This is a genomic window from Patulibacter defluvii (genome assembly GCF_034096925.1).
Classification (GTDB): Bacteria; Actinomycetota; Thermoleophilia; order Solirubrobacterales; family Solirubrobacteraceae; genus Patulibacter; species Patulibacter defluvii.
In genome coordinates, this window is record NZ_JAWZSQ010000003.1 from 1 (window position 1) to 55706 (window position 55706).

The following is a 55706-nucleotide window of genomic DNA, read 5'->3' on the forward strand; positions in this document are numbered from 1 at the left end:
GGCCCCGGCGGCCGCGGCCCCCGCGCCGGCCGTCGCCGCGCCGCCGCCGGCCAGCAGCGCCAGCAGCGGGAAGGGCGGCACCGCGGCGGCCAGGCCGCGCAGGGCCAGCACCCGCCGGCGGCAGGCCGAGCAGTCCTCCAGGTGGGTCGCCGCCAGCCGGTAGCGCTCGCCCTCGGGGTCGAGCACGCCCAGCGCGTAGGCCCGGATCAGCGACCCGCGGCTGCGGCACCAGTCGCCCTCGACGTCGCGCACGATCCCCGCGATCTGCTTGGAGACGCGGTCCATGACCTTCTCCATGCGCTTCGGCGAGAGGCCCATGATCTCGGCCGCCTCGGGCCGGGTCCGCTCGTGCAGGTAGCAGAGGGTCGCGGCCTGCAGCTCGCGTCCGCTCAGCCGCTCGTGCATCCCCTCGACCAGCGAGCGCAGCCGCTGCTCGTCGTCCAGCCGGCTCTCGACGTCGGGCAGCGGCGCCGGCAGCTCGGCGTGGCCGCCGTCGTCGTCGGCGCGACGGTCGACGTGGAGGGCGCGGTGCTCGTCGATCGCGCGCCGATGGGCGATCGTGACCAGCATCGCGGCGCGGTTCTCGACCGTCTGGCCGTCGGCCAGCTTCACGTAGAGCGCGTGCCAGGCCTGGTTGTAGGCGGCGTCCAGATCGCTCTCGTCGAGCTGGACGCCGGCGGTCCGCAGCTTGCCCCGGACCGTCGTCACGACCTCGCCGCGAAGCTGCTCGTACTCGCGCTCGAGGATCGCGTCGGCGTCGTCGTCCCGCGCACGGCCGCGCGTGGGGATGCGGGGGACGACGGGGCTCATCGCAGGCGCAACTCACAGGCCAGGAGGAACAGGGCGTCGAGCAGGCCGATCGCGGCCGAGAGCGCGCCGGGAACGGCCATCCGGTCGTTCGGCAGCGCCTCGAGGGCGGTGATCACGTGGCCGGCGGCCGCGCGGGCGGCCTCGGTAGCGCCCGGGTTCGCGGGCAGACCGGGGGTGCCGATCGTGGGGTCGACGACGGCCTGCGTCCACGAGGTCGCCTCGTCCTGCCACGGCTGGCACAGGTAGCCCACGTCGCGGGCGTGGACCTCGAGCGCGCGCCAGACCAGCCGCAGGGCGCCGGCGGTCGCGTGCTGGGCGGCGCGGGCGGCGCCGTCCAGCAGCGGGGCGACGTGGTCGGTCTCGGCGGGGGCGGCGTCGCCGAGCAGGCGGCCGTAGGCCTCCATCCGCTCGGCCGAGAGGGCGACGTCGAGCAGCAGGTCGATCGACGCGCAGAGCAGGTGGTGGGCGGACTGCGAGCGCTCGGTGGCGGAATCCTGACCGGTCGCGTCGATGCCCTGGGCGACCGCCCAGCGCAGGCCGCGCTCGGCCGCGTCGGCGCCGAGCGGGGCCAGGATCGCGAACGGACCCAGCGCGTCGAGGTTGGTGGGGACGGGGTCGGGGAGGCTCATCTGCCTGGTCGTCGCTGCGATGGCCATCGTTCCCCCCTCCCGATTCCGGTCGTCGATCAGCGGACGTCCACCCGCACGCGGGTCTTGCTGCTGGTCTCCGTGCCCCACGGCCAGCCGGAGCGGCTGGGGACCGTGGCCCGGAACGAGAAGATCGTCGTGCGGGTGATCTTCCCGAAACGGTGCTGCCATTGCCAGCGGCCGTTCGCACCGGCGGTCACGCGGTCGATCGTCCGCCAGCGGCCGCCGATGATCGTCTGGATCAGCACCCGGGTGCCGCTGCCCGACGGACCGGCGCCGCTCAGCTGCCCGCTCAGCCGCCCGGTCTGGCCCTTCCGCAGCCGGCTCGGCTTGGCCGCCAGCTTCAGCTGCAGGTCGGAGCGGGCCTTGGTCGTGGCCTCGACGGTCGCCGCCTCGCCGACCCGCGGCGCGAAGCCGGCGGTCACCACGTAGGCGCCCTCGGGCAGGGCGGCGCCGGTGAAGCGGCCGCGGGCGTCGGTGGTGACGGCGGCCAGCTGGCGGGTGGTCGCCTTCGCCACCCCGTAGGAGCGGGCGGAGAGGGTCAGCTTGGCGCCGGCGATCGGGTCGCCGCCGCTGGTGGTCAGCGTCCCCGACGGGCGCCGCCGGCGACCGTCGGCGGTCGTCTTCAGGGTCAGCTTCGGCGTCCGCACGGCGGGCCGGCCGTTGCCCTCCTCGTTCGGCGGGGGCGGCGGCGGGCTGCTGCCGCCGACCGTGAACGAGACCGGACCCCACGGCGTGCTGTTGCCGGCGCCGTCGGTGACCGTGCCGCGGGCGCTGTGGGTGCCGGGCGCGAGCCCGGCGGTGGCGACGGTGAAGGTCGGCGTGCTGCGGGCCGCGCACGGCTGGGCGCTCGAGTAAGGCTGGGCGCAGCGGCCGCCGGTGGTGAGCGTCTGGGCCGCGCCGCCGTCGACGGCGAGCGTGGTCGAGGCGACGCCCGAGCCGGCGTCGCGCGCGGTCACGGTCAGCGTCGGCGAGCCGCTGACGGTGCCGCCGGCGGCGAGCGGGCCGGCGACCTGCTCGACCACCGGCGCCTGGGCGTCGTCGAGCACCACCCGCGAGCGGTAGAGCGTGGCGTCGGCCGCCGTGCCCAGGGCCAGGAGGCAGGTGGCCTGGCGGCAGGCGCCGCCGACGGCCAGCCGGCTGAGCGAGACCCCGCTGGCCGCGCGGCGGTTGGCCGCCCCGAGCGGATCGCCGGGGTTGCCGATCGTCGAGCAGCCGGCCAGACCGCCGTCGCAGACCTCGATCGCGCCCGCGGAGCCCTCGACCGCGGCCCGGTAGCCGGGCAGCACCCCGCCGGCCCGGAGCACCCGCCACAGCTCGTACTCGACGATCGTGGTCCCGGTCGGTGCGGCGAAGACGAAGGCCGCGGCCGACTGCACGTGCAGCAGCCCCGGGCGCAGGCCGGCGTTGAGGCCGCCGCCGCTGGCGCAGCCGTCGCTGACGATCGCGTCGCCGGCGGCGACGCCCTGGCGGGCGGGCGACCAGGCGTCGCTGGCGATCGGGGTGCCGCTCGGGCCGCGGCACGACCAGACGGTGTACGGCGCGGCCGAGGCGGTCGCGGGGCCGATGGCGGCGACCGTCAGCGTCAGCGCGACGGTCAGCATCGCCGCGGCGATCACGGCCGATAGACCCGCGAAGGGCCGAAGTCGGGGTAGGCGGCGAACGAGCACGGACCCCGGATGGTACGGGCGCGCCGCACGCCGTGGTGCAGGAGGGCGATCACGGCCGCTCGCGAGTGGACGCCGCAGATCGAGGGGGGGGGGGGGAATCCCGCCGCTCGCCACGACGGGTGACTGACGCACTCCTCCGACCCGTCATCCCCCCGATGTCCGCCGTCCCCCTCTCCCCCACCCCCCGCCCGGCCCGTCCCGAGCCGCCCCTCCGGCCCCGCCGGCCGGGGGGCGGCGGCCGCGCCTCCCGTCCCGTCCCCGCCGAGCGCGAGCGGCCGATCGTCCGCCGCGAGCCGGTGGCCCCCCGTCCCGCCGGCTCCTCGCGGCTGCGGCGCGAGGCGTCCGCCGAGTCCCGCGACAGCTGGTCGCTGCTGCTCGTCGCGGTCGCGGCCGTCGTCGCCCTGACGTTGGTGGCCGGCCTGGCGCTGGCCCCGGCCACCACCGCGACCGCCACCGTGCTGCTGGTCGCGGGGGCCGTCGCGCTGCTGCTCGCCGCGCTGCCGTTCGCCGCCTGGGCCCTGGTCTGGCGCCGCCGCGGCGCGCCCGGCCGCTCGCTCGCCGGGCAGGCGCTGTCCGGCGCCCTGGCCGCCACCGCCGTCGCCTGGCTGCCGCTGCTGCTGGCGCTGGCGCTGCAGACGGGCTGAGGTCGACCCGTGCGTCCGAGCAGCGCCCTGGCCGACGCCCACGCGGCGCCGGCCCCCGCTCGCCGCCGCGCCAACGGCCGCAGCGGCGCCTGGCGGGTGGTCGACGTGGTCCCGAGCGTCGCCGTCGACGTCGCCCTGGCCGATCTCGACCGGCCCGGCCGGCCGCGGCTGGTCGACGTCCGCGACCGGGCGATGATGACGGCCCTCGACGACCCGTTGCGGGCGGCGATCGACGCCCACGACCAGGCGGCCGAGAGCTGCTGGGAGGCGGAGACCGCGGTCCGCCGCTTCGCCTGCGGCGTCGGCCAGTGGCCGGAGGGGATCGGCGTCGTCGGCGAGGGCCGCGGCGACCGCTGGCCGCCGGTGCTGGTCCTCGGCCCCTACCTGCGGCTGGTCGAGGAGCGGCTGCTCGACGCGCTCGACGCGTCCGGCCTGCGGACCGGCTGGAGCGCGACCACGGTCCCGCTGTGGGACGCCACCGGACGGGTGATCGCCCGCTTCCAGGCGCTCTCCGTCACCGGTCGCGTGGCCGGCGGGGCGGCCGCCGCCAGCCACGACCCGCACGGCTCCCACCGGCCCGACCCGGCCGACGTCTGGGTCGACCCGAACGTCGGCCGCCGCGGCCCGCCGCCGGTGCTGGCGCTGGTCGTCGACCCGCGCTGGCCGGAGCTGGTGCCGGCGCTCGTGGCCAGCCCGTCGTCGGCGGCGGTGCTGCGGGCGACCGGCGTGCTCGGGCTCGACCTGCCGGCGGTCCGCGAGGCCGACGTCAGCGTCCCAGCGCCTTCTCCAGCACCGGCCGCAGCTCGCGCGCGACGGCGTCGCTGAAGGTCACGTGGATCGCCTGCGGCTCGCGGACCCAGGCGATCAGGTTCAGGGCCTGCAGCCGCGTCAGCACCCACTGGAAGTTGCGGGCCTGGTCGTCGCCGCCGCGGTACTGGCGGGCGATGTCGACGGCCCAGCCGGTGGTGTGCTGCGAGAGCGCGTCGGTGGCCTGCACGTTCTCGCGCCCCAGCAGCGACTGGTAGCGGGCGTCGCGGACCGTGCTGGTGACGATCAGCCGGTTGCGGCTGCCGCGCTCGCGGTCGAGCGCGACGACCGCCGCCCCGATCGTCAGCAGGCCGCCGAGCGCCGCCGGCCGCAGCGCCCGGTAGCGCGTCCGCGGCTGGTCCAGGCGCCCGGCCAGCTCGCCCATCGCGCTGCTGATCGTCAGCCCGTTGGCGCGCAGCGTCGGCTCGGGCAGCGGCCGCAGCGCGCCGTCGCGCTCGGCCCGGGCCAGCGCCGCCGGGTCGGCGAAGACCGGCGTCCGGCCCGGCGGGTGGAGCACGTCCTCGCTCGACGCCTTGCGCACCTGCAGCGCCGTCTCGCGCCGGAGCGCGGCGGGATCGTGCCGGAACTGCCGCATCAGCCGCTCGGCGGCGCCGATCCGCCACAGGTACGACGAGGAGTCGTCGCTGAAGCCGGCCATGATCCGCGCCGCCTCGGGCGTCCGCAGCGGATCGATGCCGAAGTACAGCTCGACGTACGGCAGGTTGCCGCGGCCGAACGCCCGCAGCACCTCCTGGAGGTTGCCGATCCCCATGTGGTAGCTGGCCACGGCCAGGTCGTCGCGGCCGCCCAGCCGCTTGCGGGCGATGTCCAGGTAGCGGGTGGTCGCCTCGAGCGCGGCCCGCGGGTCGAAGCGGGGATCGACCCGCCGGCGCTCGGCCTCGCGGGCGGCCCGCTTGCGACCGCCACGGCGGATCAGCCGCGTCAGCCGCTTCGAGCGGGCGACGTCGATCTTCATCCCCAGCAGGTCGCTGCCGGTGCCGGCCACGATCTGGGTGAAGCCGGCCGCGCCCTCGACGTCGTCGCTGGCCATCGCGTCGGGCCGGCCGGCGCTCTCCAGGTAGACGATCGCCTCGAGCAGGTTCGGGTCCTCGTCGGCGCGCTTGGCGACGTCCTCGATCAGCGGCCGGTAGGTCGCCACCCGCGCGGCGGTCAGCAGCGCGCCGCCCGGCACCAGCCGGTAGAGCGGGTTGGCGAACCCGGCCTGCGCCCGCCGCGTCAGGTCGGCGCCGTTGCGGGCCGGGTCGGGCCGCAGCACCCGCAGCGCCTCGCGGCCGAGCGCGGTGGTCGACGACGGGTCGGCCGGCCGCTGCGCGCGTGAGGGCTTCTCGTCGTCGCCGCCGCAGGAGTTCAGCAGCACGATCACCAGGATCAGCGCGGCCAGGGCGGCGCCGATCAGCGGCAGCGGCGGCCCGTCGCGGCGGTCGCCGCGGGGGCCGCGAGGTCCGCGGCCGGCGGGGCCGCGGCCGCCGGCAGGGGCACCGGCCGGCGCCGGTCGGCGCCAGCGGATCGCGGGACGGATCGGCCGGTCGGACACCCGGGCATCGTGGCACGGCCCGCGGCCGTCGCGGCGCACCCGCTCAGCGCGGCGCGTAGCGGACGGCGAGCCCGCGGAGGGTGGCCAGGCTGATCGCCGTGACCCGGTCGACGACCTCGTCGAGCGGCTCGCGGTCGCGGGCCAGGAACCAGTCGATCAGCCGCCGGTGGATGCCGCCGACCAGCATCGTGCCGGTGTCGTGGCGGAGCGTTGCGGGCAGCGCGGCCAGCGGCGGCGCGTACTCCAGCATCAGCCGCTCGACCAGCGTCGCCACCGTCCGCATCGCGGCCTGCCAGCGCTCGTCGACCGTCGCGCTGACGCCGACCACCTCCAGCAGCTGGACCCGCGCCCGCGGCTCGTCGGCGGTCAGCGCGCGGAAGGCGGCGGCGATCCCCGCCCGCAGGACGGTCTCCGGATCGGGGTCGCCGGTGGCCGCGGCGGCGACGGCCGCGGTGTCGGCGGCGATCGCGGCGACGGTCTCCTCGATCGCCCGGTCGTAGACCGCCAGCAGCAGCTGCTCGCGGCTGCCGAACGACTCCTGGAAGTAGCGCTCGGCCAGCCGGGCGTGGCTGCAGACGTCGCGGATCGTGGTCGCGCCGTAGCCGCGGGTCCCGAACAGCGCCAGGCCGGCGTCCATCAGCCGCGTCCGTCGCTCGGCTCGTCGTTCCTCGGCGCTGCGACCGGCGTAGCGGCCCCCGGCGGCGCGCCCGCTGGTCGTCGCCATCGCACGAGGCTAGCGCCCTGGAGCCGTCCCCGTCCCCGGCCAATCTCACAATCTGCACGTCCCGTCTGACAGATTTTCCCAACGGTGTACGCGGGCGTGTTAGAAACATCGCGGTATCCGATATCGGCCGTCCCCGCGGCCGAGTCACCGAACCCAGGAGGAGACCGTGTCGTACCCCCACTCCGCACCGCCGGTGCGGCGGCGCCTCGTCGCGCTCGCGTCGCTGCTGCTCGCACTGGCCCTGGTCGCCGCGATCGCGGCCGCCCCGTCGCGGGCCGACAGCCCCGACTACGTCGCCCTCGGCGACTCCTACTCGGCCGCCTCGGCGATCCTGCCGCTGGCGCCCGACGCGCCGCTGATCTGCGGCCAGTCGTCGCGCAACTACCCGAAGCAGGTCGCCCAGGCCCGCGGCCTGTCGCTGAAGGACGTCACCTGCGGCGCCGCCACCACCGAGCACATGCTGCTGCCGCAGTACCCGGGCGTGCCGGCCCAGTTCGACGCGCTGAAGCCGGACACGAAGATCGTGACCCTCGGCATCGGCGGCAACGACAACGGGCTGTTCGCCAGCGCGATCGTCACCTGCGGCGGGATCGACATCCTCTGGCCGGGCACGCTCTTCGACGTCGGCGCCCCCTGCCGCGACTCGATCGGCGCGCTGCACCTGGCCAACGCGACCGTGATCGAGGGCAAGATCGCCGGCATCGTCCGCGGCATCCGCGCCCGCTCGCCGCAGGCCAAGATCCTGGTCGTCGGCTACCCCGACCTGCTGCCGCAGAGCGGCCGCTGCTACCCGACGCTGCCGCTGACCTCGGGCGACGTCGCCTTCCTCGACCAGCTGACCCGGCGGCTCAACACCTCGGTCCAGAACGCGGCCGAGGACAACGGGGCCACCTACGTCGACCGCTACACGCCCAGCATCGGCCACGACGCCTGCAAGAGCAGCTCGGTGCGCTGGGTCGATCCGCTGATCCCGACCATCAACGCCGACGGCTCGGTCGTCCCGCTGCACCCGAACGCGGCGGGCATGAACGCCGCCTCGGGCACCGTCGCGGCCGCCTTCCAGGCCGCCGGCTTCTAGCGCCGATCGACGAAGGTCGGAGCCATCCCGCACCGATCGGCCGATGCGCGGCAACGCGCCAAGGTCGATCGTGCGGGAATGGCCCCCGACTCCGACCCCGACTCCCGCGCGGGCCTGCGCGAGCTGCTGCCCTACGTGCGGCCCCACCGGCGGGTGCTGCTGGTGGCGATCGTGCTCGGCCTGCTGGGGGCGGCGGCGGGCCTGGCCCAGCCGCTCGGCGCCCGCGAGGTGCTCGAGGCGCTGGCCGCCGACGACTCGCTGCTGGTGCCGCTGGTGGTGCTCGGCGCGCTGGTGGTCTTCGGCGCGGTCTGCGGGACGGCCGAGTACTACCTGCTCGACCGCACCGCCGAGCGGATCGTGCTCGGGGCGCGCCGGCGGCTGATCTCGCGCCTGCTCCGGATCCGGATGGGGGTGCTCGACTTCCACGCCCCCGGCGACCTGGTGGCGCGGGCCACCTCCGACGCGACGCTGCTCGGCAGCGTCGCCTCGATGGCGATCGTGCAGCTGACCGGCGGCACGGTCACCCTGCTCGGCGCGCTGGTGCTGATGGCCACGGTCGAGCCGCTGCTGCTGGCGGTGACGATGGCCGTGCTGCTGGCGATCGGGGCGGCGGTGGCGCTGATCCTGCCCCGGATCGCCCGCGCGATGGAGCAGCAGCAGGCGGCGGTCGGGGCGCTCGGCGGGGCGCTCGAACGGGTGCTCCAGGCGCTGCGGACGGTCCGGGCCAGCGGAGCCGAGGAGCGCGAGCTGGAGCGGGCCGACGGCGCGATCCGCCACGCCTACGAGCGCGGGGTGCAGACGGCCCGCTACAACGCGATCGTCAACACCGCGGCCGGGCTGGCGATCCAGGCCTCGTTCCTGGTCGTGCTGGGCACCGGCGGAGCGCTGGTGGCGGCCGGCTCGCTGGCGATGCCCGACCTGATCGCCTTCCTGCTCTACCTCTTCTACCTGTCGGGCCCGATCATCGAGATCTCGACGGGCGCGACCCAGCTCCAGGGCGGGCTGGCGGCGCTGCGGCGGCTGCAGCAGGCCGAGCGGCTGCCGGTCGAGGAGGACCAGGCGACGAGCGTGCCGGCGACCGACGACGCGGCGCCGGTGGTCGCCTTCGAGGGCGTGGGCTTCCGCTACCGCGAGGGGGTCGAGGCGGTCCTCGACGACGTCTCGTTCGTGGTCCCGCGGGTCGGCCTGACGGCGATCGTCGGCCCCTCGGGCGCCGGCAAGACGACGACCTTCGCGCTGCTGGAGCGCTTCTACGACCCGACGGCGGGCCGGATCCTGATGGCCGGCCGCGACCTCCGCGAGTGGCCGCGGGCGGCGCTGCGGGCGCGGCTGGGCTACGTCGAGCAGGACGCCCCGGTGCTGGCGGGCACGGTCCGCGAGAACCTGCTGCTGGCCGCGCCCGACGCCTCCGACGAGCGGATCGCCCGGGTCGTCGCCGAGGCCCGCCTGGAGCCCCTGATCGCCCGCCTGCCCGACGGCCTGGAGAGCGAGGTCGGCACGCGCGGAACCACCCTCTCTGGCGGCGAGCGCCAGCGGGTCGCGATCGCCCGTGCGCTGCTCCGCGACCCCGACGTGCTGCTGCTCGACGAGGCGTCCTCCCAGCTCGACGCGGCCAACGAGGCGGCCCTCCGCGAGACCGTCGAGCGGGTCGCCGCCAGCCGCGCCGTGGTCGCCATCGCCCACCGCCTCTCGACCGTCGTCGCCGCCCGCCAGATCGTCCTGCTGGAGGACGGACGGGTGCGAGCGGTGGGAACCCACCACGAGCTGCTGGCCGCCGACCGCCTCTACGCCGAGCACGTGGCGCTGCAGCTGGGCGCGGGCGATCAGCTGGTCGACGAGCGGCGGGCGTGAGGGGATTGGGGGTGCGGCCGGTCGGCCAACCGCGCGTCTGAGCAGTTCCGGGGCGGTGGTGGATCGACCGTGCCGCGGCAGGGATGGTCGGCGGTGCGTGGGTGGCCCCGACCGGCGGCGAGGTCGGTCGGCGGGGCACTGACGGGAGAGGGGCCGGGCCGCGCGTCCGCGCAGGCGTTGGTCGCTGGCCTGGGCGCCACGGCCGGCGGGCGAAGCGGCGTCATTTCGCACCCGCCCCGCGGAACTGGCGTCAATCGACGCCGGTAGGCGGGGCGGATTGACGCCACTTGGTGGGTGGGGGTGCGGATTGACGCCACTTCCGCCCGCCGTCCGCCGTCCGCCGCCGGCCGGCCGCGCGCCCGGGCCCAGCGACCACCGCTCACCCGATGCACGCCCCGCCCACCAGCCGGGCGCCCGAACCCTCAACAGCGCCGCGCGCACCAGGCCTCGTGCGCGGCCTGGTCGATGATCGCGAGCAGCCGGTGCAGCTGCTCGCGGTCGTCGTCGGAGAGCACGGCGACCAGCTCGTCGGCGGCCTCGTAGCGGGCGCGGCGGAGGGCGTCGCGGCGGGCCTGGCCGGCCTCGGTCAGGTGGACCCGGGTCGAGCGGCGGTCCTGGGGATCGGGACGGCGCTCGACCAGGCCGTCCTGCTCCAGGCCGTCGACCAGGGTGGTCACCGAGCGGGGGACGATCCGCAGCCGCTCGGCCAGCTCGACCATCCGCAGCGGCTCGTCGCTGCGCATCAGCACGCCGAGGGCGCGGGCCGCGGCCGGCGTCACGCCCAGCGGGGCCAGGCGCTCGCGGGTGCTGCCGTGGACCCAGCGGGCCACGCGGGCGATCAGCTCGCCGGTCGAGGGCGGGGGCGCGGAGGCGGGCGCGGGCGTGTCCACGGTTTCCCGAGTATAGCCGGTCAAGCACATTATGAGTTTCCCTCCGCATCTGGTAGATTGCTGAGCAACACTCAGCAACTAGGCCGCCGCACGGACCACCCGGGTCCGTGACCCCGAACGGCGGCGGACGGAGGTCGTCCATGTCCCCGGATTCGCGCAGCACCGAACCCTCACCACCCAAGGAGTCCGTCGACCTGCGGCGGATCGTCCGCCTCTTCCGGCCCTACCGCGGCCGGATCGCCGTCGTCGCCGGCCTGATCTTCCTCTCGGCGGTGCTCGGCCTCGCCCAGCCACTGCTGATCCGCGAGATCGTCGACGTCGCCCTACCCGACCGCGACACCTCGCTGCTGACCCTGCTCGTCCTGGGGATGATCGGGGCGGCGGTCGTCGGCGCCGCGCTCGACGTCGGCCAGACCTGGCTCTCCAACACCGTCGGCCAGCGGGTCATGCACGACCTGCGGACCGCCGTCTACGGCCACCTCCAGCGGCTCTCGCTGGCCTTCTTCACCCGCACCCGCAGCGGCGAGGTCCAGTCGCGGATCTCGAACGACATCGGCGGCATGCAGGGCGTCGTCACCTCGACCGTCACCAGCCTCGTCTCCGCCTTCACCACCGTCCTCGCGACGCTGACGGCGATGATCGTGCTCGACTGGCGGCTGGCCCTCGCCACCCTGGTCGTCGTGCCCTTCTTCGTCTGGCTCAGCCGCACCGTCGGCAAGGCCCGGCGCCGGATCGTCAGCCAGCGCCAGAAGCGGCTGGCCGACATGTCGGCGATCGTCGAGGAGTCGCTCTCGATCAGCGGGATCGTCCTCGGCCGCACGATGGGCCGCGGCCCCGACCTGGTCGACCGCTTCGCCGCCTCCTCCGACGCCGTCGCCGAGCTCGAGGTCCGCTCGGCGATGGCCGGCCGCTGGCGGATGGCGACCGTCCAGATCGCCTTCGCCGCGATGCCGGCGCTGGCCTACTGGATCGCCGGCTGGAGCAGCGCTCACGGCAGCGGCCTGGTCACGATCGGCACCCTGGTCGCCTTCACCACCCTCCAGACCCGGCTGCTGATGCCGATGGTCACGCTGCTGCGGCTGGGCGTCGAGGTCCAGACCTCGCTGGCGCTCTTCACCCGCGTCTTCGAGTACCTGGACGCCGAGATCGACGTCCGCGAGCCCGAGCGGCCGGTCCGCCTCGACCCCGCGGTCGGCGAGCGCGGCGGCCTGCCGGTCCGCTTCGACCACGTCTCCTTCGCCTACGACCCGCGCTCCGGCGCGACCCTCGACGACGTCGACCTGGAGGTCCCCGCCGGCGCCACCGTCGCGATCGTCGGCGAGACCGGGTCGGGCAAGACCACCCTCGGCTACCTGGCCGCGCGGATGTACGACGTCGGCGACGGCGCGGTCACGATCGACGGGGTCGACGTCCGCCAGCTGTCCGCCGCCGACCGCGCGCGGCTGGTCGGGGTCGTCGCCCAGGAGACCTACCTGCTGCACGCCTCGGTGGCCGACAACCTGCGCTTCGCCAAGCCCGACGCGAGCGACGAGGAGCTGGTCGAGGCCGCCCGCGCCGCTCAGATCCACGAGCTGATCGACAGCCTGCCCGACGGCTACGAGACGGTCGTCGGCGAGCGCGGCTACCGCTTCTCCGGCGGCGAGAAGCAGCGGCTGGCGATCGCCCGCGCGATGCTCCGCAACCCGCCGGTGCTGATCCTCGACGAGGCGACCAGCGCGCTCGACACCCGCACCGAGCGGGCGGTCCAGGAGGCGCTGGAGCGGCTGGCCGCCGACCGCACCACGATCGCGATCGCCCACCGCCTCTCGACCGTCCGCGACGCCGACCTGATCGTGGTGCTCGACCACGGCCGGATCGTCGAGCGCGGCCGCCACGAGCAGCTGCTGGCCCTCGGCGGCCGCTACGCCGAGCTGGTCGCCCGCGACGAGCGCGACGCGACGCTCGAGCTGGCGGCCTGAGCGGGCCGCCGCGGCGCTCAGTCGCGCGCCAGCGTCAGCGGCAGCCCGAAGCGCTCGAACAGCGCCAGGCTCGGCGGGTGCTGCTCGGTGTGGTCGGGGAAGCGCAGGAACGACTCCTCGTCCGGCACGTCGAGCGAGCGGGTGATGAAGGCCGTCACGCCCGCCACCGCCGCCTCGCCGTCGGGGCGCCGGGCGAGGGTCAGGACGTCGATGCAGAAGGGCAGGAAGACGCCCTGCTGCTCGTCCCACGTGTAGCAGCCGACGGCGGCCTGGCCGTTGGCGAAGGTCGGCACGTGGCGCCACTGCCAGGCGCCCGACATCGGGCCGCCCTCCAGGAAGACCCGCAGCTGCGCCAGGCCGGGGCCGAACCAGCTGGCCAGCGGCGGCATCGACCAGGTCGCCTCCTCGGTCAGCATCGCCACCACCCGCTCGACGTCGCCCGCCTGCATCGCGTCCATGTAGCGCTCGACGGCCGCCCGCAGCTCGTCGTCGCCGAGCGCGCGCAGGGTCTGCTGCTGGCTCTGGTCGGGCAGCTTGGCGTCGATCGTGGCCCGCGCCCGCTGCAGCGCGCTGTTGACCGAGGCGACCGTCGTCTCCAGCGCCTCGGCCGTCTCCTTGGCCGAGAAGCCGAGCACCTCGCGCATGATCAGCACCGCCCGCTGGGTCGCCGGCAGGTGCTGGAGGGCGGCGACGAAGGCCAGCTCCAGGCTTTCGCGCTGCTCGTAGCGGGCGGCCGGCGCGCTGGCCCCGGCGGCCACGCCCAGCTGGGCGTCGGGGTAGGGCTCGATCCAGACCGTCTCGACCAGCGGCTGGCCGGCGCCGATGTGGGCCTCGGTCGCCGGGCCGTAGTCCATCGGCAGCACCCGCTTGGGCCGCTTGGCGATCTCGTCGAGGCAGGTGTTGGTGGCGATCTTGTACAGCCACGAGCGGGCCGAGCTGCGGCCCTCGAACCGCTGCAGCCCCTTCCAGGCCCGCAGCATCGCGTCCTGCAGGGCGTCCTCGGCGTCGTGGACCGAGCCGAGCATCCGGTAGCAGTGCGCGTGCAGCTCGCGCCGGTGGGACTCGACCAGGTCGCGGTACGCGCCCTCGTCGCCGCGGCGGGCCGCGGTCAGCAGCCGCTCGGCCTGGGCGTCGGAGATCGCCGTGCTCATCGCCTGCCAGCCTAACCGCACCGGACCCCCGTCACGCTGCGGGCGCCCAGCCCTCGCTACCCTTTGTCGCCTGCCGTCGATACCGCCGGTAGGAATCTTCCCCGGAGACGCCACATGACCAGCCCGCGCCGCGTCGCCATCATCGGCGGCAACCGCATCCCCTTCGCCCGCTCGAACGCGCAGTACTCGAGCGTCAGCAACAGCGACATGCTCGCCGCCGCCCTCGACGGCCTGATCGAGCGCTACGGCCTGGAGGGCCAGCACCTCGGCGAGTTCGCCGCCGGCGCGGTCGTCAAGCTCGCCCGCGACATCAACCTCACGCGCGAGGTGGTGCTCGGCTCGAAGCTGGCCAACTCGACCGCCGCGGTCGACATCGGCCAGGCCTGCGGCACCGGCCTCCAGGCGGTCAACTACATCGCCAACAAGATCGCCCTCGGGCAGATCGACGTCGGCATCGCCGGCGGCGCCGACACCACCTCCGACCCGCCGATCGCGCTCGGCGACAAGCTCCGCCACAAGCTGGTCAAGGTCAACAACGCCCGCAGCAACGCCGACCGCGTGAAGGCGCTGCTGGCGATCCGCCCGACCGACATCACGCTCGACTTCCCGGTCAACGCCGAGCCGCGGACCGGCAAGTCGATGGGCGCCCACCAGGCGATCACCGCCAAGGAGTGGGGCATCACCCGCGAGGCCCAGGACGAGCTGACCGTCGCCTCGCACAAGAACCTCGCCGCCGCCTACGAGCGCGGGTTCATGGACGACCTGCTCACGCCCTACCTGGGCCTGGAGCGCGACGGCAACCTGCGCGCCGACTCCAGCCTCGAGAAGCTGGCGAAGCTGAAGCCGGTCTTCGGCGGCCCCCAGGGCACGATGACCGCCGGCAACTCGACCCCGCTCTCCGACGGCGCCTCGACGGTGCTGCTGGCCAGCGAGGAGTGGGCCAAGGAGCACGGCCACGAGCCGCTCGCCTACCTGGTCGACGTCCAGACCTCGGCCGTCGGCTACGTCGACGGCGAGGAGGGGCTGCTGATGGCCCCCGCCTACGCGGTCCCGACGCTGCTCGACCGCCACGGGCTGAAGCTCCAGGACTTCGACTACTACGAGATCCACGAGGCGTTCGCCGCCCAGGTCCTCAGCACGCTGAAGGCGTGGGAGGATCCGACCTTCTGCAAGCAGAAGCTCGGCCGTGACGAGCCGCTGGGGTCGATCGACCGCAGCAAGCTCAACGTCAACGGCGGCTCGCTGGCCGCGGCGCACCCGTTCGCGGCGACCGGCGGCCGGATCGTCCCGGCGCTGGCGAAGCAGCTGAAGGAGAAGGGCTCGGGTCGCGGCCTGATCTCGATCTGCGCCGCCGGCGGCCAGGGCGTCGTCGCGATCGTCGAGCGCTGAGCCCACGGACCCCGAACGGAGCCTCCCCACATGTCCGATCGCTACCAGCAGTTCGTCAACAGCTTCCTCGGCAAGCAGATCGCCCCCCGGGTCGGCCTGCCGCAGCCGCCGTTCCTCAAGCGCCACCGGCCGGGCGCGCCGGTCGTCGACGGCCCGGTGCTCTTCGGCCAGGCCGAGGGCGGCCGCCTGGGCCCCGCGATCTCGCGGGTCCTGGCGCTGATCGGGGCCGAGACCTGGACCGCCGAGGGCGCGCTGCGCGACGGCGCCGCCGAGGCCGGCCTGACGCCGAAGATCTGGAACCCCGCCACCGGCGGCGACCAGAAGTTCCAGGCCCTGGTCTTCGACGCGACCGGTATCTCGTCGGCCGCCGAGCTGGCCCAGCTGCACGCCTTCTTCCAGCCGATCGCCCGCCGCGTCCGCCCCTCGGGCCGCGTGGTCGTGCTCGGCACCACGCCCGAGCTGGTCGCCGGCACTGGCGCCACGAAGGCGTCGGCGCGGATCGCCCAGCGGGCGCTGGAGGGCTTCACCCGCTCGCTCGGCAAGGAGATCGGCAAGGGCTCGACCGTCCAGCTGGTCTACGTCGCGCCCGACGCCGACGACCAGATCGAGTCGACGCTGCGGTTCCTGCTCTCGCCGAAGTCGGCGTTCGTCTCCGGCCAGGTCGTGCGGATCACCCAGAGCGGCCGCAAGCCGGAGCTGAACTGGACCGAGCCGCTGAAGGGCAAGGTCGCGCTGGTGACCGGCGCCTCCCGCGGGATCGGCGAGGCGATCGCCGAGACGCTGGCCCGCGACGGCGCCCACGTCGTCGGCCTCGACATCGAGCCGCTGGCCGACGACCTGAGGAAGGTCACCGACCGGATCGGCGGCACCGCGATCACCTTCGACGTGACCGCCGAGGACGCGCCGAAGGAGCTGGCCGCGAAGCTGAAGGCCGACCACGGCGGGGTCGACATCGTCGTCCACAACGCCGGCATCACCCGCGACAAGCTGCTGGCGAACATGAAGCCGGAGATCTGGGCCCAGGTGATCGCGGTCAACCTCGAGGCGCCGGAGCGGATCACCCGCGAGCTGCTGAAGCAGAAGGCGATCAACCCCGAGGGCCGGATCATCGGCGTCGCCTCGATCGCCGGCGTCGCGGGCAACCGCGGCCAGACCAACTACGGCACCTCGAAGGCCGGCGTGATCGGCTTCGTCGACGCCTTCGCGGCCGAGGTCGCCAAGCAGCAGCTGACGATCAACGCGGTCGCCCCGGGCTTCATCGAGACCAAGATGACCGCGGCGATCCCGCTGACGATCCGCGAGGCGGGGCGGCGGATGTCGTCGCTCGGCCAGGGCGGTCTGCCGATCGACGTCGCCGAGACGATCGCCTGGTACGCCAGCCCCGGCTCGGCCGGCGTCAACGGCAACACGGTCCGCGTCTGCGGCCAGAGCCTGATCGGCGCATGACCGTCACCCGCCAGCTGAACGAGGCGCCGGGCACGCTCGGGCTCTACGGCCGCGCCGCGCTGCCGATGATCCCGGGCGCCTCGCGGCTGCCCTTCGTCGCCGGCTCGGCCAAGGCCCTGCCCGACCTGACGCTGACCCTGCCGAAGGTCCGGGTCGACGTCGCCCGGCTCCAGGCGTACGCGAAGGTCTGCGGCTTCGCGCTCCGCAACGAGCTGCCGCCGACCTACCCGTTCATCCTCGGGTTCCCGCTGCACATGGCGCTGATGACCGACGGGAGCTTCCCGTTCCCGGCGATCGGCCTGGTCCACATGCACAACCGGATCGTCCAGCACCGGCCGATCGGGATCGGCGAGACGCTCTCGATCGCCGTCCGCGCCGACGACCTGCAGCCGCACCCGAAGGGCCGCACGTTCTCGCTGACGACGACCGTCCGGGCCGGCGACGAGCTGGTCTGGGAGGACATCGCCACGATCTTCCGCGCCGGGGGCGGGAAGGGCCCGGCCCCGGAGGGCACGGGCGACCCGACCGCCGGCGTCGGCGGGCTGCGGATCGTCCCGAGCGAGGAGTGGCGGCTGGCGGGCAACCTCGGCCGCCGCTACGGCGCGGTCGCGGGCGACGTCAACCCGATCCACCTGCACCCGCTGAGCGCGAAGCTGTTCGGCTTCCCGCGGGCGATCGCCCACGGGATGTGGACGAAGGCCCGCTCGCTGGCCGCGCTCCAGGACCGTCTGCCGCAGGCCTACGCGGTCGACGTCCGCTTCCAGCGCCCGGTGCTGCTGCCGACCACGGTCGGCTTCGGCAGCGCCGAGACCGAGGACGGGCTGGCGTTCGTGCTCCAGGGCGCGAACGCGAAGGCGACGCCGCACCTGCGCGGCGTGGTCGCCCCGGCCTGAGCCCGTCGAACGATCGCCCGGGGCCGAGCGGTTCGGCGCCGGGCGGTCAGCGCGCCGCGCGGAGGATCGCCGCGGCGTCCTCCAGCCGGTCGTCGCCCCACAGCCGGAACGGCCCGACGGCGACCGTCGGCACCCCGTAGACGCCCTCGGCGAGGGCGGCGTCGGTGGCCGCGCGCAGCCGCTGCTTGGTCGCGGCGTCGGCCGCTCCCGCCAGCCCGGCCGCGGCGTCGAAGCCGGCGGCGGTCAGGGCGGCGGCGACGTTCTCCGGGTCGCTCAGCGGCCGGCCCTCGGCGAACTGGATCCGCATCGCGGCGCGGCCGTAGCGGCGGGCGCCGTCGGCCGGATCCTCGCCTCCGGCCCAGGTGGCGGCGCGCATCGCCAGCAGCCCGTCGTTCGGCCACGGATCGGGCCAGCGCAGCGGCGGCAGCCCGCGCGCCGCGGCCCGCCGCTCGATCTCGCCGACCCCGCCGTCGCGGTCGCCGACCTGAGCCCACGAGGCCCGCCCGGTGGCCCGGAAGATCCCGCCCAGCAGCACCGGCTCCCAGCGCACCGGCCCGAGCAGCTCCTCGATCCGCTCGCCCGCCAGGTACGCGTAGGGCGAGCCGACGTCGAACAGGAAGCGCGGCGTGGACACGGCCCGATCGTACCCCCGCCCGGCTCGCGTGGCGGGCGGCCCCCGAGGGGTGGGGCTTGCCCGCCACGCGAGCCGCGCTCAGCCGCCGCCGATCAGGTTCTTCAGCACATCGCCGAAGCCGCGGTCGCCGCCCCCGCCGGTGATCGCGGCCCCGGCCAGCTCGATCGGCGAGCGGGGGTCGTGGCCGTGCTCGCGCTGGTAGGCCTTGGCCAGGTCGGGGTCGCCGATCGCCAGCGCCAGCTCCTCGCGCGAGGAGCCCCACTTGCAGGCCGCCCCGTCCAGGCCCAGCAGCGCCGTGTCCTGGAGCGCGCCGCCGAGCCCGCCGCTGGTCGGCAGGTCGCGGCGCTCGCAGGGGTTGGCGATCACCACCGCCGGCGGGGCGGCGGCGCGGGCCATCAGCGCCTGGCCGCCGGCCGCCGCCAGCCCCAGGCCGCAGATCGCGATCGCCAGCGCCGGGCTGCGGCCGACCGGCGGCAGCGCCAGCAGCGCGGCCAGCAGCGCCAGCAGGCCGGTGATCAGGAAGGCCGGGCGGAAGGCGCGGTTGACGGCCGTGATCAGCGTCTCGTCGGCGCGGTCGACCAGGTGCGCGTAGACGGCCGCCTGCTCCGGGTCGCCGGCGAACCGCGGCGCCTGGGCGGTCAGCGCCGCCCGCAGCTTGCCGCGCGGGTCTTCCTCGTCGATGTCGGCCAGCGCCGGGCCGATCGACTCCAGCTTCGGCTGCGGCGGCAGCTTCGCGTCGAGCACCAGCGCCACCACCTGCTGGCGGGTGCGGTCGATCGTGCGGTCGAGCTGGGCGGCGGTCACCGGGGCCAGGATCAGCAGCGCGACGGTGATCCCCACGTGGCGCAGCGACAGCAGCTGGGCCGCCTCGCGCGGGGAGCGCTCGGGCAGCAGCTCGCCGGCCATCGCGGGCAGCGCCATCCCCATCCCCAGGCCCGAGAGCAGCTGGGGGACGACGACCCAGCCGGGCCCGACCGTCGGCAGCGTCGCCAGCGCCAGCACGCCGGCCCCGACCAGCCCGGCCCCGGCCGACGCCCGCAGCCACGGGTCGCCGCCGATCCGCGACCCGGCGAGGGCGGCGATCGGCAGCACCGTCACGCCGACGGCGGCCTTCAGCGGCTGCACCGCCCAGCCGGAGACGAGCAGCAGCACCAGCAGGAAGACGACCGCCGTCAGCGCCGCCGAGAGCAGCGCCAGCGCCACCCCGACCCGTGCCCGGTCGCGCGCGGGCGGCGTCGGGCCGGTCTCGCGCTCGTCGTCGGCGACGGTGACCGGTCCGGCGGCGGGCGCCGGCGACTTGCGCAGCGTGCGGTCGTCGTGGCCGCCGGGACGGGGGCGCAGCAGCGTGGCGTCGTCGCCGTCCTCGGCCTCCGGCGGCCCGCCGACGATCTCGGTCGGGGCGTCGTGGGCGGCGGGTCGGGCGGTCGAGCGCGGCGGCCGGCCGGCCGGGGTCGGCCACGGCCGGGCCGCGCCCTCGGGCGCGTCGACCGGCGTCGCGGCCGCCGGGTCGGCGGCGGGGGCGGGAGCGGCGCGGGGCCCGAACGGCGCCAGGCAGGCGAGGCCGGCCAGCAGCCCGAACGGCGCCTGGGCCAGGAAGATCGCGCGCCAGTCGAAGAGCTCGGTCAGGGCGCCGCCGAGCGCCGGGCCGATCGCGGTCCCGAAGACGGCACCCGCCACCCACAGCGCGTCCGGCCGCCCCGCGGGACGGCCGTCGCGGTGCAGCAGCGCGTAGCCGGCGACCAGCCCGGCGCCGGCCCCGACCGCCTGGGCGGCGCGGGCGGCCAGCAGCAGCTCGAGCGACTCGGCCAGGCCGCAGGCGGCGCTGGCCAGCGCGAACAGCAGCATCCCGGCGGCCCCGAGCGCGCCGCTGCCCAGCCGCCGTCGCAGCGGCACCGCCACCAGCACGGCGGCGGCCAGCACGACGGTGTAGACGCCGATCACCGCGGCGACGCCGTCGATCGTCGTGTTCAGCCGGGTGAGGATCTGGGGCAGCGCCAGCGTCACCACCGACGCGTCGGCGAGCGCCAGCGCCACGCCGGCGGCCACCAGCAGGCGAGCGAGGGTGGTGCCCGCGGCGGGGCGCGCGTCAGCCATCGTCGCGGATTCTGACGGGCGCGGGCGCGGGCGTCCTCCGTCGCGAGGAGGAACCCGGCCGCGCACGGGTGGGGGTTTCGCCCTACGCGCCTAGTGGGCCTGGTCGGCGGCGGCCAGCCGCTGCTCCAGGTCCTCGCCGCTGGCGTAGCCGACGGCGATCGCGTGCAGGTGGTCGCCGTGGCTGACGGCGACGGTCGGGAAGCCGCTGACCCCGATCCGGGCGACGGTGGCGAACTCCTCGACCACCCGGCCGGCGGTCGCGGGATCGGCGAAGGTCGCGGCGGCGGCGTCGGGATCCAGCCCCTCGGCGGTGGCGACGGCGCGGAAGGTCTCGACGTCCGAGAGCGAGCGGCCGTCGTGGAAGAAGGCGTCGGCGATCGCCACCGCCAGCGGCACCGCCCGCTCCGGCGCCTGGTCGCGGAGCGCGGTGAAGCCGCGCGCGGCGTCGGTCGAGTCGAGCACCAGCGAGCCCTCGGCCAGCACGTCCAGGTAGGGCTGCCCGAACCGCGCCCCGGTCAGCTCGGCGATCCGCCGGTTGCCGTCGGGGATGAAGTCGAAGGTCCCGATCGGCGCCACCCGCTCGCCGGTGATCAGGCCGCCGGCCAGGACCACGAACTGGTGGTCCTCCCGGTGCCGCTCCCAGAACCCGAGCAGCGCGTCGCGGAAGCCGTGGCACCACCCGCAGTAGGCGTCGAGCACGACGAGGACCTGGGGCTGGGCCTGGGGGGTGGTCATGCGGTCAGGGTACGCAGACCGGCTCGCTACCCTCGGCCGATGGGCTGGAGCGTGCGGGCGATCGGCGAGGACGCGCTCGAACCGCTGCTCGACGTCACCAGCACCGCGATGCACGGGCTCTTCGCGGCGCCGGCGCGGCGACGGGTGGCCTCGCGGCTCGAGGTCGAGCGGATGCGGGTGGTGACCGACGGCGGCGCGATGGTCGGCACGTCGGGCGCCTACACGCGGACCCTCAGCGTGCCCGGCGGCGAGCTGGCCTGCGCCGGCGTGACCTTCGTCGCCGTGCTGCCGACCCACCGCCGTCGCGGGGTCCTGCGGGCGATGATGGACGCGGTGATCGCCGACGCCCGCGAGCGGGGCGAGCCGGTCGCCGCGCTCTGGGCCTCGGAGGGCGGGATCTACGGCCGCTTCGGCTTCGGGCCCGCCACCTGGACCCGTCGCAGCCGGATCGAGCTGGCCGCCGGGGTCCCGCTCCGCGCCCCCGTCCTGGCGCTGCCGCTGCGGTTCGGCGACCTGGTCGCCGACGCCCCCGCGCTGGCCGCGATCCACGAGCGCGTCCGCGGCCAGCGGGCCGGGATCACCAGCCGTCCGCCGGTCTGGTGGCGGGCCCGGATCCTCAGCGACGAGGAGGACGAGCGCGCCGCCGGGCCGAAGCGGCTGGTCGTCTGCGGCGACGACGGCTACGCGCTCTACCGCGTCCACGAGCAGGCCGGCGCCGGCCCGGTCGGCCAGGACGCCCGCACCACCGTCGCGGTCCAGGAGCTGCTGGCCGCCACCCCCGAGGCCGGCCGCGCGCTGCTGGCCTTCCTGACCAGCATCGACCTGGCCACCGACGTCGAGCTGCACGAGCGGCCGCTCGACGACGATCTGGCCCTGGCCACCGCCGACCCGCGCGCGCTCCGCACCGTCCAGCAGGGCGACGCGCTGTGGCTGCGGATCCTCGACCTGCCGGCGGCCGTCGCCGGTCGCGCGTGGGCGGCCGACCTCGACCTCGTGCTCCAGGTCGACGCGCCGGCCGATCCGGTCCTCGACGGCCGCTGGGCGCTGCGGGCGCGCGACGGTCGCGCGGAGGCCGAGCGCAGCGACCGCGAGCCCGACCTGACGATCCCCGACCGCGACCTCGGCGCGGCCTACCTCGGCGGCACCGCGCTCGTCGGCCTCCACGCCGCCGGCAGCGTCCAGGAGCACCGGCCCGGGACGGTGGCGCAGCTCGACGCGGCGCTCCGCCCGGCCCGCGCGCCCTGGACGATCGAGGTCTTCTGAGCGATGGCTGGCGGGCCGCGGCTGGACGACGCCTGGGCCGCCCTCGGCGGCGCGCCCGAGGCCGTCGCGCGGCTGCGGATCGACGGCGACCGCGACCCCGACCGCGCGCCGCTGCCGGGACCGCTGCCGGTCGACGCCCTCGCCCGGGCCACGGTCGGCGCCGCGCTGCTGGCGGCCGCCGAGCTGGCCGCGGCCCGCGGGGCGCCGCCGCCGGTCCCGCGGCTCGACGCCGAGCACGTCGCGGCGGCCTTCGTCAGCGAGCGCCACCTGCGGCTCGACGGCGCCGTGCCCGGCGTGCCCTTCGACCCGCTCTCGCGGTTCCTGCCCGCGGCCGACGGCTGGGTCCGGCTGCACGCCAACTACGACCACCACCGGGCCGCGCTGCTGCGGGCGCTGGCCGTCGCCGCGCCCGACGACGTCCCGGCCGCCGTCGCCGCCCGCCCGGCCCGCGAGGTCGAGCAGGCGGTGGTCGCCGCCGGTGGCTGCGCGGCCGCCGTCCGCGACCGGCGGACCTGGGACCGCGAGCCGGCCGCCGCATCGCTCGCCGCCGGCGGCCTGCTGCGGCGGGAGCAGCGGCCCGCGGTCGACCGTCCGCTGCCGCCGCTCCCCGCCGGCGCTCCGCCCGCGACCGGGCTCCGGATCCTCGACCTGACCCGGGTGATCGCCGGCCCGATCGCCACCCGCTGGCTGGCCGCGCTCGGCGCCGACGTGCTGCGGATCGACCGCCGCGACCGGCCCGAGCTGCCGCTGCAGCTGCTCGACACCGGCGCCGGCAAGCGCAGCGCCCTGCTCGACCTGCGTGACGGCGACGACCGGGCGACGCTCGAACGGCTGCTGGCCGGCGCCGACGCGGTCGTCCACGGCTACCGGCCGGGTGCGCTCGCCGCCTTCGGCCTCGACCCGCCGGCGCTCGCCGAGCGGCACCCGCAGCTGGTCGTCGCCACCCTCTCCGCCTGGGGCGACGAGGGGCCGTGGGGCACCCGCCGCGGGTTCGACAGCCTGGTCCAGGCGGCGACCGGGATCGCGCTGGTCTGCTCGCCGGACGGCGGCGCCACCCCGGGCGCGCTGCCGGCGCAGGCGCTCGACCACGGGACCGGCTACCTGCTGGCCGCCGCGGTCCTGCGCGGGCTCGCCGAGCGGGCCCGCGGGGCCGGACCGCTGCACGCCCGCCTGGCCCTGGCGCGGACCGCCGACTGGCTGCTCGACGCGCCGCGGGCCGATCCGCCCGCGGCCGCCGCGACGGTCGATCCCGGCTGCTTCCGGGTCGACCTCGCCAGCCCCTTCGGCGTGGTCTCGGCGATCGCGCCGCCGGGCGCCCTCGACGGCCGGCCGCTGGCCTGGAGCCGCGGTCCGGTGCCGGCGGGCAGCGATCCGCCGCGCTGGTGAGGGAGATCCAGCCATGTTCGGAACGGCCGCGGGCCGCTATGCTGCCGCGAACGAGCGAGGTGACGCGAGGAAGCCGGTGCGAATCCGGCGCGGTCGCGCCACTGTGACCGGCCCCAGGGCCGGGAGCCAGAGACTCCATCACCGCGCATCGCCAAACGATCGGGACGCGAGATCCCGAGGAGGACGAAGCATCGTGAGCACGCAGACCGCCATCGAGCCAGCCGCCCAGCGCGAGTCCGGGGTCCCGATCCCCGTCGCCTCGCCGCGCGAGCTGCTCCCCTACTGGATCTTCGCCGGCGTCGTGCTGATGTTCGCGATCTACTTCGTCGGGGCGGAAGAGGGCGCGACGTCGGTCTTCTCCGGCTCCGCGATCCACGAGCTGGTGCACGACGCGCGCCACCTGCTCGGCTTCCCCTGCCACTGAGCGGGGACCGACATGGTTCGTACCCTGCTGGTGCGGGGCATGCTGGTCGGCCTGGTGGCCGGCCTGCTTGCGTTCGCCTGGGCGTATTTCGTCGGTGAGCCGCCGGTCAAGGCCGCGATCGCCGTCGAGGAGGCCGCGGCCGCCAAGGCCGGTGCGATGGACGAGGGTCCGCCGGAGGTCAGCCGCGGCGTCCAGAGCACGATCGGCCTGCTGACCGGGCTGCTGATCTTCAGCACCGCGATCGGCGGCTTCGTCGGCCTGATCTTCGCGATGATCTACGGCCGGATCGGCGCGCTGCAGGCCCGCGCGACCGCGCTGGTGATCGCCGCCGTCGGCTTCACCACGATCGTGCTGGTGCCGTTCACGAAGTACCCGGCCAACCCGCCGGCGGTCGGCAGCGGCGACACGATCGGCGAGCGGACCGGCTGGTTCTTCGTCCTGATCGTGATCGCGATCGTCGCCGCGGTGGCGGCGGGCCGGGCGATCCGCGACCTGTACGCCCGCTGGGGCGTTGGCAACGCGGTCGCCGCCGGGCTGCTGCTGTTCGCCGTCCTGATCGCCGTCGCCCACCTGGCGCTGCCGAGCCAGAACGAGGTCCGGACCGGCTTCCCGCCCCAGATCCTGTGGGACTTCCGGCTGGCCAACCTCGGCACCCAGGCGATCATCTGGGCCGCGCTGGCCTTCGGCTTCGGCCACGCCGCCGAGCGGGCGCTCGCCGGCCAGCCGCTGCTCGGCCGGCGCTCGGCCGCCGGCGCCCAGGCGCCGACGGCCTGACGATCCGGGGCGCGGGCCGTTCGCCCGCGCCTCGCTCGCTCAGCCGAGCTTGCGGGTGCCGACCACCCGCCACTGACCGCCCTGGCGGGCCAGCCGCACGACGTAGCGGCGGCCCGGGCGGCTGACCAGCACCGTCGCGCGGGTGGCGCCGTTGGCGAGGATCGTCGTGGTCCGCATCCGGTCGTTGTTCGGCGGCACCTGGGCGACGGCCGCCTCGGTCACGTAGCGGCCGTTGCGGCAGCTGCCGCGGCCGCCGTAGCGGTTGACGTTGGCCGTGCTCAGCAGCGAGCAGACGGCGGCGATGTCGCGCTTGCGGACGGCGGCGTAGAAGCTGCGGACGGTCCGCTCGGCCGACTGCTCCAGCCGCTTCTCGCGCCGGCGGGCCGGCGTCATCGTGGTCGTCGTCGGCGTGGTGGCGGTGGCGGTCGGGACGCTGTCCGTGGTCGGGACCGTCGGCGCGGTCGGGACGGTCGCCGTGGTCGGCACGCTGGCGGTCGTGGTCGGGACGCTGGCCGAGGTGGTGACGGTGACCGTGCTGGTGGTGGTCTTGTCGTCGCCGCCGCAGGCCGAGAGGGCCAGGGCCAGGCCGAGGCCGGCGATCGCCGCGACGCGGGCGGGGACGGGGGACGTTCCTGGTGCGGGCATCGCGGTCGAGCCTTCCATCGCCGGCGGTCGCGTGCGCCGATTCGGACGCCGTCCACCACCGGGGCTCAGCGGGCGGAGGGGTCGCTCTCCAGTCCCGCCGAGGCCACCAGCCCCTCCTCCTGCTCGCGCCGCCGCAGCTGCGCGTCGGGGGCGGGCCGCGGCGCCCGTCCGGGCAGGATCCAGGCGACGGCGGCGGCGAACAGGCTCAGCACCGCGGCCGCCGCGAAGGTGTCGCGGTAGGCGCCGACCGTCGGCCCGCCGTCGCCGCCGAAGGCCCGCAGCAGCGTCACCGCCAGCCCGCTGCCGATCGAGAAGCCGACGTAGCGGGTCACCTGGTACAGGCTCATCGCGCTCGACGTCTCGCTGGCCGGGACGGCGCCGACGATCAGTCCCGGCATCGCGGCGAAGGTGCAGCCGAGCCCGACGCCGACCAGCGCCATCGTCACGAAGGCGTGCCAGAGCGCGCTGCCGGTGAGCGCGAAGAAGCCGGCCGCGACGCTGATCACCAGCGCCCCCAGCGGGATCGTCGCCCGGGCGCCGAACCGCCGCTCGATCACCGGCACCAGGCCGCTGGAGACGGCGCTGAGGGCGGAGAGCGGCACCAGCGTCAGGCCGGCCACGAAGACCGTCGCGTCGAGCCCGCCGTCGAACTGGACGAACTGGGTCATCAGGCTGATCCCCAGGTACATCGCCACGCCCAGCAGCAACCCGGTGACGTTCGCCGTCAGCACCGCCCGGTGGCGGACCAGCCGCAGGTCGACCAGCGGCGCCGCCACCCGCAGCTCGTGCCGCACCCACAGCGCCAGCACCACCGCGGCCGCGGCCAGCAGCCCCAGCGTCGAGTCCGATCCCCAGCCCCAGTCGGCGCCCTTCTCGAGCCCGATCAGCAGCGCCACCAGCCCGACCGCCACCAGCCCGGCGCCGGTCACGTCGATCCGGTCGGCCCGCCGCTCGCTCGGGGTCGCGGGGACGAAGAGCACGGCCAGCAGCAGCGCGGCGGCGCTGGCCGCGGTCCCGAACCAGAAGGCGGCCGAGGCGTCCAGGTACTCGGCGATGAAGCCGGTGATCGGGTACCCGAGCCCGACGCCGACCGCGCCGGTCACCGAGAGCGCGGCGATCGTGCGCCCGGCCTGCTCGGGCGGCAGGTGGTCGCGGGCGGTGGCCATCGTCAGCGGCATCAGCGCCAGACCCATCCCCTGCAGCGCGCGGCCGGCGATCAGCAGCGGCAGCGAGCCGGCCAGCGCCGCCAGCGCCCCGCCGAGCACGACCGCGCCGAGCGAGCCCAGCAGCACCGCCCGCCGGTGGGGTCCGTCGCCGAGCCGGCCGACGATCGGCGACGCGACCGCGCCGACCAGCATCGTCACCGTCAGCGACCACTGGGTGCTGCCCAGGTCGGCGCCGAACTCGCGGGCCAGCGAGGGGATCAGCGGCGCGCCGAGGCTGCTGATCACCGAGACGACCATGCCGATCAGCACCAGCGTGGGCACGAAGGCCCGTCCGATCGGCTCCCGACGACTCATTGCATCATCAAAGTGTATGCCGTTGCGGGCCGGCGCGCACGGCGCCGGCTCAGGTGGTCGACGGCGCGCCGTCGCCGAAGCCGGCCGCGAGCACCCGCGCCGCGGCCTGGGGGACGGTCGCCTCGGCGGCGTCGACGGCGACTTCGGCCGCGCGCAGCGCCTCGGCCACGCCGGGCCGCTCGTGGAAGGCGGCCAGCACCGCCTCCTCGACCTGGGCCCGCAGCCAGCGCAGCTGCTGGGCGGCGCGCCGCTGCTCCAGCCCGCCGCTCTCGCGCTGGTGGGCGCGGTGGTCCTCGATCGCGCCCCAGGCCTCGGCGATCCCGGTGCCCTCGGCTGCGCTGGCCGTCAGCACCGGGGTCTTCCAGCCGGGCGTGGCCGGCGGCAGCATCCGCAGCGCGTGGCGGTAGTCGGCGGCCGCCCGCCGGGCCAGCTTCAGCGCGTCGCCGTCGGCCTTGTTGACGACGATCAGGTCGGCGATCTCCATGATCCCGCGCTTGATCCCCTGCAGCTCGTCGCCGGCGCCGGGCACCAGCAGCAGCAGCACGCAGTCGACCAGCTCGGCCAGCTCCGCCTCCGACTGGCCGACGCCGACCGACTCGACGATCACGATGTCGAACCCGGCCGCTTCGCAGAGGATCATCGCCTCGCGCGTGCGGCGGGCCACGCCGCCGAGCACGCCCGAGGTCGGCGAGGGGCGGATGTAGGCCTCCTCCAGCACGCTCAGCCGCTGCATCCGGGTCTTGTCGCCGAGGATGCTGCCGCCCTGGCGGGTGCTCGACGGGTCGATCGCCAGCACCGCCACCCGGTGGCCCTGCTCGACCAGCCAGACGCCGAGCGCCTCGATCGTGGTCGACTTGCCGGCGCCGGGAACCCCGGTCAGGCCGACCCGGTACGAGGGCCGGTCGGACGATCCGGGCGCCCGCAGCAGCCGTGCGATCAGCTCCTGGGCCAGCTCGCGATCGTCGGTCCGGCGGCTCTCGGCGAGGGTGATCGCGCGCGCCAGGGCGGCGCGGTCGCCGGCGGCGAGACCGGCCTGGAGCTCGTCGATCGAGGGGCGGGGGCGGGCCATGGCGGGAGCGGTCGCCGGCGCTCGGCGCCCGCGAGCACCGGACCGTATCGCGCGCGGCCACGGCCCGCCGTCCCCGGACCTCTACGCTCGGTCCATGAGCCCCGAGGCGACCGTTCCGCTGCGCTTCGAGTCGACCCTGGTCGACGCGCTGCCCGGCCTCCACGCGCCCGCGCAGGCGGCGCCGGTCGACGCGCCGCGGCTGGTGCTGCTGAACGAGCCGCTGGCGGTCGAGCTGGGTTGGGATCCGGAGTGGCTGCGGACCCCGGAGGGCGTGGCGACGCTGGCCGGGCAGCGGCCGGCGCCGGGCTCGGTGCCGGTGGCGCTGGCCTACGCGGGGCACCAGTTCGGGATGGCGGTTCCGCGGCTCGGCGACGGCCGCGCGCTGCTGCTGGGCGAGGTGGTCGACGCCGAGGGCCGCCGCCGCGACGTCCACCTCAAGGGCTCGGGCCGGACGGTCTTCGCCCGCGGCGGCGACGGCCTGGCCGCGCTCGGCCCGATGCTGCGCGAGCACGTGGTCAGCGAGGCGATGCACGGGCTCGGGATCCCCACCACCCGCTCGCTGGCGGTGATCGCCACCGGTCGCGACGTGCTGCGCGAGGACGGCCCGCTGCCGGGGGCGATCCTGGTCCGGGTGGCGGCCAGCCACCTGCGGGTGGGGACGTTCGAGTACGCGGCGCGGCACCAGGATCCGGCGGTCCTGCGGCGGCTGCTCGACCACGCGATCGCCCGCCACCACCCGCACGCGGCCGACGCGGAGGTCCCGGCGCTGGCCTTCTTCGCCGCGGTCCGCGACGCCCAGGCGGCGCTGGTCGCCCAGTGGCTGCACGTCGGCTTCGTGCACGGGGTGATGAACACCGACAACGTCGCGGTCTCCGGCGAGACGATCGACTACGGCCCCTGCGCCTTCCTCGACGCTTTCGACCCGCGGACGTCGTTCAGCTCGATCGACCACCAGGGGCGCTACGCGTACCGCAACCAGGCGGCGGCGATGCAGTGGAACCTGGCCCGCTTCGCCGAGACGCTGGTGCCGCTGGTCGACGACGACCAGGAGCGGGCGGTCGCGGCGCTGAGCGAGGAGCTGGGGCGGTTCTCCGACCGCTTCGACCGCGCCTGGCGCGACGGCCTGCGGGCGAAGCTGGCGCTCGACGGCGAGCCGGCGGCCGACACCGAGATCGGCGACCAGCTGCTGCAGCTGATGGCCGAGGAGGGGGCGGACTTCACGGGCACCTTCCGCGGCCTGGCCGGCGTGCTGCGCGACCGGCCCCAGGCGGCCCGCGAGCAGGTCCTCGACCGCGAGCGGTTCGACAGCTGGGCAGCGCGCTGGCGGGAGCAGGTGGCGGCCCGCCGCGACCTCGCCGCGGCGGCCGACGCCCTCGACCGCGTCAACCCCCGCTTCGTGCCCCGCAACCACCGGGTCGAGGAGGCGCTGGACGCCGCCGTCCGCGGCGACGACGAGCCGGTCCGGACCCTGGTCGAGGTCGTCTCCCGCCCCTTCGACGAGCAGCCCGGCCGCGACCGCTACGCCGGCCCGGGACCGGCGATCCCGGGCGGCTACGTGACGTTCTGCGGGACCTGAGGTAGAACCTACCCAGGGTCGACCTGGGAGATTCGATGGCGATCAACATCAAGGATCCCGAGACCGACCGGCGGGCGCGCGAGCTCGCCGCAGCCACCGGTGAGACCCTGACGACGGCGGTCAGCACCGCGATCAGCGAGCGGCTGCAGCGGGTGCGCGGTCAGCGCCGTGCCCCGCCGCTGGTCGACGAGCTGGACGAGATCGCCCGCCGTGCGGCGGCGCTGCCGATCGTCGATCCGCGCGATCCCGACGCCCTCCTCGGCTACGACGACCACGGTCTCCCGCGCTGATGGTTCTCGACACCTCGGCCCTGTTGGCCGTGCTCTTCGACGAGCCGGCCGCCTCGGCGTAGGTGCGCGGCGCCCGCCGCGCACCGCCAACCCTCACCCCGCCGCCGGCACCTCGAGCTCGAGCTTGCCCATCAGCAGCTCCAGCAGCCCACCGGCGGCCTCGCCGATCACGGTCCCGGGCGGGTAGATCGCCGCCGCGCCGGCCTCGCGGAGGGCGTCGAAGTCCTGGGGCGGGATCACACCGCCGACCACGACCAGGATGTCGTCGCGGCCCTGGTCGTCGAGCGCCTTGCGCAGCTGCGGCACCAGCGTCAGGTGGCCGGCGGCCAGCGACGACGCGCCGACCACGTGGACGTCGGCCTCGATCGCCTGGCGGGCGACCTCCTCCGGGGTCTGGAACAGCGGCCCGATGTCGACGTCGAAGCCGAGGTCGGCGAACGCGGTCGCGATCACCTTCTGGCCGCGGTCGTGGCCGTCCTGGCCCATCTTCGCGACCAGGATCCGGGGCCGGCGGCCCTCCTGCTCCTCGAAGGCGTCGACCAGCTCGCGGGTCCGGGTGAACGGCTTGCTCATCTCTCCCACCTCGCTGCGGTAGACGCCGGCGATCGAGCGGATCTCGGCGGTGTGGCGGCCGAAGACCTTCTCCAGCGCGTCGCTGATCTCGCCGACCGAGGCGTGGGCGCGGGCGGCGTCGACGGCCAGCGCCAGCAGGTTGTGGTCCTCCGCGCGGTGACCGCTCGACGCCTGGCCGGCGCCCTCGGTCAGGCGCTGGAGCGCGGCCTGGACCCGCGGCTCGTCGCGCTCGGCCCGCAGCCGCTCCAGCTTCTCGATCTGACGCGCGCGGACGCCGGCGTTGTCGACCTTGAGGACGTCGATCTGCTCCTCGCGCTCGGGCCGGAAGCGGTTGACGCCGACCAGGGTCTGCTTGCCGGCGTCGATCCGGGCCTGGGTCCGCGCGGCCGACTCCTCGATCCGCAGCTTCGGGACGCCGGCGTCGATCGCCTTCGTCATCCCGCCCAGCTCCTCGATCTCGGCGATGTGGGCCAGCGCCCGCTCGGCCAGCTCGGCCGTCAGCCGCTCGACGTAATAGCTGCCGCCCCAGGGGTCGATCACGTCGGTGGTGCCCGACTCCTGCTGCAGGAACAGCTGGGTGTTGCGGGCGATCCGGGCGCTGAAGTCGGTCGGCAGCGCCAGCGCCTCGTCGAGCGCGTTGGTGTGCAGCGACTGGGTGTGGCCCTGGGTCGCCGCCATCGCCTCGACGCAGGTCCGGACGACGTTGTTGTAGACGTCCTGCGCGGCCAGCGACCAGCCCGAGGTCTGGCAGTGGGTCCGCAGCGAGAGCGACTTCGACGACTGCGGGTCGAACTGCTTCATGAGCTTCGCCCAGAGCAGGCGCCCGGCCCGCATCTTGGCGACCTCCATGTAGAAGTTCATGCCGATCGCCCAGAAGAACGACAGCCGCGGCGCGAACTTGTCGATCGGGATCCCCGCCGCGACGCCGGCGCGGGCGTACTCGACGCCGTCGGCCAGCGTGTAGCCCAGCTCCAGGTCGGCGCTCGCCCCGGCCTCCTGCATGTGGTAGCCGGAGATCGAGATCGAGTTGAAGCGCGGCATCTCCTGCGACGTGAAGGCGAAGATGTCGCTGATGATCCGCATGCTCGGCGACGGCGGGTAGATGTAGGTGTTGCGGACCATGAACTCCTTCAGAATGTCGTTCTGAATCGTTCCGGTCAGGTCCTTCGCCGCGACGCCCTGCTCCTCGCCGGCGACGATGAAGAGCGCCAGCACCGGCAGCACCGCGCCGTTCATCGTCATCGAGACCGACATCCGGTCGAGCGGGATGCCCTCGAAGAGCGTCCGCATGTCGAGGATCGAGTCGATCGCCACGCCGGCCATGCCGACGTCGCCGGCCACCCGCGGGTTGTCCGAGTCGTAGCCGCGGTGGGTCGCCAGGTCGAAGGCGATCGACAGCCCCTTCTGGCCGGCGGCCAGGTTGCGGCGGTAGAAGGCGTTCGACTCCTCGGCCGTCGAGAAGCCCGCGTACTGGCGGACCGTCCACGGCTGGTTGACGTACATCGTCGGGTACGGCCCGCGCAGGAACGGGGCGAACCCGGGACGGGTGTCGAGGAAGTCGAGCCCGGCGACGTCGGCCGAGCCGTAGCCCGGCTCGAGCGTGATGCCCTCGGGCGCCTCGAACCGCAGCGCCTCGGCGGGACGGCCGGCCGCGGCGCTGGCGGCGGCCTCGATCGTCGCGCGGTCGACGGCGGTCTGCTCGACCCCGCCGAGGGTCGCGCTCGTCAGGTCGGGGATCGCGCTCATCGGGCGGCCTCCGCGTCGTTCGTGGTCGTTCGCTCGGCGCCGACGACGGTGTCGAGCGCCGCCCGCAGGACGGTCACCATGTCGACCCCGTCGCGGACCGCCCCGTCGGCGCCGACCTCGGCCGCGCGGGCGTCGGGCGCCTGCGCCAGCAGGATCGTCGTCGCGCCCAGCCGCCGCAGGGTCGCGACGGTGTCGCGGAGCCCGGCGTCCGACTCGTCGCGGCCGAAGGTGACCACGGCGACCGGCAGCCCGCCGGCCTCGCGCCACGCCTGCTCGACCGCCTCGGACGAGGTCAGCGGCCGCGACTGGCGGGCCGCCAGCCCGCCGACGCCGAAGAAGTTGGTCGCCCAGGTCGCCGCCGCGGTGTGCGCGGCCAGTGGGCCGAGGCAGGCCAGGAAGACCGACGGACCGGCGGGCGAGACGACCGTCTGGTCGAGCGGGGCGGCGCCGTCGCCGTCACCCGCGACGTGGGCCGCGGCCTCGCGGCGCAGCGCCTCGAACGGCTCGGCGTCGCGGCGGACGGGCAGGCCGGAAGCGTCGGCCGGCGCTGGACCGCTGCCGATCCAGGCCGCCAGCTCGTCGATCCGGGCGCCCGCCTCGGCGGCGGCGACCAGCGCCGCGAGCAGCCCGTCGCCGGACGCGGCGGCCTCGCGCACGCGGGCCTCGATCGCCCCGTCGAGCGCCGGACGCTCGGCCAGCCGGGCGGTCTCGCGCGCGGCCAGGGTGGTGACGTCGGCCGGCTGCGGGTGGACCTTGTCGTCGCCGAGCAGCGGGAACTGGTTGACGCCGGTCAGGTCGCGGCGGCGCTCGCGCAGCGCCTGCTCGCGCTCGTCGGCGGCGGTCGCCAGCTCGGCGGCCCACGAGCCGTCGGTCAGCACGGCGAGCGCACCGCCCGCGGCCTCGATCGCCTGCAGCCGCTCCCAGGCGGCGGTGGCGAGGGCGTCGGTCAGGGCCTCGACGTACCAGGAGCCGCCGGCCGGGTCGGCGACCCGCCGCAGGCCCGACTCCTCCTGCAGGATCAGCTGGGTGTTGCGGGCGATCCGGCGCCCGAGCGGACCGGGACCGTCGGCCCCGACCGCGTCGGCGACGACGGTGTCGAAGGGCGCGACGGTCAGGCCGTCGGCGCCGCCGACCGCGGCCGCGAAGCCGGCGGTGGTGGCCCGCAGCATGTTCGTCCACGGGTCGACCCCGGCCAGCATCCGGTCGCTGGTGCGGGCGAAGACGGCCGAGCGGCGCTGCTCGGCGGCGACGCCGCTCAGCTCCAGCACCCGCGCCCACAGCCGCCGCAGCGCGCGCAGCTTGGCGATCTCCTCGAACTGGCGCGGACCGACGGCGAGCGTGAACTCGATCTGGCCGGCGGTGCGGGCCGGGTCGAGGCCGGCCGCCTCGGCGGCGCGCAGGTAGGCGACGGCGGTGGCGATCGCGATCGCCAGCTCGCGGGCGGCGGTGGCGCCGGCGTTCGCGTGCGCGCGCGTGTCGACGGCGAGCGCGGTCGCGGCGGGGTGGTGGGCGTCGACCTCGGCGGCGATCCGGCCGGCGCGGGCGACGGCGGCGGCCGGATCCTCGCCCAGGTCGCCCTCGGCGGCCAGCGCGCCGAGCGGGTCGATCCGCAGCGACGCCGACGCCGGCTGGTCGCCGCGGGCCAGCACGGCCAGCAGCAGCGCGGCGGCGGGCAGGCCCTGGGCGCCGGCCTCGAGCGCGACCGGGGCCAGGTCCAGGTGGACGCCGTCGAGGGTCGCGGCCAGGTCGTCGGCGGTCGAGATCGCGACGCCGTCGCGGCCGCGGGTGGCGGCGAAGTCGGCGCCGCCGGGGGCGTGGCCGGCGCGGGCGGCGCGGTCGAGCCGGAGGGCGATCTGGGTGGCGCCGCCCTCCAGGTCCTCGAGGATCGCGGCCCGCGCCTGGTCGCGGCCGGCCGCGGTCTGGGCCTGGCGGATCTGCCACGCCGGATCGTCCTCGCCGGCCGGTCCGACGCCGCGCACGAACGGCGCCTGGCCGGGCACGCCGCCGGGGTCGCTGGCCAGCGCGTCGGCTGGGGTGTAGAGCCAGCGCAGCGGCAGCCCGTCCTCGGTCGCGCCGGCCGGCACCTCGGTCGGCGGCGGGGGCGCGTCCTCGGGCGCGACGCCGCGCTTGGCGGTCGCGGCCCGGAGCCACTCCTCGGTGCTGACGGGCGGGAAGTCGGCGGCGAGCGGTTCGGGCATCACGGTTCCACGGTGAGGGACGGGCGGCGGCGCGTGGCGCGACGCGAGGCCCGAACGGTATCGCCGGTGGCGTCCGGCCCGTGTGCTGGTCGGCCGGCCGACCGCCGACCCGGGGGACTACTCGCGGGCGTCGAGCCGTTCGCGCAGGCGCGCGACCTCGGCCTCGACGGCCAGCAGCCGCTCCATCAGCCCGGCGCCCGAACTGGGCGGCGTGCCGGCCAGCAGGTCGTTGGGGGTGGTGCCGAAGGCGGCGGCGATCGAGGCCACCTGGGTGGCGGTCGGCTCCCCGCTGCCGCCCTCCCACCGTCGGCAGGTGACCGTCGAGACGCCGACCCAGCTCGCGGCCTGACCCTGGGTCAGGTCGGCCGCCTCGCGGGCGCGCACCAGCGCGGCGGCGAAGGGGGGACGGGGGGCTGCCATGACCGGGTAGTTTCCGTCATCGCGGGGCGGCGCGATGGTCCACCGCAGGGCGATCATCCGGTCGGTCAGCGAGCGCAGCAGCGACGATCGGTCGATGGTGTTCTCGCGGAGCCACACGATACGATCACGCACAGCGGCGGCGCTGGGCTTTCGGTCCTTGCGATCAGATCTGTTGACGTGCACGTAGTACAACATGATCGCGGACGCCGCCGCGGCTGTCCAACATCCGCCCGATCGCCGCCGAGATCGGGCGGATGCGACGGGCGCGATCAGCCGCCGCCGGCGGTGCGCCCGAAGACCACGTAGTCGTCGAGCAGCTGCCAGACCGGCGCCACCTCGACGAAGCCCGCTTGGCGCAGCGCGGCCAGGTGGAAGCCGACCGTCGTCGGCGGGGTCGCGTCGCGGCCGGCGAAGCGGCGCTCGCGCTCGGCGGCCAGCGCGGCCCCGTCCGGCAGCCCGCGGGCCTGCTCCCACCAGGCGTCCCACGGCAGCGCGCCGGCGGCGAACGCCGCCTCCTGGGTGGCCAGGTCGTGCTCCTCGGCCACCCGCCGCAGGGTCGGGTGGCGGTCGTCGAACCGCAGGTGGTCGCCGTTCAGCAGCACGCCGCCGGGGGCCAGCAGCGTCGCCGTCCGCGCGTAGACCCGCTGCAGCTCGTCGGGCAGCAGCCAGTGCAGCGCGGTGGTCGAGACCGCCGCCTGCGGCGCGACGCCGCCGAGCGCCTCGGCGACCGCGGCCGGCCAGTCGTCGCCGACCAGGTCGCCGTCGACCAGCGTCAGCCGCTCGCCGTAATGGCCGAGGGCGTCGGCGGCCAGCCGCAGCAGCAGCGGGTCGTGGTCGATCGCCACCACCCGCGCGGCCGGGAACCGCTCCAGCACCCGGGCCGACAGCGAGCCGGGCCCGCAGGCCAGGTCGACCACCACCGGCGCCGGGCCGGCGATCCGGGCCAGCAGCTCCAGCATCACCGCGAAGCGGCCCTCGCGGTCGGCGATGTAGGCGGCCTGCTGGTCGTCCCAGCGGCCGAGCAGCTCGGCGGCGGCGCTCATCGGCCGGCCACCTTCAGCCGCCGCAGGCCGGCGGCGACCTTCTCGACCGCGCCGACGTTGCGCAGCGACGGATCCATGTCGGACGCCGTCACGACGATCAACCGCCGCTCGCGCACCGCGGTCAGCCGCCGCGCCACCGGGTCGCGGCGCAGGAAGTCGAGCTTCGCCTTCGCGCTGTCGCCGTCGCCGCCGCGGGTCAGGTCGGCCAGGATCAGCACGTCCGGGTCGCGGTCGAGGATCGACTCCCAGCCGACCTCCGGCCACAGCTGCTTGCTGTCGTCGAAGGCGTTGGTCGCGCCGAGCTCGCGGGTGATCATCCCCGGGGCGCCGCAGCAGCCGGCGAAGTACGGCGCCTTGGTCGCGGCGTACCACCAGCCGAGCGTCACGCCCTTGGCGTCGAGGCCGCCGGTCGCCCGCGCCAGCCGCCCCCGCAGGTCGCCCACCAGCCGCTCGCCGCGGGGGCCGACGCCGAACAGCTTCGCGACGTCGCGGACCTCGCCGAAGACGTCCTCGAACCGCAGCCGCTTGCTCTGCTGCGCCTCCTGCCCGCCGCACTCCGACGGCGACAGGTAGGTGGCCACGCCGAGCTTCTCGAACCGCTCGCGCGGCGCGGTGCCCTCGTCGCTGAAGCCGAACGCGAAGGTGGTGTAGACGAGGTCCGGCTCGGTCTTCAGGACCCGCTCGAAGGAGGGGAACTCCTTGCCCAGCTGCGGCACCTTGGCGTTCTCGGCCTCGAGCGCCTTCGGCACCGGGTCGTTCCAGCCGGCCGCGCCGACCATCCGGTCGGCCAGGCCCAGCGTCAGCAGCAGCTCGATCGCCGGCTGGCTGATCGCCACCGCCCGCCGCGGCGCGTGCTCCAGCCGCAGCTCCTGCCCGCAGTTGCGGAGGCTGACCGGTGCGTCGGCCGCGGCGGTGGTGGTCGTCGCGGCGGCGCCGGAGGCCGGCTCGTCGTCGCCGCAGCCGGCCAGCGCGGTGCCGGCGACGGCGGTCGCCAGCAGCAGCGCCAGCGCGCGGCGGCCGCGCGGGCGGCGGGGTGGAACGGGGATCATGCCGGGGTGCTCCTCGGGTCGGGCTCGGTCTCGGGCTCGGGATCGGCGGTGGACCACCGCGGCCCGGGCAGGAAGCGGATCGACGGGCGGCCGTCGGGCCCGTCGGGGGTGACGACCGACCGCACGCGGTAGACGTCCTCGATCAGCTCGGGCGTCAGGACCTCGGCCGGCGGCCCGCCGGCGACCACGCGTCCGGCGGAGAGCACCACCAGCCGGTCGCAGAACATCGCCGCCAGGTTCAGGTCGTGAAGCGCGATCACCGTCGTCACCGGCAGCGCCGCCACCAGCGTCAGCAGGTCGAGCTGGTGGTGGACGTCGAGGTGGTTGGTCGGCTCGTCGAGCAGCAGCTCGCGCGGCTCCTGGGCCAGCGCGCGAGCGATCTGGACCCGCTGCCGCTCGCCGCCGGAGAGCGTCGCCCACGGCTGCCGCAGCTGGTCCTGGAGGTCGGTGCGGGCGATCGCCTCGGCGACCGCGCGGGCGTCCTCCGGTCGCTCGCCGTCCCACGCCCGGCGGTGGGGGATCCGGCCCAGGCGGACGACGTCGAGCACGGTCAGGTCGACCTCGGTCCCGGCCTGCTGCTCGACCACCGCCAGCCGCCGGGCGACCGTCCGCCGCCGCAGCGTCGTCAGGTCGTCGCCGTCCAGCAGCACCGCGCCGCCGCTCGGCCGCCGGACGCCGGCCAGCAGCCGCAGCAGCGACGACTTGCCCGAGCCGTTCGGCCCCAGCAGCCCCAGCGTCGACCCGGACGCGACGTCGAGCGAGACCCCGTCGACGATCAGCCGCTCGCCGGCGGCCCAGCGGACGTCGCGCGCGGCCAGGCTCACGCGACCACCCGTCGGCGGTAGAGGATCGCGGCGAAGGCCGGCACGCCGATCAGCGCCGTCACCACGCCGACCGGCAGCTCCTGCGGGTCGAGCAGCGTCCGCGCGGCCGTGTCCACCCAGACCAGGAAGATCGCGCCGATCAGGGCGGTGGCCGGCAACAGCACCCGGTGGCCCGGCCCGACCAGCAGCCGCGCGGCGTGGGGGAGGACCAGTCCGACGAAGCCGATCGCCCCGGCCGCCGCGACCAGCGTCGCGGTCAGCAGCGCCGTCACCGCCAGCAGCAGCCCGCGGACCGCCGCGACCGGGATCCCGAGCGTCGCCGCCGCGTCCTGGCCGAAGGCGAAGGCGTCGAGCGCCGGCGCACTCAGCAGGCAGAGCACCAGCGCCAGCGCGGCGACCGCGGTGCAGAGGGCGACGTCGGTCCAGTCCGCCCCCGACAGCGACCCGAGCAGCCAGAAGAGCACGCCGCGAGTCTGCTCGGCGTCGGCCGACGAGGTGACCACGAAGGCGGTGATCGCCGAGAACAGCTGGGTGCCGGCGACCCCGGCGAGCACGATCCGGTCGGTCCCGCCACCGGCGCCGGCGGCCAGCAGCAGCACCAGGCCGAAGGCCACCAGCGCCCCGCCGAAGGCGCCCAGCGAGAGGCCGATCGTGCCGCCGCCGATCCCCAGGATCAGCACCAGCACCGCGCCGGTCGAGGCGCCGGACGAGATCCCGAGCACGAACGGGTCGGCCAGCGGGTTGCGCAGCAGCGACTGCATGATCGCCCCGCAGAGCGCCAGCCCCGCCCCGCAGACCGCGGCCAGCAGCGTCCGCGGCAGCCGCAGGTCCCAGACGATCCCGTCCTCGATCCGGGTCAGGCCGGCGTCGCCGAGGCCGAGCCGCTGGCCGAGCGCGCGGGCGACGTCGGAGACCGACAGGTCGGCCGGGCCGATCGTGATCGCCGCCGCCAGCGAGAGCAGCAGCAGCGCCACGCCGCCGCCCCACCAGAGGGCCCGCACCAGCCGCCGCGCCGGCGGCGGGAGGGTGATGATCGGGCGCCCTTCGGGGGCGATCTCGTGCACGGCGTCCTTCGATCAGGGACTCATGCGCGGAGCCCGTTCGGCGATCCGGCCGATCGCGCACGCGGCGCGAAGGACCGTGAGCCAGCAGGTCTTCGGGCTCGGGATCGACCGGGAGGGACGCCTTCCCGGACCGTTCGGTCCAGTGGTCGATGCCCCGCCCGTCCCCCATACCGCTGCGCGTCAGCTCCGGTCTCGCACCGGATTCCCTGACCCACTCGGTGGGTGCGACTGGCTCGCCGCGGACGATAGCGGACGTCCGGTGCGGCGGCGGGGCCGCCGCACCGGGTCCGGGGATCAGCCGGTGACGCCGCCCGCGCGCGCCGGGGCGCGGCGGATGGTGAGCGTGGCGTTGGTGGCGCGGGTCGCCGCGCCGGTGGCGCGGGTGGTGGTCCGGACCCGCAGCCGGCCCGGGCGGTTGAGCGCCCGCGCGCTGTACGTGCGGGTGGCCGTCTGGCCGGGCCGCAGCGTCTTGATCGTCCAGCAGCGGCTGCCGCTGCTGAGCGTGGCCTTCGGCGTCGCCGAGACGAACCGCAGGCCGGCCGGCACCCGCTCGCAGACGCGGACGTCGTGGAGGGTGGTGCCGCCGCCGTTGCGGACCCGGATCGTGGTCCGCACGCTCTGGCCCGGGCGGACCGTCTTGCGCGAGAGGGTCTTGCTGACGACCAGGCGGCCGGGGGCCGGCTGGACCGGCGGATCGACCGGCGGCAGCAGCGGCGGCGCGGTCACGACGTAGGTCCGGGTGGCGGTGATCGTCCGGCCCTCGGCGTCGATCGCCGTCACCGTGATCGTGTAGACGCCCGGCTGGTCGGTCGGCAGCGGCGCGCCGTCGGTGACCGGCAGCTCGCTCCCGTCCGGCCGCCGCACCTTCGCGCCGCAGGTGACCGGGGCGGCCTCGCCGTGGCACGAGAAGCCGGCCGTCAGCGGCGCGCCGGTCGGCACGGTGGTGCCGTCGGTCGGACCGCTGACGGTGGCGGTCGGCGGGGCCAGCGGCTTGGCGCAGCCGGTCACCGTCTGGGCCAGGCCCCAGCCGTTGGCCGCACCGGCGGGCAGGGTGTAGCCGTTCGGCTGGACCTGCGGATCGGCCGCGTCGTCCGGCGCGTCGACCGTGGTCAGCGTCGCCGCACCGCGGTTCGCCACGTACATCCGGCCGTCGGGCGCCCGGCGGACCGCGCCGCCGTTGCCGATCGCACCCAGGTCCTCCTCGCTGGCCTTGATCGCGACCGCGTCGCTCGGGTCGCCGATGTCGTAGCGGAGCAGCCGGGCGCCGTTGAAGATCCGGGTCGCGTACAGGTAGCGGCCGCTGGGCGAGAAGTCGGCGTAGTAGCCGTTGCTGCCGGTCGTGGCGGTGTTCCACTCGGCGGTCTGGGTCAGCACGCCGGTGCTCGCGTCGAGGGTCAGCAGCCGCAGCTTCGCCGGCTGGGTGCCGGCGGAGACGTTGCCGCTCATCAGGGCGATCTTCGTCAGGTCGGAGCTGACGGTCAGCGAGCCGAAGCCGTTGTAGTTGTTGCTCGGCATCGTCGAGACGACGGCGGTGCCGGTGACGGGGCCGTTCTCGTCGAACTCGTAGGCCAGCACCTCGGGACCGCCCTGGGTGTTGGTGATGACCCAGAAGCCGGTGCCGTCGTCGTTGGGGACGGCGGTGATCGCCTCCGAGGCGGTGCCGGCGGTGCCCAGGGCCACGTTCTTGGTCGCGGTGACCTCGCCGAGACCGCCGTTGGCGGTCATGTCGACGACCGAATAGGTCAGGTCGCCCTTGCCGGGACCGGAGCCGTGGTTGACCGAGGCCTCGGCGCTGGTCGTGACCACGAAGTAGCGGCCCGGGTGGCCGATCGCCGGGAACGCCGCGACCGTCTGCGTGGCCGAGTCGTTGCCCAGCAGCCCGGCGCCGTTGGGCATCAGGTCGCTGTTGCGGTCGTAGACCTGCTGGCCGTTGGACCAGAACAGCAGCGTGCCGTCGACGTCGGTGACGACGGTCGAGCCCTCGACCGCCGACTTGCTGCCGACCGTGGCCGTCGTCGCGGTCCCGGAGGTGCCGAAGTCGATGTGGCCGCGGGTGCCGAAGTACCAGTGGCGCTCGGTGGCGCGAACCTGGCCGGGGGTGCAGAGCTGGAGCGGTGGCGCGGCGGTCGCCGTGGTGGCCAGCGTGAGGCTGCCGGCGAGCACGGTGGCCAGCGCCAGCAGGCGTCGCAGACCGCGGCGCCGGGGGGCGCGCGGCTGCGCTCGATCGCCCGCGACCCGCGGGTCGAGCGTCGGTGGGGTCATTGGTCCCTTTGGTCGTGTGTCGCCGGGTCGGCGCCGACGAGCCCAGGGGGAGGCTGCGAATCGGCCGCCGCGGCGGGGGTGACCGACCCAGGGTAGGTGGGCCACGACGGTGATTCGGCCCGTATCGTCGGTTTCACCTGGGTGAAACAGGGGATGGTCGTGCGGCTCGCGATCCGGCCGGCGGCGCGCTAGCGTGGGGGACGGAGCCGATCCACCCCGACCGCGGGGCCAGGGAACCCGGTGCGACTCCGGGACTGACGCGCAGCGGTGAGGGCGGGGATCGTGGCCACGACGCCACTGGAGCCGACGGACCGACCGTCCGCCGGCCTGGGAAGGCGGCCGCGATCGATCCCGCCCGAGTCCGAAGACCTGTCGGCTTCGCGCCCGGACGACCGTCCGGCGCGCCCAGGCAATCGTGGCCGCGCGCAACGGCCACCGCGGAAGGAGAAGGACCGATGGCAGGCGACGCCGGAAGCGGCAGGCGCGGGGAGCGGACGGAACGTCCCGGCCCGGCGGTGCTCGAGCGGCTGCCCGCGATGACCACCACCGGCGTCGGCAGCCTGCCGTTCGCCGAGCCGGCCGCGGCGGTCCGCCACGCGACCCGCGCCTACGGGCTGCCCTTCTGCCCGCAGCTGCCGCCGCTCGACGGCGACATGGTCAGCGAGTGGCTGGGGCCGGACTGGGCGCGGGCGTCCTGCGGCTGGTCGGCCGACCGCGACCGCGAGCGGCCGGTGGCGTGGGACGCGGTGCGGGCGGCGCTGGCCCAGCGCCCGCCCGCGCACCGGCTGGTGAAGCTGCAGGTGACCGGGCCGCTGACGCTGGCGATCGCGCTCGAGCGGGCCGCCGGCCGTCCCGGCCACGGTCGCGAGGCGCGGGCGCTGGCGCGCGACGTCGGCGCCTGGCTGGCGGCCAACGTCGGCGGCCAGGCCGCGCTGCTGCGCGAGCAGGGTCTCGACGCGCTGGTGGTCGTCGACGAGCCGGGCCTGGCCCACGCCGACCTGGCCGCCGCCGACGCCTGGGCGCCGCTGGCCCGCAGCGGCGCGGCCTGGGGGCTGCACGTCTGCTCGCAGGTGCCGTGGGCGGCGGTGGTGGCGGCCGCGCCGGACGTGCTCTCGTTCGACGTCACCCGCTACCCGGTCGGCGGCGAGGCGGCCGACGCGGTCGCCGCGCTGCTGGCCGGCGGCGGCCGGATCGCCTGGGGCGCGGTCGATCCGGTCCGGCCCGACGGTCCGGCCAACGTCGCCTCGCGGGTGACGGCGGCGGTCGCGGCGGTCGCGGCCCGTGGTCCCGCGATCGAGCGGGTCTTCGCCCGCAGCCTCGTCACGCCCTCGTGCGGCACCGGCCGGCTGACGCCGCGGCGCGAGCGGCTGGTCGCCTCGGTGCTGGCCGCGGGGGCGGAGGTGGCGCTGGCCGCCCGCGCCGCCTGGCCGGGCGAGCGGGCGGCCTGAGCGGCGCGGGCGCGACCGCCGGCCCGCCGTCGTCGGCGGGCCGGCGAGCGCGTTCTTGGTCAGGCGCGGCGGCGGAGGGTCGCCACGGCGGCCAGGCCGAGCGCGACGACCGCCACCACCAGCGCGACGATCGTCAGCGCGTCGCTGTCGTCGTCCTTCGCGGCGGTGGCGGCGGGCGCGGCCTGGCCCTTGCCCGCGCCCGGCGCGGTGGCGGTCGGCGTCGCCTCGCCGTGGGTGCTGACCACGTCCTGCGGGACGGCCGACTCCGACAGCTCGACCGTCGGCGCCGGGTTCTCGCTGTCGGCGCTGCCGATCCAGCGCGCGACCTCGCCGTCCGAGTACTGCTGCAGCGCCTTGAACGTCAGCGTCCCGGTCCGGACCGGGTTGCGGGCGATGAACCGCAGCTCGGCGTAGGCGCCCGGCGGCACCCGGCCGCCGGTCCAGCGGATCTCCGACGGCTGGTCGCCGCGTCGCACCACCTTCGCCTTCCAGCCGGGCGTGGCCTCGACCAGCAGGAAGTCGATCCCCTTCGGCAGCTGCACCCGGACCGCGGTCGTGTCGGCCGCCTGCTCCTCGTTCGGCACCGTCACCCGGTACCGCTGGAGGTCGGCCGGGCGCGAGGCCGACGGCTGGACGGTCACGTGGGCCGACGCGGCCGGGGCCAGCAGCAGCGTCGCCGCCACCGCCCCGGCCGCGATCCGCCGCCGTCGCGCTCGGGCGCTCACGAGGCCGGGGCGTTCGCGACCACCTGCAGCACCGAGGCCGGGTGGTCGGACGACGGGCCGCCCGACCAGCGGACGATCTCGGGCCGCTTGCGACCGCCGCCCTTGCCCGTGTAGTACTGGTCGATCTTGAACGTCAGCGCCTGCGGCGTGGCCGGGTTCTGGAACCGGATCGGCCACTCGCCGTAGAACCGCGGCGCGATCTCGTCGCTGGTCCGGCGGGCGGTCCAGGTGATCCGGCTGATCGCCACCACGTCGCCGCCCTCGGCGTCCTTCTGGCCGGTCTTGCGGGTCTTCAGCGTCACCTTCCAGTCGGGCAGCTGGCGGACCGAGATCGAGGTCCGGATCGCGCTCGGGACCAGCAGCGAGACCTTGAAGGTCCGCTGCTTGGCGGTCTCGTTCGGGGCCCGCAGGACGAAGGTCCCGCGGGCGGCGGTCAGCAGCGGGCCCTGCGGCTGCAGCGGGCTGACGGTGGCGTGGGCGCCGGCGGCGGCCGGCAGCAGCAGGGCGGCCGCGGCGGTGCCGGTGGCCAGGAGGGCGATGCGGTTCATGGGGTTCTCGGTTCCTCGGACGGTGATCGGGCGGCGGCGCTCAGCTGGCACGGACGGCGAAGCGGGTCGTGAACGAGCGCTTCTTGCCGCTGCGCGAATAGCGGCCGGAGACGGTGATCTGGTAGGCGCCGGCGCGGGGGAAGGTCAGCCGCGCGCTGCGGCTGCCGGCGCGGTTGGCGACGGTCCGGCCGCTGCTGTCGGTGACGCGGATCCGCACGCTGCGGTACGAGAAGCGCGCCCGCTTCGGGACGGCGACCCGGACGACCTTGACGGTCGCGGGGCGGCCGGCGGCGGGGGCGTCGTCGGGCAGCACGTGGACGGTGACGGTGGCGCCGTTGGACGACGCGCTCTGGTGGGCCTGGGCGCTGGCGGCGAGGGCCAGCGCGCCGGTCAGGGCGAGCACGCTCAGCGCCGCCGGGATCGAGCGGTTCATGAGGACCTCCGGGGTCCGTGGTTCTGGGTGCGGCGGCGGGCCCCGGCGGCGATCGGGCGATCGCGTCCGGGACGGGCCGGCCGGCGGTTCGGGGCGCCGCCCGAGGGCGGCGCGGCGGGAACGGCCGCGCGCACCGCTCCCGATCGGGAGCGGTGGACGGGCGCGGGCCAGCGCCGGGGGCGCTAGCGGACGGGCAGCGCCGCTGGTGGCGGCCGGACCGCGAGCGCGGCGGCGATCAGCCGCCCACCGCGGGGCACCCGGCCTCGGGGCCGGACGGGGGCGACCCGCAGGCTGCGGGCCGGGCGGACGCGGCGGGCGCGCCAGGCGCGGGCCAGCCGCGCGATCCGGTCCTCGCCGACGTAGTGGCCGCTGAGCAGCAGCGCGAACAGCGCCACCGCGGGGGCCAGCGTCAGCAGCACCGAGGCGCTGTCGGGCACGAGCGCCGCGACGACGAGCATCGCGATCGCGGCGAGCGCCGCGGTCGCGCGGATGCCGGTCCGCATCGACATTGCGCCGGAGCCTAGCGGTCGGTCGCCGCCGGCGCGGGGCCGGCGGCGACGGTTCAGGCCCGGTCCATCAGCGCCGCGACGCGCTTGTTCAGCAGCCGCATCACGACGTCGTAGCCGAACGGGAAGTAGCGCTGGCCCAGGTAGCCGAAGCGGATGTCGGGCGAGGTGAAGACCATCTCGCGGTTGCGCTCGACCCCGCGCAGGATCGCCGCGGCGGCGCGCTCGGGGCTGACGGCGTGGCGGGCGAAGCGGTTGATCTCGCGGTCGACGCGCTGGTCGGAGCGGTCGACCCCGACCAGCTCGACGCTCTGGACCAGCGGCGTGGCGACGGCGCCGGGGCAGACCAGGCTGACTCGGATCCCGTGCCGGCGGAGGTCGAACCGCAGCACCTCGGAGACGCCGCGGAGGCCGAACTTGCTGGCGCTGTAGGCGGCGTGCAGCGGCAGGCCGAAGAGCCCGGCGGCGGACGAGACGTTGACCAGGTGGCCGCCGCGACCGGCCTCGATCATCGGCGGCACGAACTCCTCGATCACGTGGATCGGGCCCATCAGGTTGATCTCGATCATCCGCCGCCAGTGCTCGTGCTCGAGCTTCTGGACCGAGCCCCAAGCCGAGACGCCGGCGATGTTCATCACCACGTCGACGGTCCCGACCTCGCCGTGGACGTCGCGGGCGAAGGCCTGGATCGCGCCGTGGTCGGCGACGTCGGCGGCGGCGCTGTAGGCGACCCGCCCGCCGAGCGCCCGGACCTCGGCGGCGGTCTGCCCCAGCGCGTCGTCGTTGCGGTCGGTCAGGACCACCGCGGCGCCGCGGGCGGCGGCGGCCAGCGCGGTCGCCCTCCCGATCCCGCTGGCGGCGCCGGTGATCAGGCAGGTGCTTCCGGAGATGCGCGTCACCCGCCGCACGGTAGCATCGACGAACAGCGCTGTACACCGATCGGTCAGGGGCGACGGGCGCGCGCGATCCGGTGCGCGCCGTCGCCGATCTCGACCACCAGCTCGGCGCCCTCGGCGATCAGGGTCTCGCGGTCGACGCCGAGCGACCCGTCGAGCCAGGCCAGCAGCAGCTCGGCGACCCCGCCGGCCAGCAGCGCGGCGGTGATCCGCACCAGCGATTCGGCCTCGGGCGTGGCGCCGTACTCGGCCCGGCCGTAGCCGGCGATGATCTCGGCCAGCTCGCCCATCGTGGCCATCCGGCGGCGGGTCAGGGCTTCGCTGCCGAGTGCCTCGACGAAGACGATCCGGGCCCGGCGCGGGTCCTCGGTGAGGGCGTCGAGCAGGGCGGTGATCGCGGCGGTCGCCTTTGCCGCGCGGTCGTCCCCGGCGGCGGCGACGGCCGCGGCCAGCCCGCCGGTGGCCTGCTCGACGATCTCGTCGTAGACGGCGACGGCGAGCGCGTCGAGCGAGCCGAAGCTCTCGTAGAAGAAGCGCGGGGTCAGGCCGGCGCGCTGGCAGACGCCGCGGACGGTGGTGCTGGTCCAGCCCTGCTCGCCGAGCAGCGCGAAGCCGGCGTCGAGCAGCTGCCGGCGGCGCGTGGCCTGCCGCTCCTCGGCGGATCTCCCGGCGTAGCTGCGCGTCCCGGCCACGGTGGGGATCTTCGCATCCGGCAGAAAGGGGAAACGCATGTTGCTGGATGGGGTAGGATCGGGAAACGCCCATGCTCAGATCGCTCGACACGCCCACCAGCGGCCCAGCCGAGGTCGTCGATCGCGCGGCCCTGCTGCCGGACGAGGCGCTGGTGGCGCGGCTGGCGGCGGGTCGGCACGAGGGCGATCCGCTGGCCGACGCGGTGGTGGCGGCGTTCGCCGAGCTGCCGGGCGGGGTCGGGTTCCGGCGGCTGGACGCGGCGCTCGACGCGCTGCCGGGACGGTTGCCGGAGTCGACGCCGGCGGCGGTCCGGGCGCTGGTCGAGCAGGCGGCGAGCGTGCCGCCGAGGGTCGACCTGGACCTGGTGGACGCGGGGGCGACGAGCTTCTGGCGGGTCGGCGCGCCGGCCCTCTTCGTGTCGCTGCTCTACGGGTCGCTGGCGTTCGGGTACCAGTACGCGGACCTCTCGCGGCCGCTGGTGGCGACGGGTCGGCTGGAGCGGATGGCCTCGCGCCGGATCGGGGAGACGGCCCGCTGGGCGCTGGCGGTGACCCGACCGGGCGGCATGCACCCGGGTGGGGAGGGCTGGAAGACCTCGATCCGGGTCCGGATCGTCCACGCCCTCGTGCGGGCGCGGTTGCGGCGGTCGCCCGACTGGCGACCCGAGTGGGGCACCCCGATCAGCGCCACCGGCATGATGGCGACCGCGATCGGCGGCTTCCACATCATTCCCGAGCGGGCCCTCCACGACATGGGCGCCCACGCCAACGACGCCGATCGCGAGGCTCGCACCGCCCTCTGGCGCTGGGTCGGCTTCGTGATGGGGGTGCCCGAGGACCTGCTGCCCGCGAACGCCCGCGAGGCCGAGCGCCTGATGACGGCCCTGGAGTCCTTCTTCCCGGGCCCGAGCGAGGAGGGACCGCGCCTGATGCGGGCCCTGACCCACCACGGCCTGCCGCTGGAGGGGGCGATCCCCAGGCCCCTGGTCACGCCCCTGCGGACCTTGAGCGCCCCGCTCGTCGCCTCCTTCATCCGCCGCTGGCTCGGCGACGAGATGGCCGACCAACTGGGCCTGGCCCGCTCCCCGCTCCGCCACCTGTTCCCGCTCACCCGCCCGGTCGTCCGTGCTCACGCGGTCCTCCTGGCCCTCGGCGCCCTCGGCGACGAACGAACCGCCGCGACCGCCCAGATCCACGCGATCGACCGCCTGCTCGACCTCGCCGGCGACCCGAAGGCGCCGGTCGCTCCGGGGGCGGTGGTGGGGTAGGGGTCGGTACGGTGTCGGCGGGCGGCGGCTTGGTGCCGAACGCCGCTCGCACCGAGTTGGGGAAGATCCGTGGTCCTGCGCGAGCTTGTCGAAGAGCTTGATGCCGTCGACATCGACGCGACGATCTACGTCCGGAACCGGCGTGCTGCTGGCCCCTCGTCGGAGGTGCTCGTCGTACTCGAGCCGGATGACGGATCGTCGCCGGCAGAGGGCTTTGGGTACCTGCTCGAGGTGTCGCTCGCCCTCGAGGTGGTCGACGTGTGGAGGCGATGGAGGGCCGGAGCGGAACCAACACCTGGTGACATGTGCCGAGCGCTCGTCTTCTATGCCGACAATGACAAGTACTTGCCCGTGTAGGAGCGCTGCATGCTGTGGTTGCCGGCGACACCGATCGGCCTGGCGCGGAGGCGGATGATGGACAGCAGAATGGTCAATACGGCAGAGAGCGAACGCTTCTGGGCGAACATCCTCGCGGCAGTCGAACGTCCCGACGTCAAGCTCCACGGTCGACCGCCGGAGATGGCGATCGAGACAGGTGCTTCGCGCCTGTACGTCACCAAAGGCCCGGCCGGCGACGACGTGCCTCTGCTCGCATCCGACCTGGCTGGGAAGCTCAAGCAGATCGTCATCGACGCTCACGAGCACGACATCGCTGATGAGTATCTCGCGGACGTCCTGCTCGGCGTGTCGTGCGTGGTGGACGACGACCATGGTCACGTCATGCGCGGCAGTGACTTCGTCGCGGCGGTGCGGAGCGGGAACGCCCGCAGGACCAGGCAGGAGGACGCGGGGTGACGTCGACCGTGACCGTGACTACGAAAAGATGAACGACGCCGCAACGGGAGCTTCATCCCGTGGCAAGAGTTGAGATGCCGATGATCGAATCGGCTGAGCAGTTCGTGAGGTTGAGGACAAGCGACGACGCCGCGGATCAGCGCCGCGCGACCCATGACGAGGCTGCGATCACGGTATGGACGGACGTCATACGGCGGTTCCCTGCGATGCGCTCCTGGGTGGCGCACAACAAGACCGTCCCGAGCGAGATCCTGGAGACGCTGGCCAGCGACGACGACGCGCGCGTTCGTGGGGCGGTGGCTATGCGGCGCGCCACTCCTGCGCTCGTGTTGGAAGCCCTCGCGCAGGACCCCGACGAAGGCGTTCGCTTGCGGGTTGCGAGGAATAGTCGTGCTCCTCGAGCGGCACTCCTGCGACTCGCGGACGATCCCTGGAATGAGGCTCGCCGTGTGGCGACTGAGCGCCTCGGCGCGGACGGCGATGCGGGGTCTCAAGGCAGCGAGGGAGAAGTACGACCAGAACGCGCCCAATCGTTCGAATGACGGTTCGCTCCCTTCCCGCGGCGCCCATCGGAAAGTAGCGACGTGGAGATCTTGGCATTCGTTGCTTTCGTTCCTGCCGAGAAGGGGGGGCGTTTGCGCCCGCCGGCAAGCGGTTACCGCTCGACCGTGTGGTTCGGTTCCACTGCCGACGACGGCGAGGAGACGCTCCGGGACTTCGAGTTCGATTTCCCCGGATCCGGGGGTGATGACACGATCGTCTTTGATCGAGAAGTAGCCGTGGTCATGCGCCCCGTCGACGGCGATGATCTGGACGGCGTTCTAGCCGTTGCGGGTCAGCGATTCGAGGTCCGTGAGGGGTTTCGAACCGTCGGAGTAGGGCATGTTCGCTGACTAGTGTGCGCCAAACGATGGCCATCCTCGGAATGCCTTGGCCCGCCGTTGGAGGGTCGATAGCGCTGCTCGCCGTGCTCGTCGTCGGCGGGCGCGCGGTAGTACGAATCTGGCGCGACCCGGAGGCCCCGATCCCTGACACGCGAGGGTTCTTGTCGGAGCGGCAGTATCGACAGGCGGCACCGTTCGGCTTGGTCGTGTTCACGGCGGTCATTGCTGGCCCATGGGTGGTGGCGGTCATTGATTCGCCGGCTGCCAACTGGATGGTCGCTCTGACGTTGGTCGCGGGCAGCGGGTCGTGGTTCGCGATCTTGCTGACGGGTCGCCCTCACCGCCTGATTCCGCCGCACCTTCGTCCATGGAAGCTGCGTCACACGGACGACGCCAACGAGGAGTGGGATCGCGTGGGCACACTGGCCGCGCCCATCACGACTGTGTGGGATGCGCTTGGTTCGCGAGCGCGGCCGCGCCGACGCGTAGCCGCGGGACCGCTTCTGGTGTGGCGTGGCAACGACGGCATCCTGCTGTCCCCGGACCCGGATCGCTCGGACGTCACGATCGTGAGGGCAACGTTGTCGAGGGCGGACGCTGAGCGGCGGTTGGTTCGGTTGGGGATTCGCGTGCGGCTCGAACCGATTGGCACCGAGGACGATGTTCAAGCCGGATCCAGCTGACGCCCGGCCGCCCGACGAACCGGATCACTTGGATGCACGCTGACGCGAGCGCTCGCTGCCGAGTTTGTGGGCTGGCGCAGTCGCCTGCTCCTTGGGGTGGGGACGGGCGGACTCCGACCTACGAGTACTGCCCCTGTTGCGGCACCGAGTTCGGCCACCAGGACGCGACGCTAGCGGCTGTGCTTCGGCAGCGGGACGCGTGGCTTTCGGCGGGCGGTGTTTGGAGCGACCCGGACGCGATGCCTTCCGGTTGGCGATTGGACGAGGCTCGGCACGCGATCCCAGCCGAATGGCGTAGCGACGGTGGGCCTTAGCCCACCCACCCGGGGGCCCTTCACCCTCGTGACCCGCACCCCGCCACCACCCGGCCCTACCGTCGTCCGACGATGCACGCGCTGCCCGACGACGCCCTGGTGCCCTTCCCGACCGTGGGCCGCGTCTACCGGCAGCAGCTGCGGGTCACGCACGGGGACGTCACGCCGCTGGGGCGATCACGGTTGGATGCGATCGCGTCGTGGTTGCAGCACCTGGCCTTCTGCGACGTGGTCGATGCGGGGGTCGCTCATGATGCGGCGTGGATCGCGCGGCGGACGCGGATCCGGATCGAGCGGTTCCCGCGCTTCGGTGAGGTCCTCGAGCTCCGCACCGCGTGCTCTGGCGCCTCCGGGCTCTCGGCCGAGTGGCGCACGGCCATCCGGGGCGAGCACGGCGCCGTCGTGGAGGCCGCCACGCTCTGGGTCTCCGTCGACCCCGTCAGCTGGCGCCCGCGCCCCAACCCGGCCGAGATGCGCGCCGTCTTCGGGCCCTCCACCGAGGGTCGCCGGGTCCGCGTCCGCCTGACCCACCCGCCTGTCCCGGACGACGCCTCCCGCAGCGGCTGGCACTTCCGGACCGCCGACCTCGACATCGCCGGCCACGTCAACAACGCCGCCTACTGGCAGGCCGTCGAGGAGGACCTCCGCGACCTCTCGCCCGACGCCCTGCTCGAGGCCGAGATCGAGCACCACGACGCCACCGGTGCCGGTCCCGCCGTCGTCCGCCGCTCCGGCGACCGAACCTGGATCGAGGATCCCGCCGGCCGCTGCTGCTCCTCCTTCCTCGTGCGCCCGATCGGCCCCGCGGCCCCCCCGTCCCCGACGACTTCCTGAAAGATTTTCAACAACTGGTCGCGGGTCGGCTATACGTCTTCCATGACCCAAGACCACCCGACCGCCGCGGGCCGCCTCGGCCGCGGTCGCGTCGCCGCGGGCACGCTCGGCTCGCTCGCCGCCTGCGTCCTGCTCGCCGCCCCCGCGGCCGACGCGGCTCCGCGCCCCGCCGACACCGTCCTGCGCGGCGGCACCATCCGCACCGTCGACGCCAAGGACCGGGTCGCCCAGGCGCTCGCCATCCGCGACGGCCGGATCGTCTACGTCGGCTCCGACAAGGGCGTCCGCGCCTACATCGGGCGCAAGACCCGCGTTCGACAGCTGCGCGGCCGGACCGTCGTCCCCGGCCTCCACGACGCCCACGCCCACGTGCTCTCCGGCGGCCAGGCCCTCGTCCGCTGCGACCTGCAGTACGCGGGCCTCACCACCGCCGAGTTCCAGGCCCAGATCCAGGCCTGCCTCGACAAGGAGAAGGACGTCCCCGCCTCGCGGCCGATGGTCGTCGTCGGCTGGTACCGGCAGGCGATGAAGCCGGCTGGCACCGACGCCACGCGCGCCACGCTCGACGCGCTGAAGACCGACCGGGTCGTGATCGTGCAGTCGACCGACGGCCACAGCTCGGTCGCCAGCTCGAAGGCCCTGGCCGCGGCCAACATCACCGCCGCCACCGCCGATCCGCCCGCCGGCCACATCGCCCGCGACGGCGCCGGCGAGCCGACCGGCATCCTCGAGGATTCCGCCCAGGGCCTCGTCCGGACCCTGATCCCCGCCCCGACCGCCGCCGACGACCTGGAGGCGATGACCGCCGCCGTCCAGGCCCTCAGCCGCCAGGGAGTCACCTCGGTCGCCGACCAGGGCGCCGGTGCCCCCGCGCTCGCCGCCTACCGCACGCTCTGGCGCCGCGGCAAGCTCACCGTCCGCGTCAACGCCACGCCCAACATCCCGTTCGTCGAGGCCCAGAAGAGCATCAAGGACGGCGTCGCCCGGCTGCTCGGGCTGCGCAAGACCTACGAGACCGGCGCCGTCGGCCGCAAGCCCGGCATCCGCGTCCGCGACACCGGCGAGCTGTCGCAGGACGGCGTCCTCCAGGCCCCGGCCCACACCGCCAGCATGCTGGCGCCGTACTTCGACGCCCACGGCGGCGCGACCAGCGACGCCGGCCCCGCCCCCTACTACCCGACCGCGGTCCTCCAGCCGCTGGTGACCGAGCTGGTCAAGAACGGCTTCACGCCCCAGATCCACGCGATCGGCGACCGCGCCGTCCGCCACACGCTCGACGTCTACGGCCAGGTCCGCAAGAGCTACGGTCCGCGCAAGGCCCGGCTCTCGATCTCGCACGCCGAGGTCGTCGACCCGGCCGACCGCGGCCGCTTCAAGAAGCTCGACGTGACCCCGGTGATGTCGTTCCAGTGGGGCAAGCCGGCTCCCGACTCGATCGAGGCGGCCAAGGCCTTCATGGGCCCGACCCGCTTCGACCACATCGAGCCCGAGGGCCGCCTGTACCGCGCCGGCGCCCGGATCTCCTACGGCAGCGACTGGCCGGTCGACGCGCTCAACGAGTGGTTCGCGATCGAGGTCGGCATCACCCGCCGCAACGAGCCGGACAGCGGCTACAAGGGCCGCCTCAACAGCGACCCCGGCCTGCCGGCCAAGGAGGCGCTGCGGGCGATCACCTACAACAGCGCCTACGCGATGAACCAGGAGCGCAAGACCGGCTCGCTGGAGCGCGGCAAGCTCGCCGACCTGGTCGTGATCGACCGCGATCCGGTGCGGGTCGACCCGGCCAAGATCAGCGAGACGAAGGTGCTGGAGACGATGGTCGGCGGACGCGTCGTCTACCAGGCCAAGTAGCTCAGGCTTCCGATCCAGGCCCGGCGGCGCGCGCGTCGCCGGGCCGCTCCCCCAGGCCGACCGTTCGCAGGCGCCGCTCCAGCGCCCGCAGCACGTCGGCCCGCAGCGACGGCTCGACCAGGTCGCCCCAGGCGGCCACCGCCGCCGGCGCCTCGCCGGCCAGCCGCCGGGCCAGCGCCGCTCCGTCGGCTCGGTCGACCAGGATCCGCATCCCCAGCGACACGTGCCAGCGCTCGTCGCGCTGGATCCGCTCGAAGCTCTCGCGCACGCCCTCCAGGCCGTGCTCCGCCGCCAGGTCGACCAGCGCGTGCTGGCCGGCGACGAACACCACGCCCTCCAGCAGCCCGTGGTAGAGCGCGACCGCCGCGCCCAGCCCCGCCGCGTCGAGCGTCGCCGCGACCGCCGGCAGCCGCTGCTCGAAGAGCGCCACGAAGGCCGGGTCGAGCAGCGGTCGCGGATCCTGCGCGGGAGCGGCCAGCGCCGACCACAGCCGCTCCAGCGCCCGCGCGTGCCGCTGCTCCTCGCGCGCCTGCGCCCGCAGCACCTCGGTCAGACCGGGATCGTCGGCCACCGGGGCGAACGGCGCCAGGTGCTCGGCGACCGCCCGCTCGCCGACCAGGAACCCGGCCAGCAGGCCGAGCGTCCGCCGGCGGACGTCCTCGGGCAGCCCCGGCCAGGCCGCCCGGTCGGCGGTCAGGTCGATCGCCTCCGGATCCCAGGCGCCGCGGGCCGAGATCGCCAGCAGGCGCTGCGGGTCGGGCAGCCGGGTGCGGACGGTGCTCACCGGTCGATCATCGCGCGTCCGCCCGCCGGCTGTGACGTTCCGGTCGGTCAGCGACCGGAACGTCGCAGCGGGGCGGCCGCGGTACGGCCTACGACGCCCGCAGGCTGTCGGCGGCGAGCCAGACCACGAGCGCGGCGGCGGCCGTGGTCGCGGCGGCGAGCGCGAACGCCGACGCCACGCCGAGCCCGTCGATCAGGACCCCGCCGAGCGCCGAGCCGAGGCCGGCGCCGGCGAAGATCCCGCTGCCGAGCCAGGTGTAGGCCTCGGTCGTCGTGCCCTTGGCGGCCAGCTCGCCGGTCAGCGCGTAGACGACGGCGAACAGCGGGGCGACCGCCGCGCCGGCCAGCATCAGCGCGCCGCCGAGCGCCCACAGGTTGCCGGCCGTCACCGCCAGCAGCCCGTGGCCGGCGGCCGCCGCCACCAGCAGCACGGTCAGCGTCCGGATCGGGTGCGGCGACGCGCCGCGGCTGGCGGCGTAGAGGCCGGCGATCAGGCTGCCGGTGCCGTAGGCGGCCAGCAGCAGGCCGACCGTGCCGGCGCCGCCCGCGTGCTCGGCGGCGGCGGTGATCGTCACCTCGGCCGCGCCGAAGGTGGCGCCGACGCCGAGGCCGACGGCCAGCAGCGTCCGGATCGCGGGCGACCGCAGCGCGCCGCCGCGGCTGCCGGCGCTGCGCAGGGCGGGCATCGTCCGCGACGGCCGCGAGCCGGCGAAGGCCAGCGTCGACAGCAGCAGCGCGGCGGCCGCGAAGACCATGCCGAGCGCCGGGTCGTGGGCCGCCACCAGGCTGACGAAGACCAGCGGCCCGACCATGAACGACAGCTCCTGCAGCGAGGCCTCGACCGCCAGCGCCGCGTGGCGGACGTCGGGGTCGGGCAGCATCCGCCGGAAGAGCGTCCGCAGGCAGGCGGCGACCGGGGGCTGGGCGGCGCCGCCGATCACGGCCAGCGGCAGCAGCGCCAGCGGCGAGGTCCCCGCCGGCAGCAGGCCGGCGGCGAGCAGCGTGGCGGCGGCGACGACCGCGCTGACGGTCAGCACCAGCAGCTGGCCGCGGCGGTCGATCGCGCGGCCGAGCAGCGGGGCGCCGGCCGCGATGCCGAGCGCGCCGGCCGCCGCCACCGCGCCGCCGAGCGCGTAGCTGCCGCCGAGGTCGCGGACCCGCAGGATGAAGAGCAGTCCGAGCACCGCCTCGGGGGCCCGGGCCACCAGCGACAGCGCCAGCAGCCGCGCCACGCCGGGCGCGCGCAGCGCCGCGGCCACCGGCGAGGCCGGGGTCGGGGCAGGGGCAGGAGCCGGGGTCGCGAGGGTGGTCGGGACGGGGGCGCCGGAGCGCGGGGGGTGCAGCAGCAGGTCGGACATGAGCGATCGCCGGAGCGGGCGCGCAGGGAATCCGCGGCCAGGGGCGACTGGTATTGATGATCGTATCATTACTTAGTGTGCGGAATATCCGGACCGGCAGCGCGCGCGGCGGCCGACCCGCGACCGTCGTCGGGGACCGACCCCGACCGCTCCCCGGGGGGCCGTGCGACTTCCGGCGGAGCCGCGGGGGAGCCGCTTCACCCTTCCGGTCGACGACAGCGCCGAAGCCGCGCCGTACCGTCGATGGCGTGGTCCCGTCCCCCCACGCCGCGCCGGCCGCCGCCCCGTGATCGACGACCTGCTCGACCTGGCCGAGGGCGCCGTCTCGTCGCCCTGGTTCTTCGTCGCGATCTTCGCCTTCGCGGCGATCGACGGCTTCCTGCCCGCCGTCCCCAGCGAGAGCCTGGTGATCACCGCCGGCGTCTTCGCCGCCGCGGGCGAGCCGAGCATCGTGCCGGTGATCGCGGCGGCGGCCGGCGGCGCGTTCGTGGGTGACCACCTCTCGTACCTGATCGGCCGCAAGGCCGGTGGTCCGCTCCAGCGGCGGCTGCGGGAGGGCACCCGCCGCCACGCGGCCTTCCTCTGG

General features: G+C 75.5%; 53 protein-coding genes and 3 riboswitches (1 of these 56 running past the window's edge). Of the genes, 24 read left to right on the forward strand and 29 right to left on the reverse strand.

The window, feature by feature from the left end:
* The 3 genes from SH587_RS04040 to SH587_RS04050 all read right to left on the reverse strand — a co-directional run.
* Positions 1–810 (reverse strand): RNA polymerase sigma factor (locus SH587_RS04040; protein ID WP_320669286.1); only part of this gene is annotated, 810 nt, incomplete at its 3' end.
* Entirely contained in the window at positions 807–1439 is a 633-nt protein-coding gene (locus SH587_RS04045) for a hypothetical protein (protein ID WP_320669287.1), read from the reverse strand. The genes SH587_RS04045 and SH587_RS04040, both read right to left, overlap by 4 nt.
* Before the next feature lie 56 nt (positions 1440–1495).
* Positions 1496–3076, reverse strand: a complete 1581-nt coding sequence (locus SH587_RS04050) for a carboxypeptidase-like regulatory domain-containing protein (protein WP_320669288.1) — start codon at positions 3074–3076, stop codon at positions 1496–1498.
* 206 nt (positions 3077–3282) lie between these two features.
* Here SH587_RS04050 and SH587_RS04055 point away from each other — a divergent pair, with 206 nt between their 5' ends.
* Together SH587_RS04055 and SH587_RS04060 are read left to right on the forward strand one after the other, a co-directional pair.
* Positions 3283–3771, forward strand: a complete 489-nt coding sequence (locus tag SH587_RS04055; protein WP_320669289.1) for a hypothetical protein — start codon at positions 3283–3285, stop codon at positions 3769–3771.
* 9 nt (positions 3772–3780) lie between these two features.
* Positions 3781–4596, forward strand: a complete 816-nt coding sequence (locus SH587_RS04060; RefSeq protein ID WP_320669290.1) for a hypothetical protein — start codon at positions 3781–3783, stop codon at positions 4594–4596.
* Here the strand turns inward: SH587_RS04060 and SH587_RS04065 are convergent.
* Positions 4538–6133: a DUF5715 family protein gene (locus SH587_RS04065; RefSeq protein WP_320669291.1), complete on the reverse strand. Its 1596-nt coding sequence runs from the start codon at positions 6131–6133 to the stop codon at positions 4538–4540. The two genes, SH587_RS04060 and SH587_RS04065, sit on opposite strands and share 59 nt — an antisense overlap.
* Before the next feature lie 43 nt (positions 6134–6176).
* Entirely contained in the window at positions 6177–6857 is a 681-nt protein-coding gene (locus tag SH587_RS04070; protein ID WP_320669292.1) for a TetR/AcrR family transcriptional regulator, read from the reverse strand.
* 166 nt (positions 6858–7023) lie between these two features.
* Here SH587_RS04070 and SH587_RS04075 point away from each other — a divergent pair, with 166 nt between their 5' ends.
* Both SH587_RS04075 and SH587_RS04080 read left to right on the forward strand, forming a co-directional pair.
* Complete coding sequence (locus tag SH587_RS04075) at positions 7024–7935, forward strand: SGNH/GDSL hydrolase family protein (protein ID WP_320669293.1); 912 nt, start codon at positions 7024–7026, stop codon at positions 7933–7935.
* Positions 7936–8013: 78 nt separating this feature from the next.
* The gene (locus SH587_RS04080) at positions 8014–9786 is read left to right on the forward strand and encodes an ABC transporter ATP-binding protein (RefSeq protein WP_320669294.1); all 1773 of its coding nucleotides are present in this window, start codon (positions 8014–8016) and stop codon (positions 9784–9786) included.
* A gap of 422 nt (positions 9787–10208) precedes the next feature.
* Here the strand turns inward: SH587_RS04080 and SH587_RS04085 are convergent, their stop codons facing one another.
* The gene (locus SH587_RS04085; protein ID WP_320669295.1) at positions 10209–10676 is read right to left on the reverse strand and encodes a MarR family winged helix-turn-helix transcriptional regulator; all 468 of its coding nucleotides are present in this window, start codon (positions 10674–10676) and stop codon (positions 10209–10211) included.
* Between the two features lie 140 nt (positions 10677–10816).
* Here SH587_RS04085 and SH587_RS04090 point away from each other — a divergent pair, with 140 nt between their 5' ends.
* Complete coding sequence (locus SH587_RS04090; protein ID WP_320669296.1) at positions 10817–12634, forward strand: ABC transporter ATP-binding protein; 1818 nt, start codon at positions 10817–10819, stop codon at positions 12632–12634.
* A gap of 17 nt (positions 12635–12651) precedes the next feature.
* Here SH587_RS04090 and SH587_RS04095 read toward each other — a convergent pair whose 3' ends face one another.
* Positions 12652–13785 carry a sigma-70 family RNA polymerase sigma factor gene (locus tag SH587_RS04095; RefSeq protein WP_320669297.1) on the reverse strand — a complete coding sequence of 378 codons (1134 nt, stop codon included), beginning with the start codon at positions 13783–13785 and terminating at the stop codon, positions 12652–12654.
* Between the two features lie 114 nt (positions 13786–13899).
* On the opposite strand from SH587_RS04095, the gene SH587_RS04100 reads away from it, so the two are divergent.
* The 3 genes from SH587_RS04100 to SH587_RS04110 are packed head-to-tail and all read left to right on the forward strand — an operon-like array spanning position 13900 to position 17513.
* Positions 13900–15174, forward strand: a complete 1275-nt coding sequence (locus tag SH587_RS04100; RefSeq protein ID WP_320669298.1) for an acetyl-CoA C-acetyltransferase — start codon at positions 13900–13902, stop codon at positions 15172–15174.
* 30 nt (positions 15175–15204) lie between these two features.
* Positions 15205–16620, forward strand: coding sequence for a 3-oxoacyl-ACP reductase (locus tag SH587_RS04105; RefSeq protein ID WP_320669299.1), 1416 nt, complete (start codon positions 15205–15207; stop codon positions 16618–16620).
* Positions 16617–17513 carry a MaoC/PaaZ C-terminal domain-containing protein gene (locus SH587_RS04110; protein WP_320669300.1) on the forward strand — a complete coding sequence of 299 codons (897 nt, stop codon included), beginning with the start codon at positions 16617–16619 and terminating at the stop codon, positions 17511–17513. Before SH587_RS04105 ends, SH587_RS04110 begins: the two co-directional genes overlap by 4 nt.
* A 46-nt stretch (positions 17514–17559) precedes the next feature.
* Here the strand turns inward: SH587_RS04110 and SH587_RS04115 are convergent, their stop codons facing one another.
* From SH587_RS04115 to SH587_RS04125, 3 genes are all read right to left on the reverse strand, one after another.
* Positions 17560–18147, reverse strand: coding sequence for a 2-hydroxychromene-2-carboxylate isomerase (locus SH587_RS04115; protein WP_320669301.1), 588 nt, complete (start codon positions 18145–18147; stop codon positions 17560–17562).
* A gap of 78 nt (positions 18148–18225) precedes the next feature.
* A complete protein-coding gene (locus SH587_RS04120; RefSeq protein WP_320669302.1) occupies positions 18226–20241 on the reverse strand; it encodes an MFS transporter in 2016 nt (671 codons plus the stop codon).
* Positions 20242–20331: 90 nt separating this feature from the next.
* Positions 20332–20976 (reverse strand): DsbA family protein, encoded by a 645-nt coding sequence (locus tag SH587_RS04125; protein WP_320669303.1) that lies wholly within the window; start codon positions 20974–20976, stop codon positions 20332–20334.
* Positions 20977–21015: 39 nt separating this feature from the next.
* Between SH587_RS04125 and SH587_RS04130 the strand changes: the two genes are divergently transcribed.
* The 4 genes from SH587_RS04130 (at position 21016) to SH587_RS04145 (ending at position 24823) form a co-directional block, all read left to right on the forward strand.
* Positions 21016–22239, forward strand: coding sequence for a GNAT family N-acetyltransferase (locus SH587_RS04130; RefSeq protein ID WP_320669304.1), 1224 nt, complete (start codon positions 21016–21018; stop codon positions 22237–22239).
* 3 nt (positions 22240–22242) lie between these two features.
* A complete protein-coding gene (locus tag SH587_RS04135; protein WP_320669305.1) occupies positions 22243–23625 on the forward strand; it encodes a CoA transferase in 1383 nt (460 codons plus the stop codon).
* A gap of 66 nt (positions 23626–23691) precedes the next feature.
* Positions 23692–23761: riboswitch (cobalamin riboswitch) on the forward strand.
* Between the two features lie 57 nt (positions 23762–23818).
* Positions 23819–24049, forward strand: a complete 231-nt coding sequence (locus SH587_RS04140) for a CbtB domain-containing protein (protein ID WP_320669306.1) — start codon at positions 23819–23821, stop codon at positions 24047–24049.
* 12 nt (positions 24050–24061) lie between these two features.
* Positions 24062–24823 (forward strand): CbtA family protein, encoded by a 762-nt coding sequence (locus tag SH587_RS04145; RefSeq protein WP_320669307.1) that lies wholly within the window; start codon positions 24062–24064, stop codon positions 24821–24823.
* Positions 24824–24862: 39 nt separating this feature from the next.
* On the opposite strand, the gene SH587_RS04150 is transcribed toward SH587_RS04145, so the two are convergent.
* From SH587_RS04150 to meaB, 3 genes are all read right to left on the reverse strand, one after another.
* A complete protein-coding gene (locus SH587_RS04150; protein WP_320669308.1) occupies positions 24863–25468 on the reverse strand; it encodes a hypothetical protein in 606 nt (201 codons plus the stop codon).
* Between the two features lie 65 nt (positions 25469–25533).
* Positions 25534–26988: an MFS transporter gene (locus tag SH587_RS04155; protein ID WP_320669309.1), complete on the reverse strand. Its 1455-nt coding sequence runs from the start codon at positions 26986–26988 to the stop codon at positions 25534–25536.
* Positions 26989–27037: 49 nt separating this feature from the next.
* Positions 27038–28057: a methylmalonyl Co-A mutase-associated GTPase MeaB gene (meaB, locus tag SH587_RS04160; protein ID WP_320669310.1), complete on the reverse strand. Its 1020-nt coding sequence runs from the start codon at positions 28055–28057 to the stop codon at positions 27038–27040.
* Between the two features lie 94 nt (positions 28058–28151).
* On the opposite strand from meaB, the gene SH587_RS04165 reads away from it, so the two are divergent.
* Positions 28152–29633 carry a protein adenylyltransferase SelO gene (locus tag SH587_RS04165; RefSeq protein WP_320669311.1) on the forward strand — a complete coding sequence of 494 codons (1482 nt, stop codon included), beginning with the start codon at positions 28152–28154 and terminating at the stop codon, positions 29631–29633.
* A gap of 35 nt (positions 29634–29668) precedes the next feature.
* Positions 29669–29923, forward strand: a complete 255-nt coding sequence (locus SH587_RS04170; protein WP_320669312.1) for a type II toxin-antitoxin system VapB family antitoxin — start codon at positions 29669–29671, stop codon at positions 29921–29923.
* Positions 29924–30016: 93 nt separating this feature from the next.
* On the opposite strand, the gene scpA is transcribed toward SH587_RS04170, so the two are convergent.
* From scpA to SH587_RS04210, 8 genes are all read right to left on the reverse strand, one after another.
* Positions 30017–32242, reverse strand: a complete 2226-nt coding sequence (gene scpA / locus SH587_RS04175; RefSeq protein ID WP_320669313.1) for a methylmalonyl-CoA mutase — start codon at positions 32240–32242, stop codon at positions 30017–30019.
* On the reverse strand, positions 32239–34440 hold the full coding sequence (locus tag SH587_RS04180) for a methylmalonyl-CoA mutase family protein (RefSeq protein ID WP_320669314.1): 2202 nt from the start codon (positions 34438–34440) through the stop codon (positions 32239–32241). The genes scpA and SH587_RS04180 overlap by 4 nt, the downstream gene beginning before the upstream one ends.
* A 117-nt stretch (positions 34441–34557) precedes the next feature.
* Entirely contained in the window at positions 34558–34860 is a 303-nt protein-coding gene (locus SH587_RS04185) for a helix-turn-helix domain-containing protein (RefSeq protein ID WP_320669315.1), read from the reverse strand.
* 269 nt (positions 34861–35129) lie between these two features.
* Positions 35130–35903 (reverse strand): class I SAM-dependent methyltransferase, encoded by a 774-nt coding sequence (locus tag SH587_RS04190; RefSeq protein WP_320669316.1) that lies wholly within the window; start codon positions 35901–35903, stop codon positions 35130–35132.
* On the reverse strand, positions 35900–36952 hold the full coding sequence (locus SH587_RS04195) for an ABC transporter substrate-binding protein (RefSeq protein WP_320669317.1): 1053 nt from the start codon (positions 36950–36952) through the stop codon (positions 35900–35902). The genes SH587_RS04190 and SH587_RS04195 overlap by 4 nt, the downstream gene beginning before the upstream one ends.
* On the reverse strand, positions 36949–37776 hold the full coding sequence (locus tag SH587_RS04200; RefSeq protein WP_320669318.1) for an ABC transporter ATP-binding protein: 828 nt from the start codon (positions 37774–37776) through the stop codon (positions 36949–36951). Before SH587_RS04200 ends, SH587_RS04195 begins: the two co-directional genes overlap by 4 nt.
* Positions 37773–38810, reverse strand: coding sequence for a FecCD family ABC transporter permease (locus tag SH587_RS04205; RefSeq protein ID WP_375341733.1), 1038 nt, complete (start codon positions 38808–38810; stop codon positions 37773–37775). The genes SH587_RS04200 and SH587_RS04205 overlap by 4 nt, the downstream gene beginning before the upstream one ends.
* Positions 38811–38906: 96 nt before the next feature.
* A riboswitch (cobalamin riboswitch) is annotated at positions 38907–39088 on the reverse strand.
* Positions 39089–39134: 46 nt separating this feature from the next.
* A complete protein-coding gene (locus SH587_RS04210; protein WP_320669320.1) occupies positions 39135–41102 on the reverse strand; it encodes a hypothetical protein in 1968 nt (655 codons plus the stop codon).
* A gap of 230 nt (positions 41103–41332) precedes the next feature.
* Positions 41333–41473: riboswitch (cobalamin riboswitch) on the forward strand.
* A 165-nt stretch (positions 41474–41638) separates the two neighbouring features.
* Here SH587_RS04210 and SH587_RS04215 point away from each other — a divergent pair.
* Positions 41639–42550: a uroporphyrinogen decarboxylase/cobalamine-independent methonine synthase family protein gene (locus tag SH587_RS04215; protein ID WP_320669321.1), complete on the forward strand. Its 912-nt coding sequence runs from the start codon at positions 41639–41641 to the stop codon at positions 42548–42550.
* Positions 42551–42609: 59 nt separating this feature from the next.
* Here SH587_RS04215 and SH587_RS04220 read toward each other — a convergent pair whose 3' ends face one another.
* The 6 genes from SH587_RS04220 to SH587_RS04245 form a co-directional block, all read right to left on the reverse strand.
* The gene (locus tag SH587_RS04220) at positions 42610–43275 is read right to left on the reverse strand and encodes a DUF1775 domain-containing protein (protein WP_320669322.1); all 666 of its coding nucleotides are present in this window, start codon (positions 43273–43275) and stop codon (positions 42610–42612) included.
* Entirely contained in the window at positions 43272–43823 is a 552-nt protein-coding gene (locus SH587_RS04225; RefSeq protein WP_320669323.1) for a DUF1775 domain-containing protein, read from the reverse strand. The genes SH587_RS04220 and SH587_RS04225 overlap by 4 nt, the downstream gene beginning before the upstream one ends.
* A gap of 40 nt (positions 43824–43863) precedes the next feature.
* Positions 43864–44256, reverse strand: coding sequence for a hypothetical protein (locus SH587_RS04230; RefSeq protein WP_320669324.1), 393 nt, complete (start codon positions 44254–44256; stop codon positions 43864–43866).
* Positions 44257–44438: 182 nt separating this feature from the next.
* Positions 44439–44765: a hypothetical protein gene (locus SH587_RS04235; RefSeq protein ID WP_320669325.1), complete on the reverse strand. Its 327-nt coding sequence runs from the start codon at positions 44763–44765 to the stop codon at positions 44439–44441.
* A 53-nt stretch (positions 44766–44818) separates the two neighbouring features.
* A complete protein-coding gene (locus SH587_RS04240; RefSeq protein WP_320669326.1) occupies positions 44819–45661 on the reverse strand; it encodes an SDR family oxidoreductase in 843 nt (280 codons plus the stop codon).
* 44 nt (positions 45662–45705) lie between these two features.
* Positions 45706–46350 carry a TetR/AcrR family transcriptional regulator gene (locus tag SH587_RS04245; protein WP_320669327.1) on the reverse strand — a complete coding sequence of 215 codons (645 nt, stop codon included), beginning with the start codon at positions 46348–46350 and terminating at the stop codon, positions 45706–45708.
* Positions 46351–46421: 71 nt separating this feature from the next.
* Between SH587_RS04245 and SH587_RS04250 the strand changes: the two genes are divergently transcribed.
* From SH587_RS04250 to SH587_RS04285, 8 genes are all read left to right on the forward strand, one after another.
* Positions 46422–47618, forward strand: coding sequence for an oxygenase MpaB family protein (locus SH587_RS04250; RefSeq protein WP_320669328.1), 1197 nt, complete (start codon positions 46422–46424; stop codon positions 47616–47618).
* Between the two features lie 69 nt (positions 47619–47687).
* Positions 47688–47975, forward strand: coding sequence for a hypothetical protein (locus SH587_RS04255; RefSeq protein WP_320669329.1), 288 nt, complete (start codon positions 47688–47690; stop codon positions 47973–47975).
* A gap of 9 nt (positions 47976–47984) precedes the next feature.
* The gene (locus SH587_RS04260) at positions 47985–48413 is read left to right on the forward strand and encodes a hypothetical protein (protein ID WP_320669330.1); all 429 of its coding nucleotides are present in this window, start codon (positions 47985–47987) and stop codon (positions 48411–48413) included.
* A 74-nt stretch (positions 48414–48487) separates the two neighbouring features.
* A complete protein-coding gene (locus tag SH587_RS04265) occupies positions 48488–48955 on the forward strand; it encodes a hypothetical protein (protein WP_320669331.1) in 468 nt (155 codons plus the stop codon).
* Between the two features lie 42 nt (positions 48956–48997).
* The gene (locus SH587_RS04270; protein ID WP_320669332.1) at positions 48998–49306 is read left to right on the forward strand and encodes a hypothetical protein; all 309 of its coding nucleotides are present in this window, start codon (positions 48998–49000) and stop codon (positions 49304–49306) included.
* 74 nt (positions 49307–49380) lie between these two features.
* Positions 49381–49980, forward strand: a complete 600-nt coding sequence (locus tag SH587_RS04275) for a hypothetical protein (protein ID WP_320669333.1) — start codon at positions 49381–49383, stop codon at positions 49978–49980.
* A gap of 386 nt (positions 49981–50366) precedes the next feature.
* On the forward strand, positions 50367–51128 hold the full coding sequence (locus tag SH587_RS04280; RefSeq protein WP_320669334.1) for an acyl-ACP thioesterase domain-containing protein: 762 nt from the start codon (positions 50367–50369) through the stop codon (positions 51126–51128).
* Between the two features lie 42 nt (positions 51129–51170).
* Entirely contained in the window at positions 51171–52979 is a 1809-nt protein-coding gene (locus SH587_RS04285; RefSeq protein WP_320669335.1) for an amidohydrolase, read from the forward strand.
* A gap of 1 nt (position 52980) precedes the next feature.
* On the opposite strand, the gene SH587_RS04290 is transcribed toward SH587_RS04285, so the two are convergent.
* Together SH587_RS04290 and SH587_RS04295 are read right to left on the reverse strand one after the other, a co-directional pair.
* On the reverse strand, positions 52981–53763 hold the full coding sequence (locus tag SH587_RS04290; protein ID WP_320669336.1) for a ribonucleotide-diphosphate reductase subunit beta: 783 nt from the start codon (positions 53761–53763) through the stop codon (positions 52981–52983).
* Positions 53764–53851: 88 nt separating this feature from the next.
* Positions 53852–55120 (reverse strand): MFS transporter, encoded by a 1269-nt coding sequence (locus SH587_RS04295; protein ID WP_320669337.1) that lies wholly within the window; start codon positions 55118–55120, stop codon positions 53852–53854.
* A 286-nt stretch (positions 55121–55406) separates the two neighbouring features.
* On the opposite strand from SH587_RS04295, the gene SH587_RS04300 reads away from it, so the two are divergent.
* Positions 55407–55706 carry the start of a DedA family protein gene (locus tag SH587_RS04300; RefSeq protein ID WP_320669338.1) on the forward strand. It continues 420 nt past the right edge of the window, so 300 of the gene's 720 nt are visible here — the first part of the coding sequence; its start codon is at positions 55407–55409; the stop codon falls past the right edge of the window.

Coding starts and splice junctions, on each gene's coding strand:
- SH587_RS04230 (WP_320669324.1), bottom strand. CDS start 44,256: ATGAACCGCTCGATCCCGGCGGCGCTGAGCGTGCTCGCCCTGACCGGC.
- SH587_RS04090 (WP_320669296.1), top strand. CDS start 10,817: ATGTCCCCGGATTCGCGCAGCACCGAACCCTCACCACCCAAGGAGTCC.
- SH587_RS04250 (WP_320669328.1), top strand. CDS start 46,422: ATGCTCAGATCGCTCGACACGCCCACCAGCGGCCCAGCCGAGGTCGTC.
- SH587_RS04235 (WP_320669325.1), bottom strand. CDS start 44,765: ATGTCGATGCGGACCGGCATCCGCGCGACCGCGGCGCTCGCCGCGATC.
- SH587_RS04130 (WP_320669304.1), top strand. CDS start 21,016: ATGGGCTGGAGCGTGCGGGCGATCGGCGAGGACGCGCTCGAACCGCTG.
- SH587_RS04285 (WP_320669335.1), top strand. CDS start 51,171: ATGACCCAAGACCACCCGACCGCCGCGGGCCGCCTCGGCCGCGGTCGC.
- SH587_RS04120 (WP_320669302.1), bottom strand. CDS start 20,241: ATGGCTGACGCGCGCCCCGCCGCGGGCACCACCCTCGCTCGCCTGCTG.
- SH587_RS04100 (WP_320669298.1), top strand. CDS start 13,900: ATGACCAGCCCGCGCCGCGTCGCCATCATCGGCGGCAACCGCATCCCC.
- SH587_RS04210 (WP_320669320.1), bottom strand. CDS start 41,102: ATGACCCCACCGACGCTCGACCCGCGGGTCGCGGGCGATCGAGCGCAG.
- SH587_RS04295 (WP_320669337.1), bottom strand. CDS start 55,120: ATGTCCGACCTGCTGCTGCACCCCCCGCGCTCCGGCGCCCCCGTCCCG.
- SH587_RS04190 (WP_320669316.1), bottom strand. CDS start 35,903: ATGAGCGCCGCCGCCGAGCTGCTCGGCCGCTGGGACGACCAGCAGGCC.
- SH587_RS04110 (WP_320669300.1), top strand. CDS start 16,617: ATGACCGTCACCCGCCAGCTGAACGAGGCGCCGGGCACGCTCGGGCTC.
- SH587_RS04260 (WP_320669330.1), top strand. CDS start 47,985: ATGCTGTGGTTGCCGGCGACACCGATCGGCCTGGCGCGGAGGCGGATG.
- SH587_RS04195 (WP_320669317.1), bottom strand. CDS start 36,952: ATGATCCCCGTTCCACCCCGCCGCCCGCGCGGCCGCCGCGCGCTGGCG.
- meaB (WP_320669310.1), bottom strand. CDS start 28,057: ATGGCCCGCCCCCGCCCCTCGATCGACGAGCTCCAGGCCGGTCTCGCC.
- SH587_RS04105 (WP_320669299.1), top strand. CDS start 15,205: ATGTCCGATCGCTACCAGCAGTTCGTCAACAGCTTCCTCGGCAAGCAG.
- SH587_RS04095 (WP_320669297.1), bottom strand. CDS start 13,785: ATGAGCACGGCGATCTCCGACGCCCAGGCCGAGCGGCTGCTGACCGCG.
- SH587_RS04125 (WP_320669303.1), bottom strand. CDS start 20,976: ATGACCACCCCCCAGGCCCAGCCCCAGGTCCTCGTCGTGCTCGACGCC.
- SH587_RS04170 (WP_320669312.1), top strand. CDS start 29,669: ATGGCGATCAACATCAAGGATCCCGAGACCGACCGGCGGGCGCGCGAG.
- SH587_RS04150 (WP_320669308.1), bottom strand. CDS start 25,468: ATGCCCGCACCAGGAACGTCCCCCGTCCCCGCCCGCGTCGCGGCGATC.
- SH587_RS04135 (WP_320669305.1), top strand. CDS start 22,243: ATGGCTGGCGGGCCGCGGCTGGACGACGCCTGGGCCGCCCTCGGCGGC.
- SH587_RS04215 (WP_320669321.1), top strand. CDS start 41,639: ATGACCACCACCGGCGTCGGCAGCCTGCCGTTCGCCGAGCCGGCCGCG.
- SH587_RS04070 (WP_320669292.1), bottom strand. CDS start 6,857: ATGGCGACGACCAGCGGGCGCGCCGCCGGGGGCCGCTACGCCGGTCGC.
- scpA (WP_320669313.1), bottom strand. CDS start 32,242: ATGAGCGCGATCCCCGACCTGACGAGCGCGACCCTCGGCGGGGTCGAG.
- SH587_RS04045 (WP_320669287.1), bottom strand. CDS start 1,439: ATGAGCCTCCCCGACCCCGTCCCCACCAACCTCGACGCGCTGGGTCCG.
- SH587_RS04080 (WP_320669294.1), top strand. CDS start 8,014: ATGGCCCCCGACTCCGACCCCGACTCCCGCGCGGGCCTGCGCGAGCTG.
- SH587_RS04145 (WP_320669307.1), top strand. CDS start 24,062: ATGGTTCGTACCCTGCTGGTGCGGGGCATGCTGGTCGGCCTGGTGGCC.
- SH587_RS04055 (WP_320669289.1), top strand. CDS start 3,283: ATGTCCGCCGTCCCCCTCTCCCCCACCCCCCGCCCGGCCCGTCCCGAG.
- SH587_RS04280 (WP_320669334.1), top strand. CDS start 50,367: ATGCACGCGCTGCCCGACGACGCCCTGGTGCCCTTCCCGACCGTGGGC.
- SH587_RS04180 (WP_320669314.1), bottom strand. CDS start 34,440: ATGCCCGAACCGCTCGCCGCCGACTTCCCGCCCGTCAGCACCGAGGAG.
- SH587_RS04155 (WP_320669309.1), bottom strand. CDS start 26,988: ATGAGTCGTCGGGAGCCGATCGGACGGGCCTTCGTGCCCACGCTGGTG.
- SH587_RS04225 (WP_320669323.1), bottom strand. CDS start 43,823: ATGAACCGCATCGCCCTCCTGGCCACCGGCACCGCCGCGGCCGCCCTG.
- SH587_RS04185 (WP_320669315.1), bottom strand. CDS start 34,860: ATGGCAGCCCCCCGTCCCCCCTTCGCCGCCGCGCTGGTGCGCGCCCGC.
- SH587_RS04265 (WP_320669331.1), top strand. CDS start 48,488: ATGCCGATGATCGAATCGGCTGAGCAGTTCGTGAGGTTGAGGACAAGC.
- SH587_RS04165 (WP_320669311.1), top strand. CDS start 28,152: ATGAGCCCCGAGGCGACCGTTCCGCTGCGCTTCGAGTCGACCCTGGTC.